The organism is bacterium (genome assembly GCA_030693205.1).
Lineage (GTDB): Bacteria > Patescibacteriota > Minisyncoccia > JAHIHE01 > JAHIHE01 > JAHILZ01.
Genome location: JAUYBG010000011.1, coordinates 1 through 57671, shown reverse-complemented (window position 1 = coordinate 57671; position 57671 = coordinate 1). Strand labels below are relative to the sequence as shown.

Below are 57671 nucleotides of genomic sequence, written 5' to 3'. Positions count from 1 at the left end.
CGGTTTGGCGGCTTTTATCGACGCTGAGCATGCGCTTGATCCGGAATACGCGAAAAAAATCGGTGTAAAAATAAATGATTTGTTTATTTCTCAGCCTGATAATGGCGAGCAGGCTTTGGAAATAGTTGAAGCGCTGGTGCGTTCGAACAGTATTGATGTGATCGTGGTTGATTCGGTGGCGGCTTTGACTCCGAAAGCGGAAATTGAAGGCGAGATGGGAGATTCCCATATGGGTCTTCAGGCGCGGCTAATGAGCCAGGCTTTGAGAAAATTAACCGGAGCAATTTCTCGGACCAATACCACGGTTATTTTTATCAATCAATTGAGAATGAAAATAGGCGTGATGTTCGGCAATCCGGAAACGACGACCGGAGGCAATGCGCTGAAATTCTACGCTTCAGTCAGAATTGATGTCAGGAGAAAAGAGCAGATCAAGGAAGGGGATCGGGTCATAGGAAATCACACGATCGCCAAAATCGTGAAAAATAAAGTCGCTCCTCCTTTTCAGATAGCGGAATTCGATATTATTTACAACCAGGGAATTTCCAGGTTGTCCGATTTGATCGTTACCGGAGTTAAATATGGCGTAGTCCAGAAAGCCGGCACTTGGTTCTCCTTTGACGGACAAAAAATGGGACAGGGAATGGAAGCGAGCAAGAAATATTTGGAAGAGAATCCGAAAGTAGCTCCGGAGATCCAGAAACAGATAAAAGCGAAAATAGCGCTTGCGGCAAAATAATAGAAAATAAGATTAAAAATAACCCTCCATTTCCAGGAGGGTTATTTAGTATGTACTTTTTACTTATAGGAAGGCGATAAGAGCGCCATGGTTCTGGCTCTTTTGACCGCCGTGGCAATCTTTCTTTGATGCTTACTGCAAGAACCGGTTCTTTTCGGATTGATGATCTTGCCTCGCTGATTGATGAATTTTTTCAAAAGGGAAAGATTCAAAAAATCAACTTCTTCGATCCCATTAGTGCAAAAATAACATGTCTTTTTTTCTTCCGTGATCATAGTTTTTTAATTTTCTTTTAACGATTATGGTTTGATTAATTTGTATTAAAATGGCACTTCTTCGGTTGTTATTTCTCCTGAATTATCTTGAGGAGCAGCTTCCGCGGCCGGAGTCTCTTCTTTTGCTTCCGGCTTGTCGTAAGACGATGTTCCCTGGGTTTTTGGCCCCATTTGCATAGCCTCGGCGATGATTTCAGTGCGATATTTTTTAGTTCCGTCCTGTGCTTGCCAGGATCGGGTCTTGATACGCCCTTCGATCAGCACCATTTTGCCCTTGGTGAGATATTTACCGGCGATCTCCGCAAGCTTGCCCCACATTACTATATTGTGGAATTCAACTTCTTGATTTTTTTCTTTCGCTTGATTATACCAAACGCGATTGGTAGCGACAGAGAAACTTGCAACTTGCTGTCCGCTGGGGATCGTCCGCACTTCCGGATCTTTGGTTAGATTGCCTAAAACAAATACTTTATTAAGATTCATGATATAAATATTAATAGTTAGCGATTGTATTTACGCGTTTAATATTTGTTCCAGTTTTTCATCCAGTTCTTCGATCTCAGTTTTTTTGCCTTTGGATGGTTTTTCATCAAGCGAAATTTCTTTCTTAGTTTTTTTGGCTGTAACCGCTTCGTTGACGATGGTTTGAAGAGGCTCTATTTCTTTTTGTTCTATTTTTTCAGGTTTTTCGGAAATTTTTATATTTTTTGTTTTTTCTTTCTGCTGAGATTGCTCGGAGAAAACTTCAAAATTATATTTGGTATTTACAAATCTGGTAATTTTTTTATTCAATTTGATCTCCGCGTTTATCGTTTTAGTTACCGCCGCTTGGTTTTTTTCCGGTAATTCATAAACGACCGCGACATAAAAACCGTAAGAAACACGTTTTATCGGATAACCCAATCTGTGCTTGAAAAGCCTTACGTTTTGAGATTTTTTTATTTTTTCGAGTTCTTCAGTGCTTTTGTCCATTACCATCTGGTCTTCGAGCCCTGTCAAAGGCGTTTTAATAATTCCGCCCGCATCGGTAATTTTTTTATTAATATCGGAAATTATTTCTTCCAACGTTTTTGGGTCGGCAACATCCGAAGGGATGATATAGGTTAATTGATAGTGCATAAAAGATGTGTTAGATTATTGATTTTCGCGCCAAAATTCATTTAGATTGACACTTTATTTAATATGTTTATGTTAGCATAAAGAACTATTTTTGGCAAGGACTGAACCGTCTTAGCGGCAAGGAATTGGCGCAAAGATCGTGTAAACCAAAAATTAGCAGAGAACCCTTTTTATCTTATAATATTAGCTCTTTTTTGATATTCATCCTGAAGTTTTTTATATAATTCTCGGGCATTTTCGTTTATATTCCTGGTTCCGTCAAGCTCTATGAGCAAGCGGTAGTGTTCTTTTTTTTGCATTTTTTTTATGGCCGAAAGGCAGTTTTCGCTTGAAAGCTGGAATTTCAGGCGGCGCTTGATCTGTTCTTCGCTGAACTTTTTTTCTTTTAATCTTTGCGCTTGCGTTGCGTTGTCGGTTTTTACCAGGATCATGTTCTCGTTAAAAAGGAAGGTAAGCTTTTGTTCCACGAGATTCGCCCCTTCGATGATAAAAATGCCTTTTCCCGTTTCTTCCAGTTTTTTTCTCAAGAGATACAAAATCGGTTCCAGGATGATTTCCGTCAATTGTTCAAGCTTATCAGACGCTGAAAAAACAATGCTTCCGAGTTTGTAGGTGTCGACACTGGTGTTTTTTCTCAATAAATCCGCGCCGAATTTTTTCGCCACTTGCTTGCGGATATCCAGGAATCGGGGAGTTTGATCGCTGCTGTAAATTTTTTTCCCAAGTTCGTCAAGGCTGATATGGTATATTTTTATGGCTTTTGGATCATCGTTTTTTTCTGAAAGCCCTTGGATTTTTTTAGCGATAGTTGTTTTTCCCGTGCCCATTCCTCCGGTTATTCCTATTAATAATTGTTCGCGCAGCCGCAATTGCAGAGCTTCTCTGGTCAGGGCGGAAGCGAAATATTTCGCGTTTAGCCCCCATTTTGTAAAATTTTTTAAATTATCGGAAGAAACATTTATAAGCTGGGGGTCGGTTTGAGCGATAAGAATGGTTTTTGGGTTTCCGCTGAACAAAGAATTGACTGTGGCAGTCCATGATTCCAATTCGAAGTCTTGATGATTACGTATTCCTTTGACGAACATTTGGATATTCTGTTCGTATAAATAGTCGGCAATGATGCTGGAATAGAGGACTATTTTTATTCTTTTTTTATATTTTTCAGGAATGGTTTTTTCGACTAAAAACGCTTTTTCTTCGGGAGAAAAGGCGTAAGTATTTTGTTTCTCTTTATTGAGTCCGATGATAATATAGAGAAAAAATTCGGGGTGAAGCTCAAGAAAAGAAATTATCGTCGATAGATGTCCGTTGTGGAACGGGTCGAAGCTTCCGGGAAAAGCGGCAATAAATTTTTTTTCAACTTTTACCATAAAAGGAAAAAATATTTTAAATTTTAAACTCTATTACGTCTCCGTCTTGCACGATATACTCTTTGCCTTCGGTGCGGAGGATTCCCAGTTCCGCGGACGCGCTCCAGCTCCCGGCTTCAAGCAGTTTTTGCCAGTTGATCACTTCGGCACGGATGAACTTTTTTTCAAAATCAGTATGGATGGCGGTGGCGGCTTGGGGCGCTTTTGAGTCTTTTTTTACGGTCCAGGCGCGAGTTTCGTCTTTGCCAGTCGTAAGATAAGTGACGAGACCCAGAAGTTCGTAAGATTTTTTTATCAATTTATCAATGCCGTCCTCGTTTATTCCCAGGTCTTTTTTATAGCTTGTTTTTTCTTCCTCGGAAAGTTCGGATAGATCCGATTCCATCTTTATGTCAACTGCCACATATGCCGCTTTGATGCCCAGGTCGGACAGTAATTTTTCCAATTTTTTCTCATCGGTGGACGCTTCGATTTTTTTATTAAAAACGAAAAGCATCGGTTTGGCGGTTAAAAGCTGCATTTCTTTGATGAGTTTCTGCGCCGGCTCCTCAAAATCGGCGCCATACAGGAGCTTTCCTTTTTCCAAAAGAGTTTTGATGGCGGTCAGATTTTCCATTTCGATGACTTTATCTTTTTTCCCGGCTTTGGCTTCGCCAAGGATCTTTGCGATCCTTTTTTCCAAAACCTCCAGATCTTTTATAATTAATTCCGTATTGATCGTTTCGATGTCTCTTTTGGGATCCAGGTCTTTATCCACATGGATTATTTCTTTATCTTCAAATACGCGCACCACTTGGGCGATAGCGTCTACTTCGCGGATATTGGCTAGGAATTGGTTGCCTAAGCCCTCGCCTTTATTGGCGCCGCGGACGAGTCCCGCGATATCGACAAATTCAACGGCAGTCGGCACGATTTTTGCCGATTCGGACATCTTGGCCAGTTTTTCGAGACGCATATCCGGCACTTTTACCACTCCGACATTCGGATCAATGGTGCAAAAGGGATAATTGGCGATATTTACTTGTTTTTTGGTCAAGGCTTTGAAAAGAGTGGATTTCCCCACATTTGGCAGGCCCACGATACCGATAGAGAATGACATAAGATTAATCTTAAATTATAAACTTGTGATATATAAACTTGTGATACTTTGAAAATTTCTTTAAAGACGTTCGGCAGGTACTATTTGCTATTAATCGTTTTTTCGTGCCTCACTCGAATTTTGGCTTTTTGGTAACTTGAAGTAAATACCTGTTTGATGTTATCGCCAAAATGCGCTTTTGCAGAAATTTTCAAAGCATCACGGTAATATTTGTTTGAATAGCTATTAAAATCTATCAAATTTTGGCTAAGATGTCAATAAAAAAGGCGATAAGGCCATGAGTCGAATTGTTTAAATTTATAAATTTTGTGTTTTGTTATAAAAATGGTAAAATTAAAAAGGCAATAGTATAAATTAATTATAGTTATATGGAAACAAAAGAGAATATCGCAGCAGAAAATAATTGGTACAGGAAAACCGCCAATGAAATTTTTGAAATGCTTGATTCAAGCGAATATGGCTTGACTAAGAAAGAAGCGGAAAAAAGAATTGGAGAATATGGTTTCAATAAATTGCCGGAGGCGAAAGTTGACAGTTTGGCGGTTATTTTTTTCCGGCAATTTCAAAGTTCGCTGATCTATATTTTAGTTGCCGCGGCTTTGGTAGTTTTTGCAATGGGCGAAACCGCGGACGGCATTATTATTTTTGCCGTGCTTTTTTTTAACGCGATCGTCGGAACGATCCAAGAAGGAAAAGCGCGAAATACGCTTCTGGCTTTAAAAAAATTCATAGAAACTCTGGCGACAGTCATGCGCGACAATAAAGAAATGATCATCAAAAGCGTTGATTTGGCGCCGGGCGACATTATTTTTATTCAAGAAGGCGAGAAAGTTCCGGCAGACGCAAGGATTCTTTCCGCCAACGCGCTTAAGGTAAATGAAGCGAGCCTTACCGGAGAATCGGAGCCGGTTTTAAAAAATAGCGCCGTACTGGAAATTGAAAATTTGCCGGTGGCGGATCAAAGGAATATGATTTTTAGCGGTACGAATATTGTAAACGGCAATGGCAAAGCAATAGTCATCGCTACCGGATTGGCTACGGAATTCGGCAAGATAGCGCAAAAAATCACCGACATCAACACTGAGCTTCCTTTGAAAAAAAATATTCATTATCTTTCTCGGCTGATCGTGTTTGCCGTTTTTATTATCAGTTCTTTTATTATAATTTATGGCGTTTCCATGGGAAATTCATTGAAGGAAATGTTTATGGTTGCCGTTGCTTTATCTGTTTCCGTGATTCCCGAAGGACTTCCGATTGTCATGACTTTGGTTTTAGCAATGGGTGTTCAAAGAATGAGCAAGCGCAATGTGCTGGTTAAAAAGCTTCAAGCGGTGGAAGCGCTGGGGCAGACGAGAATTATCGCGGTTGATAAAACAGGCACATTGACCAAAAACGAATTGATTATTCAGAAAGTTTACGCGGACAATAAGTTTTTTGAAGTGAAAGGAATCGGATATGAGCCAAAAGGCGAAATTAGTTTTAATGGTAAAGTGGTGGACCATTTGAATCACCCCGAGTTGATTTTGAGCGGCAAGATCGCGGCATTTTGCGCGAACGCGAGGCTGTCGCTGGTGGAAGAAACAAATACCTGGAATGTGTCCGGGGATCCGACCGAAGCGGCGATGCTGGTTTTTTCTAAAAAGATCGGATTCCATAAAAATGTTTTGGAAAGAGAAGCCTCGATAGTTTCAGAGCTTCCTTTCGATTATGTGCATAAGTATCACGCCAGCATGCGCGCCTTGGATGGGAAAAATTTTTTGTGCGTGGTGGGCGCTCCGGAAAAAGTTTTAGCGATGTGCAGGAAAGTATGGCATAAAGGAAAATCGGAAAAGTTTGCTTCTCATGAAAAAGAAGATCTGGATGCGGTATTTTTTGATCTGGCAAAACAAGGATTCCGCGTAGTAGCGTATGCGATAAACAGCGATGCCGGTAATTTTTTAAGTCATGATTCAATGCCGCCTCTCGCTTTTGTGGGATTTTTTGCCATCAAAGACGCTTTAAGGCCGGAAGTTATTCCGGCAATGAAAAAAGTCAGTTGCGCCGGTATGCGAGTGGTAATGATCACGGGGGATCATCCTTTTACCGCGGAAGCGATCGCGCGCGACGCGGGAATTTTTCACGATGGCGATATTACGATTACGGGAGAAGATATTGATATCATGGATGATGAAATTTTGTCAAAAAAACTTGCTTCTACGAGTGTTTTTGCGCGCGTTACTCCGGAGCATAAGCTTAGAATCATTCAAGCATATCGGAAGAGAGGGGAAATTGTGGCGATGACAGGAGATGGAGTGAATGACGCTCCATCGCTTGTCGCGGCGGATCTTGGCGTGGCAATGGGTAAAATTGGAACCGAAGTGGCGAAAGAAGCCTCGGATATTATTTTGCTCGATGATAATTTCGGCAGTATTGTTTCGGCGGCCGAGGAAGGAAGAAATATCTATAAGACTATAAAAAAAGTCGCTCTTTATCTTTTTTCCACAAGCGCGGGAGAAGTGTTTACGATTGTTGGAGCGATTGTTTTGGGATTCGGGCTTCCAATTTTACCGTCTCAGATCATTTGGCTTAATTTTGTGACCGATGGTTTTCTTGTTGTTTCTCTGGCAATGGAACCAAAAGAAAAAGGCTTGCTGAATGGAGCATTTAAGCGTCCCAATAAATATTTAGTCGATGGATTAATGCTGGAAAGAATGATACTTATGGCGCTTACAATGGCAATTGGAACACTTTATCTGTTTAGAGGGTATTTTGAAACTGATTTGGCAAAAGCCTGGACGGTTTCCCTTACGGTACTAGCGGTATTTCAGTGGTTTAACGCATGGAATTGCCGAAGCGAAGATAAATCGATTTTTCAGATGAACCCTTTTTCCAATAGATATCTTTTTGGCGCGATGTTCGTTGTAATCTCGCTTCAACTTGCCGCAGTATATGCGCCATTCATGCAAAAAATTCTAAATACTGTACCGCTGGAAACTTCCGATTGGTTGAAAATAATAATGGTTGCTTTTTCTATTGTTTTAGTTGAAGAAGTGCGGAAGTTTTTCCGACGAAGGGCAAAAGGGATCAATAACGTTTAACGCATTTAATTTAATCTTTAATTTATCCTCTTGAAACTAAAAAAGACAGATAACCGAAATATATAATAATAAAACATATGCCTTGCCATTTTTCCAGTATATGTTTTTTGCCGATAAACATAGCGAGAAATAGAAGAAAACTTGCGCCAATTGTCATAATCATATCTATATTATTTATCGGGTCAAAAGGCAGAGGGCTGATAATCGCGCTTGCCCCTAAGATAAAAAATATATTGAAAATATTGGAGCCCACGATATTGCCGACGGCAATTTCGGTATTACCTTGAAGGCTGGCAAGGATGTTTATGATCAGCTCCGGGGCTGAAGTTCCGAAAGCGACGACAGTGAGCCCGATGACCAGATCCGGGATCTTGAATCGTTTTGCCAGCGATGAAGCTCCATCGACAAGATAATCCGCGCCCTTGACCAAAAGAATAAGTCCCGCAATCACTAAAAGATAGGAATTCATATGTATTATTATTTTATCTAATTATTTTATTATTTAAACCTAGCAAATTTTGGCTTAGATGTCAAAAAAAGAAGCCAGGGGGGGGATAAAATCCCTGGCATTTTTAATTATTTTTTAGACTATTTCTTTATAGTACCTATTATTTCCATTTTTTCCCCTTCTATTCACTCCAAAGGCTTTGAATGTTATCGCTAGACTGCATCAATAAAAAGTAAATGTCAAGACAGGCTGAGCGTATAAGTGTTTACTATCTATTATCTCCGCTGCCGCCGAGCTTGCCTCTTTCCAGGCGTGAAAAGAGTTTTTTGATATTTTCCGCGGCAACGTTATCCAGAGATAATCCCAGCTCTGTGCTAAGCTGCGCTACATACCAAAGCACGTCGCCAAGCTCTTTGGTAATTTCCTGTTTTATTGTTTCGTCAATAATTCCGCCTTTATCGCGCAAGACTTTTTTGATCTTTTCCGCCACTTCGCCGGATTCACCGGCGAGACCCAAAGTGGGGTAGATAAAATTATTTCCCGCGTTTGGATATTTCGCGGTTTTGCGGGATTGGGTTTGATATTCTTCGAAAGTCATATTTGGAGAGCGGAAAGTAGAATGTAGAAGGTAGTTTAATTAACTTTTTACTACTCTCAACTTTCCACTTTCTACATTCAATTAATTATGGACAAATTATGCTTATATGATAAGATAATAGCATAAATATTGATAATTAAAAAGCATTATGAAAGCCATAATTTTAGCCGCCGGTGAATCAACCCGCTTATATCCGCTTACCCTGACCAAGCCTAAGCCGCTTTTGAAAGCGGCCGGTAAAACTATTTTAGAACATAACTTGATAGAGCTGGAAAGCTTGGTTGATGAAGTGATCATAGTGATCGGTTATAAGGAAGAAATGATAAAAAAACACGCCGGAGAAAATTTTGGGAAAATCAAATTAAATTATATAGAAGAAAAAGAACGCTTGGGCACGGCTCATGCTTTGGGAATGGTAGAAGGAAAAATTAAAGGAAGTTTTATTGTAATGAATGGCGACGATTTGTATCACAAAGAAGATATTAAGAATTGTTTGAAACATAAAAATTGCGTTTTGGCGAAAAAAGCTGAAGACCCGAGCCGGTTTGGCGTGCTTTTATTGGAAAATGGAAAAGTCAAAAAAATCGTAGAAAAACCAAAGGAGTTCGTTTTTGATCTGGCGAACACGGGCTTATACGTGTTGAGCGAAGAAATATTTGAGGCGATAAAAATGTCAAAAAATCAGTTAGAGGAGAATATGAACTGACTGATGCGGTAAGCGAATTGGCGGGTAAGACAGAAGTGGATTACGAAGAGGTGAAAGGTTTTTGGCACGCGGTAAGCTATCCGTGGAATTTATTGGAAGCTAATGAGTTTATGCTGTCCAGAAATAAGCCTATTAAAAGCAAAAAATCTATAATAGAAAAAGGCGCGATTTTAAAAGGCAAAGTTTCCATAGGCGTCAATACCTTAATTAAATCCGGAAGCTATATTGAAGGTCCGGTAATGATCGGTAAGAATTGCATAATCGGTCCGAATTGTTACCTTCGCGCTTTTACGGTAATTGGAAATAATTCTCACATAGGCAACGCGGTGGAAATCAAAAATTCTATCATCGGCGGCAATACGAATGTCGCGCATTTGTCTTATGTCGGCGATTCCATCATTGGCGATAATTGCAATTTGGGCGGCGGAACGATTACGGCGAATTTGCGGCATGACTGGAAAAATATCAAATGCATGATTAAAGGTGAGCTAAAAGACACTGGTCGGCAGAAACTCGGCGTAATTATGGGTGATAATTGCAAAACCGGTATCCATACTTCTCTCTATCCGGGAGTTAAAATTAATCCCGGATGCATGACTTTGCCGGGGGATATTGTTAAAAGGGATTTGGAGAAAAATAATTTTTAAATTTAAAAAATTAATTAAACAATAAAAAAACCTATGAAAATAAATCCAAATGTTTTTAGGAATTATGATATTCGAGGAGTAGCGGATATAGATTTAGATCCCGTGAAAGTTGAAGCGATCGGCAAAGGTTATGGAACTTTTTTAAGAAGAAAAAAAATTCGCCAAGCGGTAGTGGGATATGATTGTCGGCTAACCGGACCAGCCTATAAAACCGCTATGATAAAAGGATTGCGCGCTATGGGAGTCAGTGTTATAGATTTGGGGATAGTTATGACTCAGATGATGTATTACGCTCAATATCGCTATCAGACAAATGGCGGCGTGATGATTACCGCATCGCATAATCCGGCCAATTATAACGGAATGAAATTGGCGATAGGCTATTCTCAAACGACCGGTTCTCAAGAAGTGCAAGAAATAAGAAAAACCATTGAAGATGAAAATTATTTTAAATCCAGCGAGGAAGGCGGTTATGAAGAAAAAAATGTAACTGAAGATTATCAAAATGATGTTTTGAAAAGAATTGTTTTAAAGAAAAAATTCAAAGTAGTTGTTGATTCCGGATGCGGAACAACAGGAATGTATATTCCTGAAATACTCACAAAGGCTGGCTGCGAAGTTATTGGCAAAAATATAAATGTAGACGGAAGTTTTCCAGTTGGAACGCCTGATCCAACCTCGAAAAAAGTGGCTGACAGATTAGCAAAAGCGGTGTTGGAAAACAAAGCGGATTTGGGTGTAATGTTTGACGGAGATGGCGATAGGATCGGGATTGTGGACGAGAAAGGCCATATTCTATGGAATGATGTTTTGGTGGCGATATTCGCCAAAGAAATTCTAGAGCGTTTTCCGGGCTCAAAAATTGTTTTTAATACTCTTTGTTCGCAAATTGTCCGCGAAGTGGTAAAGCGGAACGGAGGCATACCGGTAATGTGGAAAACAGGACATACTTTTATCAAACAAAAAGTTGCCGAAGTGAGTGCGGCATTTGGCGGTGAATTATCCGGCCATTTTTTCTTTGCTGACAATGCTTATGGCCACGATGATGGCACTTATGCGGCATTACGAATAATGGAATATTTGGGAGAAAGAAATCTGACTTTGAGCCAGCTTTACGAAAGTTTTCCCAAATTTATTGCTTCGCCGGAAATTAAAATCGGCTGTTTGGATGAAAAAAAGGCTGAGGTAATTAAAGATTTATCGGTTAAATTTAAAAAAGATTTTCCGGACGCGGAAATTACTGATTCTAGAATTATACCTGATGATGACGGAACGCGAGCTGATTTTCCGGACGGAATGATGATATTCCGCTATTCGCAAAACGGTCCGTATATTACTGTAAAGTTTGAAGCAAAAGATCAGGCAAAATACGATGAACGGAAGAGATATGTAAAAAATCTTTTAAAAAGCTATCCGGATATGATTTGGGAAGATGATTTGTGCGTTAACCTTGAATCATTGGATTAAAAAAAATAATTTCTTAAAATTTATTACTATGTCCGAACAACCGACACAAGAATTTTTAAGCGAAGCGATGGATTTTTTGACGCCGATAATAAAACAGGCAGGGGGAATGGCTTTGGAAAGCTGGGATAAAATAGAAATATCAAAGCAAAAAGACAGCCGCGATATCGCGACGAAAGCCGATGTTGAAATAGAAAACTTTCTTAAAGAAAAAATTATAGGCAAATGGCCGGATCATGGATTTTGGGGCGAGGAAGGGGAGCGCGTGAATGCCAAATCGCCCTATCAATGGCTGGCGGATCCTATAGATCAAACAAAACTTTACGCCAAACAGACGCCGATTTTTTATGTTCATATTGCTTTACGGTTTGAAAAAAAAACAGTATTGGGGCTAATATATAATCCGGTCTCAAAACAGCTTTTTTCCGCTTTTGAGGGTAACGGGGCTTTCCTGAATAATAAATTGATTTTACCGAAGTCCCCGGTTTCTTTTGATAGAGCGATTATTGATGTGGATTTTCGCAGTTTTAGAGATAAGGAACAAAAAGAAAGAGAATGGATGCTGGAAAAACTTAATAAAATTATAGAAAAAAGCTATAGGACAAGAATGAGCGGAGGAGCCTTAAATATATACCTTGTTACTGGCGCTTTTGACGCTTATGTCAGAATTGAAGATGAAACTAAATTACAGGATGTGGCGCCGAGGATTATTATTATGCGAGAAGCAGGCTATAAAACAGAATGGATAAAAAATAATTTTGACAAAAAAATACTGATTGTTGCTCAAGAACCGCTTTTGTCGGAAATAAAAAAAATAATAAATGACTAGTATTTTATACTAATACGCTTAAATAATTTCATTATTTTTGTCATTCCCGCGGAGGCGGGAATCCAGTTTATCTCAATAAACAATATCTTTAGTATAATTATTCGGATAATCAAAGTGAAAAGCGTGCCGGAAAAATTGGAAGAGATTGAAAAAAAATATTCCGACGGGAAGATAATAAAGCTTGACGGGCTGACCGTGGAATATTCGGACTGGTGGTTTAATTTAAGGGGCTCAAACACTGAGCCGGTTATTCGCTTGAATCTGGAATCTCGAAGCAGGGGGTTAACAGAAGAAAAAGTTAAAGAAGTTTCCGGTTTGTTAAAAGAATAATTATTTTTTCAGTAAACATAAAAACAATCCTGATTATCCGGGATTGTTTTTATATATTAAATTAATTGCGGTATCATAATATCAGTCCGATTTTTTCTTTCACTTCTTGCATTGTGGCGCGGGCGACTTTGCGGCTGCGTTCGGCTCCATCAGCCAGAACTTTTTTAATATATTCTGGTTTGGCTTCCAATTCTTGGCGCTTGGCGCGGAATGGGGCGAAATAATCAGCGATATCAGAGGCTAAGGTTTCTTTGAGTTGGCTGTATTTAACCGTTCCTTTTTTGTGTTCAGCAAAGAAAGTTTCGTAATGTTCTTTTTTACCCAAGATCTCCAGAAGTAAAAATAAGTTTTTTGTTGCTGGCGTGACCTCTTTGCTAATGCCGGTATCGGTAACCGCTTTCTTCAACTTTTCTTTAATCGTTTCCGGCGAGTCGTTGATCCCGATATATGATTTCGACCCTGCGGATTTACTCATTTTTTTAGCCGGATCAAGCAAGCTCATAATTTTCGGTGTTTCGGTCAGCAAAGCCTCAGGTTCGGGGAAAGTTTCACCGAATTTGTTATTGAAAGCGTGAGCGATATTGCGGGTAAACTCCAGATGCTGGACTTGGTCTTGTCCTACCGGCACCAAACCGGCTTTGTAAATTAAAATATCCGCAGCTTGAAGCACGGGATAATCGAAAAGCCCCACATTAATATTTTCATTTTGTCTTTGCGCCTTGTCTTTGTATTGTGTCATTCTTTCGAGCAATCCCATCGGTGTGATGGTGTTAAATATCCAAGCCAATTCCGTATGTTCCGGAATTTGCGATTGAATGGCGATCGTGCACTTTTTGGGATCTAGCCCCGCGGCTAGCATATCCAAAGCCAGATTCATGATCTGCTCCGGTTTTTTCTTAGGATCGTAATTTTCCGTGATCGAGTGGTAATCGGCAATAAAGAAAAAACATTCGTACCTGCCTGCCGGTGAGGCAGGTTTGTTTTGCAGTTCTACGAAATTTTTCAAAGCTCCCAGATAATTGCCGATATGCAATTCTCCCGATGGCTGAATAGCGCTAAAAACACGGCTGTTTGTTTTGTTTGTCATAGTTTTTGTTATTATATGTTAATTATACTGGATTTATAAATTTAATCAATCAAAAACAGATGAGGGAGCCGGCTTTTAGCAAGCCCCCTTCATTTCTTCCAGTTGGAAATAACCTTCGCCTTTTGTCATATCAATATGCTTGGTTTTTTTATATTTTTTGCCGCAGTCTAAGCATATGTAAAATATTCCCGGCGCGAACGCTCCTTGTCCCGGCGAAACAAGCATTCCATCGCAGTATGAACAAAATTTATCTTGGTTAATTCCAATTTTTAATTCCAGGGTTCTAAAATCATTCGGTGTAATCGGAATGATCCCTTTTTCCTCCATATTTTTTCCTCCCCGTTTTGATTTATTTGGAACAATGAAAATTTTGTTTCATTATTCCGTTTTAAGCCAAAATAAAAGCCGCCCGGTTTCGCCGGGCGGCTAAAGAATATTTAAAGTATTCAGTGTTTTATAATGTTTTTTTTAAAACAAAACGAGCCCTGGCGAAAATCGTTGAGACATGCCAATGCCAGCCGGAATTAGCCGGGCTTATGGATGAGCTTATTAATTTTGTTTTAGAAATTGATCTCATGAAATTATTAAATATATTCTTAGTATATATGAAAATAAAATTTTGTCAACGGGAGGCAATTAAAACCGCCCGGATTTGTCGAGCGGGTCTAAAATGTGTGAATGAGCAAGTACCGGTTTTATTTACCTTTTATGAAAAAACAGCGAGATCAGACTTGTGACTACAGTTAAAGAACCGATGATCATAAGCATTTCAGGCAAAGATCTTTGGCTCTGTAACATTAATCCAACGACAAATAAAATAATTCCAAGGTAGACCGGTCTTAAGCCGCCTGAACAGCAAAGACCATGCCCGCCTCTGTCCTCTCCTTTATTTCCATTCATATTGTTGAATTTATTAAATTATTAATTATGTCTATATTATACCGTAAATAGAAAATATGGTCAAATGAGTCAATAGCTCGGCGGTGGAAAACTAAATAGTTTCAAGAAAAGTCGTTATAATATCGTAAAACCTAGTCAGGCTTTTTATTTATACTTACTCATTATATTGAAACTTTTTTAATTAATAGTTTTTCGGCTTCCAGTAAATATTTAATATTCAATTGGCTGATATTATCGGAGTCTGAATGATAGACGGTCATTATTTTTTCAAAATCGCCCAGTAACACGATGATCTTATTTTCTAATTTTTTTACACTCTTGATCGGAAAAGTCAGGTGAATCATATTTTTATCGCGATAAATATTTGTTTTGCCGCTTCCGACTCCATCTACCACGATTATTTTTTTTGATTTTTCTAAAATATTTTTATATTTTTTTTCGAATTCTCTATAGCCGTGTCCCCAATAGGTAGGTTTATCATAAGATAATTCTTCATTGCCGCTAAAAACATAAAGCGTTTTGGATAATGTTTCAGGATGATCAATAATAGATTTCATTAAGACAGCTACTCCAGAAGCGTTGTCAGTGGCTCCTTTTCCGATAGAATCATAGTGGGCAAAAACAATTACTTCAGGATTTTTTTGATTGCCAATAAGGATATTTTGAGATTGATATTTATAGGGTGTTACTTTAACCTCACCGGTTATTTTGTTTGCCTTTATGATTTTTTGCAGATCTTTTCTGTAAATTGCTATAGCCGGAGCAAAATAATGATTGCTTAGAGATATATCCAGACATTTTGGGTTAAAATTTATATTCGGTAGTTCTAAAAAACAAACTGAAGGAGTTAGTGAACTAATTAGATGTTCTTTGTCATTAATTTTTCCACTGACAAAAGAACAGCTTTTGCAGTTGATTTTTTTGCCATTCGCGAACAAGCTTGCTTTTTTGGATAATGGAATTTTAGTGGAAAATTCATGAACAGAATAAGAAATTTTGTTTTTATCCAAAACAGAAATGATAAGTTTAGCCGCTTTTTTTTCATTTTCACCTTGTCGCGAGGAAAATTTGATAAAATTCGAGATAAATTGTAATATATTAAATTGTTTTTTCATATTTTTTACTTTTTTAGTATATCACGATTAGGCGAGGATTACAAAAAAATAAGGATATCAATTTTGATATCCTTTTAATGTTTCAATTTTTTCAGTATTCTCGTGGAGAAAATTTTATTTTGTCCTTTATTTTTCCCGAATACCATGATAGTTCCGGTTTTGAAGGAAGGTGTATTATTAAAGGTTGTTTGCCTGTAATTTCTACAACTTTTCTCCATGCCGGCAAAAACACTTTTTCTTTGAAATTTCTTAATTGTTTTATCGCCTCCGCTTTTTGGGAAAAGGGAGAGTGAAAGTCTTCATATAGAACCCCATTGAAGACAAACAACGCAAGAAATGCAGCGTAGTTGTTTACCGCTTTTTCTCCTTGGTTTTTTATCCAATCCGAGATATCTATATATGCTTTCGCGTCTTCTTCGGAAAAAACTGCTTCTCTGATCCTGTGATGAAATTCCACTAGAGGTTCTCCTTGCGTAGTAGATATTTCTTCAAAGCTTTTATTTTCAATTTCCAACAGGCTATTTATTAGGTTATATTCGCCTTCCGCAAAGGTTAGTCGGCAAAGATCAATTTTTGCTTGATTTCGCGTTGAGAAGGTATCTTTGATATACTCTATCCATTTGGGATTAAATCCACCTTGTATGGCTATATCTTTATATTTCTCATCTTCTTTGCGAGCAGAAGCGATGTTTCGCCAAAGATACGCATTAGGTTTATCGCCATTCAGAGATGGTAATGGTGGTTCTATGTTTTTCCATAATTCGGATTTTATTTTTTTCATAATTATTGGAAAATTTTCCGAACTCTTTCTTTTAATGATTTCTTTTGTTGCTTCTAAGGGAGAAATATACACTTCTTCCTCATTATTTTTTAAAGGTGCTATTAGTACCACTTATTGATTCCTCCGTTAATTTTTTATATATCGAATAAACAGATTCCGCAACCTTTTGTTGCAGAAGCAAAGCAGAATTTTATCAGCCTTACTTCTGAAACAAACAAAAAAACCGCCTTTCGCCGGACAGTTTGATAAAAATCAGTATTATCCAAAACTTATTTTCTCAAAACAAAAACTTGCCCGACTAGATAGCGGTAGCGCAACAAAGACAGGAAATTTTGGCAATTGATTTTGTTTGAGAATCATTTTTCATATTAACTATATTATACACGAAGGATAAATTCTGTCAATAGCCCTTTAAGTGTTTTTATAATATCGGTTTTCCTCCCTCGATATTTTTCATTTCTTTATGATAGGTATCGGAGATTATGCGGCGAGTTTCTATCGGATGAGTGATTTGTCTCAGTGTCATTCCTTGGTCTTCGGCGGCGGTTTGGATTTTGATATTCCCAAACTGGAAATAGGTGGCAACCAGACCGGAAACCTCGCTGGCAATATCTTGAATTTGACTGTACCTCAATTCAGTTACGGTTCGGCGAAAAAATCCTTTTTGTTCTATGGAAATAATTCTTTGGCTGGTAATTATCCAAAGATCAAGATAATAATCGATGATAGCATAAAACAAGAGGAAAGAGAGGCAGAGATAATAAAGACCGACGATAAAAATGAATAGCCTTGTGAAAATTTCGGTATACGGAATTTCCACGACTAAAGGCAGAAAAAAATAAACAAAGATAGGAACCAAGAAAAGCACGGCGATCGTAAGGACAAAGCCCAATAAAACTATCCAGTGCCGGCGCTTGACCAATAGAATTTCCTCTCCGTCATATTGACCGGGGAATGTGATTTTTTTTATTTCTTCAGGGTTGACGATTGTTGTCAGGCTCATATTTATTGTTGAAAAAAAATAGGACTATTCTTTAGCGCGTTTTGAATCATCGCGGTTAATTTTAATTTATCCCAAGGAACATTTAAAAAGCTCCAAGCGGTAAATAAGATTAGGAGTATGGAAACGGCAAAAAATAAGGCGATTATTTTTTTTGTAAAGTCGCCGGCGATCCCGTATCTTTTTAAATGAAACAAGATAGACGCGGATAATGCCGCATAGATCAGTAGGGGAATGATAAGAATGAGGATATAAAACATGGAATTTAGATATTATGATATTGGATATTAGAAAATTGTTTGTTAGCGCATTAGGTTTTTAATATTTCAATATTCTAATATCGCAATATTTTTTAATTGATTCTATTACACTTCGATGATCATTGGTAACACCAATGGCCTTCTTTGAGTTTTGGTATATAAAAACTCTCCGATGATATCGCGCAAGTTATTCCTGACATAAGCCCAATTGATCGATCCTTCGCCCTGGGTTTTGATCGTAATAATGTCTCGGACCTTCTTTTTTGTTTCGTTCAGAAGATCGGTAGATTCTTTCATATAGATAAATCCTCGGGAGATTATATCCGGCTCTCCTACGATTTTTTTAGTTTTACTGTCCACGATGATGATAATCGTGAATATTCCGTCTTTGGCCATGGCTTGGCGGTCGCGCAGCACTATTTCTCCGACGTCTCCCACTCCCAAACCGTCTACCATAATATAGTCAGTTGGGACCTTTTCTTTCGTTAAATGAATGCTTTTTTGAGTAAGTTCGACGACGCTGCCGTTATCGGGTATGATAATATTTTGCGGGTCTATACCCGTTGATTCCGCCAGTTCGCTATGAACTTTTCTCATATAGTAATTGCCATGGATCGGGATGAAAAAATTCGGATGAGTGAGGTTCATCATCATTTTCAGATCTTCCCTGTAAGCATGTCCGCCGGCGTGGACGTCCATCATTTTGTAATGGATGATTTTTGCGCCTTGGCGGCAAAGAGTATCTTTCAATCCCTGGACTGTTCTTTCGTTTCCCGGAACTACGGAAGAGGAAAAGATTATCGTGTCGCCTTTTTGTATATTGACGCTGCGATGCTCGTGATTGGCGATTCTCATCAGCATGGCGTTGCTTTCTCCCTGCGCGCCTGTGCCGATCACCACCACCTGACCGTTGGGATATTTATTTACATCTTGTATTTTAATGAGAGTTCCTTTTTTAACATGGACATAGGAAAGCTGTTTGGCGATTTCGAGATTGGTTTTCAGGGAATATCCGTCCAAGGCGACTTTTCTTCCATGCTGTTCAGCCAGAGTGATAATATGCTGGATCCTTGAGATAAGCGAAGAAAAAGTAACGGCAATAATTCTTCCTTGGGCTTTTTCAAAAACGCGCCCCAGTGTTTCCATGATCGTTTGCTCGCTGACCGAATGCCCGGGGGTTTCCGCGTCAGTGGAATCACTCATTAGGAGCGAAACGCCGCGCTTTCCCAGTTCGGCGATCCTGCCAATATCGGCCGGCGCGTCATTAACCGGCGAAAAGTCGAATTTAAAATCTCCGGTATACATAATTAGCCCGACCGGAGTAAATATTGCGATTCCAATCCCGTCTGGAATATTGTGATTGATATGGAAAAATTCAATATGGAATCTTCCCAAGTCCAGCTTATCGTTTCTTGTAACGGTGTGGAGGTTCAATTTTACGTGATCCGGATAATCATCTTCCCTTTTCTTGATAATGCCGATCGTCAAAGGCGTGGCAAAAATAGGCGGGTTTCCCAGCGGCCGGATCAAGTGGGGGATAGCGCCGATATGGTCGTAGTGGCCATGAGTAATGATCACTCCTCTTATATTCTTTTCTTTTCCTTTGAAGTAAGAAATATCCGGAATGATATAATCAATGCCGGGCATATCTTCCTCGGGAAACTGCAAGCCCATATCAATAATAATTATATCGTTGCCATATTCAAAAGCCGTCATATTGCGCCCGACTTCTTCGAGACCGCCCAAAGGAATTATTCTTACGGCAGCAGTGCCGTGTCCGGGGTAGCGCAGAACAGGTTGTTTTGTGGGCATCAAGTTTTGTTTAAAAGCCGCGTTGGATTGTTTTCCCGGCGCGAAAGGCTGTTTAATAGCCGAAACGGGCCGTTGAAATCTTTTTTGTATCATCATAAATTTAGTTGTTTTTCTAATTTTCCATCTGTGTCTCAAAATACACGATAGAAAAATTTAATTATGAATTATTTGTAAATGTAAGATTTACAATGAAAAACGTAAAGTGACAGATAAAAATTTTAGATTTTAAATTATCGTTTTTAGTTTTTCGTTTTTATTTTTTAATTTGTTAAAATTGTTGTGGGGATGGAGAGACTCGAACTCTCAAGGCCTAAGGCCATACGCTTCTGAAGCGTACGTGTATACCAATTCCACCACATCCCCAAGGCAGTTTTTCATTATAAAATTAATGAGAAGCTTAGCTTAATCTGCCACGCGGCGGATTAAAAATTCAAAAATTTTAACTTGCCGTCCCATATCCTTTTTTTCATAAGCGACCAGGAGTTAGCGCTGGCGAATCTGTCGGCCGGAAGAACGACGATTTTTGTGTCCATTCCCTCCATGCCGGTTTTAGCCCAGTAGCTCATATATCGATTGAAGAGAAAAACCGCCGGCGCATCATCGACAATTTGTGTCTGAAAGGCGGCCAGCAATTCCGTTTTTTTGTCAGCATCGAATGTTTGCCGCAGATCTTCCAGAATTTTGTCCGTGTCTTTATTTGAGTAAAGAGCCAGATTTAGGCCGGGCGCTTTTATTTCCGAAGAATGCCAGAAAATAAAAGGATCGGGCGAGATGCTTAGTATTTCTCCAAAAAGCAGCGCTTCATATTCTCTGTTTCTGATCACCGATTGTATCTCGTCCGCGCTTAGAATGTTAAGATTTACTTTTATTCCGCCTTTTTGCCATTGTTCTTTCAGGACCTCCGCTGATTTTTTTAGTTCCGGCGAATCTGAGGTGGTCAAAGTAATTTCCAGAGGGATATTTTCCATTTCTACCTTGGGTTTTATTTTACTGCCCAGCGGAGGCGGAATGGCTTCTTTTTTGAATTCTTTTCCTCTTATTCCGTCTTCTCCTTGCGCCCATCCGGAATTAGTCAGGATCGTATTCGCATAAGCGGGGTCAAAGGCATAAATTTTAGTCTGGGTATTGTATTCTTTCAGGGTGGGGGGGATCGGCGTTTCGGTTTTTTGGCCGTTATTTTTTAAGGCCTCGCTTATAAGAGCATCTTTATCGGTCAGATAATTGATGGCCAGGCGGACATTTTTTTCGGTTAATGCTTTTGCTTTCTCTTGGTTAAAAAATACGGCAAAGTATCCCGGAGTTTTAAAATTGTATTTTTTGATATCCGGTTTTACGATTTCCGCTTCTTTTTCTTCGCTAACGTAAGCAGTCGCGTCGATCAATTCGCTATTGACGGCGCTAAGAAGGGAGTTTTGGCTGTCGAAGAACTTAAAAGCAAGTTTTTCAATGAAAGGTTTTTTGCCGTAATAGTCGTTATTTTTTTTAAGGGTTAAGGAAACGATATTTCCGTTCGCGTCTTTGGTAAAACTGTCGAAAATATATGGCCCGGAACCGATCGGTTTGACATTGTATTGGGCCAAAGGAGTATTTTCGGAACTAATATAGCGCCAAATATGGCTTGGCAGGATCCCGAAAGTAAGATTTTGCAAGAACGGTTCATAAGGCGACCTTAAGGACAGCTTTATCGTATAGTCATCGATTTTTTCAGTTTCTATGCCCACCAAATTTCCCCTGAGGGAGCTTTTGTAATTTGGGTTTTGAATCGCTTTGATAGTGAACAAAATATCATCGGCGGTTAAAAACTTATCATTTTCTTTTGTCAGCTGATCGCTTCCGTGATCATGCCAAAATATATTATTTTTGATTTTTATCGTGTAAATTTTTTTGTCTTCGGAAATGCTGTATTCTTGAACCGCGTCCGGTTTTAATTCTCCGTTTTGGTCGGGAGCGAACAAAGACGAAAAAACCAGTTTTGCCAAATCCGTATCGGCGTCTTTGGACTGGGAAAAAAGAGGATTGATATAGCGCGGATTGCCGATAATCCCTTCAGTCCAGGTGCCGCCGTTTGCCGGAACGATAATTGTTTTCGCAAGCCAAAAGTTATAATATAGTTTGGCGCTCGCGACCAGCATTGCCAAGAATAACAATAAAACCAGTATCTTTTCTATGCGGCTGAGAGCGGTAAAAGTTTTACTGATAAGCGTCCAGGCAAAAGAAAGCTTTCCTTTGCCGGAAGGCACGGAAAAATTATCCGGATATTTTAAATTCGGAAGATTCTTTCTTTTGTTTTTTAAAATACGAAAAATATTTATAGATTTTATCCCCGCTGTTGGCTATGATATCATGCTTTAGGAAGCATATTCCGTTATTCGGCAGATTTAGCGGCAATATCTTGGATATCGAAAACCTTAAAGGGGATTTACTTTGTTATTAAACTGTAAAAAGCCAATCCCAAAAAGGCAGTGGCTAAGATTATAGTAAGAGTGAATATTGTTTTTTCCGCTCCGCGCTTGGTGAAGTAGAAATTTCCTTCGCCGCCGAAAGTCGAGCCAAGCCCGACTCCGCGCGCCTGAAGGAGGATCAATATGATAAGCAATACAGAGACGCCTATTTGCGATGTTTCTATTATTTGCGGTAGAGTCATAGCGATTATTTTTTGTAAATTAAAGAATATATTAGATTAGCGAACCCCAGAAGGATCGTTGCCCAGAAAAGCGCCGGAATTCCAGTGATCGTCAGATCAGGAGTGGAACGATCGACTATATAGATGATGATCATGTTGATTACTACCGTGAAAAGTCCAAGAGTCAGAAGAATAAGCGGTCCGAACAATAATTTTAAAACGGGCTTTAAGAAGAAATTCACTATTGTTAAAAGGAAAGAGACCCATAAAAGTGAAATTGTATCTCCGGTAAATTCAAATCCCGGTATCAGTTTAAAATAGACAGCCGCTTTTATCGCAATCGCGTTTATTAATATTTGATAAATAAAACGCATAAGTAATATTTTGTAATATTTATTAAATTTAACCCGCTTCGCCAAAACTTCAGCGAGGCGAGCAATAACAAAGGCTTTTGTTTAAGCCATAAAACTATATTAACACAAGAGAGGGGGTTTGTCAACCGATTTTTAAGGATTTTCCATTATTTTAATAAAAAGATTGCGGGGGTTTTTGTTTCTAATTGGTCTGAATGGAAAAGAAATACGTGCGCTCTTGATTAATTATTCATTATAGTCTATAATAAAGCGATTAAAATGCCAGCGCTAATGATTCCAATTGAATATAAAAACAAAATTTATTTATGAAACAAAAACTTTCTAACGCTTCCAGGCAAGTGATAAAAATCCAGGGAGCTCGCACGCATAATTTAAAAAATATTTCTCTCGACATTCCGCGGAATCAATTGGTGGTTCTTACCGGACTTTCCGGGAGCGGAAAATCATCGCTGGCTTTCGATACGATCTACGCCGAGGCGCAGAGGCGGTATCTCGAGAATCTATCCGGAGAATTCGGGAAAATAGCGAGCAATAAAAATTCGGCGGAAGTGGACGAGATCCAGGGCTTGAGCCCCGCCATTGCCATTGATCAGAAAAATTGCATCCGGACTTCGCGCTCAACCGTGGGCACGATGACGGAGATCTATGATTATTTGCGGCTGCTTTTTACGAGAGCCGGAGTGCAGCATTGCCCGGGTTGCGGCAAGGCGCTTACGAAGCACACCCCTTTGGAAATCTATAATGAAATAATTAAAACTAAAGCTCGCGGCCGCGCCAAGCTTTTTATTTTTGCTCCGCTGGGATCGAAACCGGCCTTAAAATTATTGAACGAGGCGAAATCGGAAGGATTTTTTAAGATCAAGACCAGCGGGGGGATCATTCCTGTAAATGAATTTTTGCCAAAGATCAAGAACAATAAAGAAAAAGTCTATTTGCTGATCGAAGAAATAATCGAAGGCAGTGTTTTTGAATCTTTTAATGAAAAAACCCGCCTTAGAGACGTGATCAGCTCGGTTTTGAAATACGGGAAAGACAGTTTGGTGGTAAGCGCCGGCGGGAAAGAAAAACAATACGGCATAAAGTTTTATTGTGAAGACTGCGATTTTACAATGGAAAATTTATCGCCGCGGATGTTTTCTTTCAATTATCCTTCGGGGGCTTGCTCCACTTGCACCGGCTTGGGAATGGTTTTAAAAGTTTCAGCGGACCTGATCATTCCCAATTCCAAATTGACGCTCGCGGAAGGGGCGATCAAACCGTGGAGAAGTTCGTGGAATTCCTGGCAAAACGATTTTCAAGCGCTGAAAGAAGCTTCGGAAAGATTGAATTTTTCGGTTGATGTTCCCTTGGCTCGCTTAACGAAAGAAGTGCTGGATCTGGTGCTCTATGGAGAGAAAAAAAAGAACGGTGAAAGTTCTTCGTCAAAAGCAAAGTCAGAGGAAGAAGCGTGGCGCGGAGTCGTTCCGTTGATCGAAGCTAAGTATCACGAAACAGCCTCGGAATTCATAAAAGCGGAAATCGAGCAATATATGGTGAAACGGATTTGTCCCGATTGCCAAGGCAAGAGATTGAATAAAACAGTTTTGGCGGTAAAGATAAATGGTAAATCAATCAATGATTTTGTTCAAATGCCGATCGAGAAGCTATACGGCTATTTTAAGAATGAATTTTCCGGAAGTTTTTCAAGCGTCGAGAAAAAGGCAAAAACTTCCAATAAGACTAAAGGAGGAGAAACTAAAACGAGCGATCAGGTCATTGCTCCGATCTTGAAAGAAATAGTTTTACGCACGAAAATAATTACCCAGATAAATTTGGGCTATCTGATGCTCTCCCGCGCTTCCGATACTTTGAGCGCCGGCGAGAGCGAGAGGCTAAGGCTTTCGGCTCAGATAGGAGCGTCTTTGTCCGGCATCCTTTATGTTTTTGATGAGCCGTCGATCGGGCTCCATCCGCGCGATAACGAGAAAATTATCAAGATGCTGATCAGGCTTCGCGATCTGGGGAATTCGGTGCTGGTGGTGGAGCACGAAGAGGCTTTTATCAGGGCAGCTGACTGGATCGTCGATATCGGGCTGGGCGCGGGAAAAATCGGAGGCAATATCATGGCCAGCGGCACGTTGAAAGAAGTGACCAAAAGCAAAGGCTATACCGGGCAATATTTATCCGGAAAACTGCTGATTCATCGCGCCAGGAAGCCGGTTGGCAGAATTGATAAGAAAAATTCTTTATGTATTTTTGGCGCTACGGAATTCAATTTGAAAAATATTGATATCGTGATTCCCTTGGGAAAATTGGTTTGCTTTACAGGCGTTTCCGGTTCGGGCAAAAGCACGCTCATCGATGATATTTTGGGCAAATATTTAAGCAAGTATTTTTATAACGCCAAAGCCGAGATTGGGCAGCATAAAAAAATTACCGGCGTGGAAAATCTGAAAAAAGTCATCCGCATCAATCAGAACCCGATCGGCCGGACTCCGCGTTCGAACGCCGCCACTTATACCGGATTATTCAACCGGATCAGGGAAATTTTTACTGAGCTTCCCGAAGCCAAAAGGCTGGGCTACAAGATCGGCCATTTCAGTTTTAATGTCAAAGGCGGGCGCTGCGAGAGCTGCAAGGGCGACGGCGTAAAAAAAGTGGAAATGTATTTCTTGTCCGATGTCTATGTGCCGTGCGAGGATTGCAATGGCGCGAGGTATACGGAAGACACTTTGAGGATAAAATATAAAGGCAAAAATATTGCCGAGGTTTTGGAAATGTCGGTGGATGAGGCGCTGAGCTTTTTTGCCGAAGACGGAATACTGGTCAATCAGCTTTCTTTGCTTGAAAAAGTGGGCTTGGGATATTTGCGGCTCGGCCAGCCGGCGACGCATTTGTCCGGAGGCGAAGCTCAGAGGATCAAATTGGCTTCCGAGCTGTCGCGTCCGGAGAAGCAAGGAACCACGCTTTACATTATGGACGAGCCGACGGTCGGTTTGCATCCGGAAGATGTGCGGAACTTGCTCAATGTTTTGAGCCAGCTCGTGGATCGCGGGAACACCGTACTTTTGATCGAGCACAATATGGATATTATCAAGAACGCCGACTGGGTCATTGATATGGGGCCGGAAGGCGGAGACAAGGGCGGCGAAGTGGTGGCCCAAGGTACGCCGGAGCAAGTGGCGAAAGTAAAGCGGAGCTATACCGGGCAATTCTTGAAGAAAGTTTTGGCGAAATAATTTTCAATTAGTAAATTTTAAAAAATGTCAAGCCAAAATCGGCAAGGTTCAATATCCAATTTTGAGCGTTCAATCTTCGCCACGATCGCTTATTACGATTATTTTAATTATCCGCTGACGGCAGGGGAGATTTATCAGTATTTGATAAAGCCATACCCGCAATGTCATCCCGAATTTATTTCGGGATCTATAAAAGCCGAAAAGCGAGACGATAAGATCCTGAAACAAGTTCAGGATGACACAGAACAAATCAAGAACGATAATTTGAAAATTCAGGATGACAATGGGAAACTATCATTTTCGGAAATCATAGAAATTTTAGACAACAGCACGATCTTAAAAAAAACAATCGAACAAAAAAACGGATTTTATTTTTTGCGCGGGCGGAAAGAGATGATCAAGCAAAGAATTCAAAGCAAGAAATTAACCGACCAAAAATTTAAAAGATCAAAATGGATCTTAAAATTTATTTCTTATCTTCCGTTCATCCGCCTGATAATGATCAGCGGTTCAACAGCCATCGGAAATCCGCAAAAAGAATCGGATATTGATCTCTTGATCGTCGCGAAATACGGAAGAATCTGGACGGCGCGCGCGGCGCTGACTTTTTTTACGCTTTTATTCGGCGTGTATCGGCATACCGGCAAGACGGAAAACCGGCTTTGCCTCAATCATTATATTACCGACAGATCACTGGGCATAGATTTCGGCAATCTTTATAAAGCAGAGGAATATTTGAATCTTCTGCCCTTGTCGGGAGACCTCAATCTTTACAAAAAGTTTTTTAAGGAAAATTCCTGGATAAAAAATTATACGTATTCTTCCTCGGGAAGCTTGGAAAAGAATTTGCGCACGATTCCTTTGAAAGGCGTATCGCTTAAAATCAAACATTTTTTTGAGTTTTTACTTTCCGGATTTGTCGGCGATCGTTTTGAAAAATATTTTAAAAAATTACAAGTTTATTTTATCGAAAAAAATCCTTTGACTGGCAGTCCGAAAGCGCGCATCCGGTACAATGACAGCAATTTGGTCTTTCATCCGGTCTTAGTCGAGCCGGAAGTTATCGGGAAGTGGAAAGAAAAAATGGCGAAATTTGAGTGATATATTCCGTTGATTTTATGGTCAGATTGAGGTAAAATTTGATAGATAATTTTAATTAAATAGGTTTTAATACGATTTATAACAAAATTATGTCAGACATTAAAGATTTAACGGGAAAAATCATTAAATTTCGAGACGAAAGAGACTGGAAACAGTTTCATAAGCCCAAAGACCTGGCAATTTCACTTGTTTTGGAAGCTTCGGAAGTTTTGGAGCATTTTCAATGGAAAAATGAAAAAGAAATTGAAGAATATATAAAAATAAATAAAGACGAAATCGGAGATGAGATTGCCGATGTTTTTATTTATTTAATGGATATTGCGCATGGCTTGGATATTGATATAAAAAAAGCGGTGGAGGATAAACTTATAAAAAACGGGAAAAAGTATCCGGTTGAAAAAGCAAAAGGGAAGCATACAAAATATAATAAATTGTAAAATTTTATAAAAAAACAATCAGTTAAAAAAGTAGCAAATTCCAATAATAAATTTATAAAAACTATAATATGAAACTGAATAAATGTATAATTAAAACAAAAGAAGGTGAAATTGAAGTAGAGGTTGCGCGCTTTAGCAAGGTAGATGCAAAAACTTTTAAAAAACTTTTTGATATTTGGGTTAAGCTGAATGATGGGCTTGGTAAATATGGCAGAAAAGTTAATATTCCCGAGGTTTTGTCTGAGGGGATGTTCTGTGTATTTTCTAATTCTGTGAGATTTCAAAGAAAATTGAAAGGCAAGGGCTCTGTTTCATTTGATACGATTAATTTAGAAACAGGCGAGAGAGAGCAGATTAAGGCTAGCAGTATAGAGGCAGACTTAACTTCTTTTGGTCCAAAAAGCGAATGGGATAAGCTTTATTTTATGAGTTTTTATAAAAAAGAGAAATTGGATGGAACTTTTGACGTATATGAAATTCCCAACAAATTAATCTATAAAAATAAGGTAAATCACGGGCAAACAATGGAACTTCAGCAAAAAGAAAAAAGACGGCCAAGGTTTAGTATAATCAATGATATAATTAAACCTTATAGAATTAAGCCAATAGGAAAAAACATTAAAATTTGGTAGTTACATCATGGCACTCATCATCTGTTTTGCCACAGCTTCAATAACCGGAACGCTTACTGAATTTCCAAATTGTTTATATAATGCAGAGTCGGCAATCTGCGGTAATTTATAATTTTTAGGAAAACCTTGAATGCGCGCGCATTCAAGAGGAGTTAGCTTTCGAATGCCTTTTTTGTCTTTTATAATTGGAACATTATGCCCCCCCGTACCCATATTTGCGGTTAGTGTTGGGCAAACCCCGCTTTTATTTTCTCGTACATATTGTCTGCGCCATTGGTAAACTTTTCCATATTCTTTTATATAATCCTTTAGTTTCGCGAATAGCGGCTTGCCGTTGTAGTAGTATTTTTCCGGAACACTTTTTTCTAACAAATCAGTAATCTTTTTTGTTAGTTTGATTGGATCTGGAAATAAAAAATTATCAGTATAATCTTTATTTTTGAACCCTACAATGTAAACTCTTTCTCGATTTTGAGGGATATTGCCGTATTCCATGCTATTCAGCACCCTTGCTTTTACATAGTAGCCCAAGTTTTTCAGTATTTTTTCAATAGTTTTGAAGGTATTTCCGCCGTCGTGGCTCTTTAGATTTTTTACATTTTCAAGCAAGAAACCTTCAGGCCTCCTCGCTTCTATGATTTTTACGATATCAAAAAACAGATTTCCTCTATTTTTTTTATCGTTAAATCCTTGTCTATATCCTGCAATAGAAAAAGGCTGGCAAGGGAAACCGCCTAACAGAAAATCGAATTTTGGCAAATCATTAATTCCAATTTTTCTTATATCTTCGACTACAAGTTTTGATGTTAGAAAGTTTAAATCATAAGTAATCTTGCATTGTTCATCGAAGTCATTCGCAAAAACAGTATTGAATCCAGCTTTTTCAAAACCTAGGCGTATTCCGCCGACCCCAGCAAAAAGATCTAGCGTTTTGAATCCATGCCGAGTTTTTTTTACAGTTTTCTTTTCTGGTTCGCCGGAAACATTGTTTATTACCTGAACGACAACGCCTCTTACTTCGACCTCAGTTCTATAAAGGGGTAGCATGTTTGGGTTTCTAGGCTCAAGACGGAACCTGTTCCGTTCTCTGTAAAGTTTTTTAAGCGTTGCTTCGTTGTTATCTATAATAGCAACGACAGTTTGGCCATTTTCTGCAGAAGATTGTTTTTTAATTATCACAGTATCGCCATTGAAAATTCCTTCGTTAATCATGCTATCGCCAACTACGCGAAGAGCGTAGTAATTTTTCGGATTTTTGATAGCTGGATTCAATACAGATATATTTTCTTGAAAATCTTCAATAGCTTCAATTGGTTTTCCTGCAGCTATTTTCCCGATTATTGGAATATTAATAATTATTCTTTCCTCTTTTCTTAAAGTTATACCCCGAGCAGAATTATCATTTTTCGAAAGATAGCCTTTTTCTTTCAGCGTATTTATATGTTCATGTATCGTTGATACTGCTTTGAGCTTTAACTTTTTTCTTATTTCTTCTATTGTAGGAGAAATTCCATTTTCTGTTTGATAGGCGCTAATGAAATCAAAGACTTGTTTTTGTTTTTTTGTTAGAGTTTGCATATTGTAATAAAAATTAGTTTGTGCTACAATTTAATTATAACCGAAAATAAACCGAAAATCAAGGCAGTTATCCACATGTTTTAAAATACGGTATGGACACTTTTACTAAGAAAAAGAGAAGCGAGGTAATGTCTAAAATCCGTTCTAAGAATACGGGGATTGAAAAAATAATTTTCAGGGAGCTCAGAAAAAGAAAAATTTATTTTCAGAGATATTATTCAAAAGCGATTGGCCACCCGGATATAGCGTTGCCAAAAAAGAAAAAAGCAGTATTTGTTGATGGTGATTTTTGGCACGGCTGGCGATTTGCAAAAACAAGAAAAAGGCTTCCAAAAAAATACTGGCAAGCAAAAATTGAAAATAATATTAAGCGCGACAAGAAAAACAGGGCAAAACTAAAAAGGGAAGGCTGGAAAGTTTTGAGAGTTTGGGAGCATGAGATTGAAAAAGATCTAAATTTGGTTATAAAAAAGATTATCTATTTTTTATCAAATTAAAAATATGACAAATAAAAATTAAAGTTGTTTTAATAAAAAATATTAAAGCAAAATCTATATATGAAAGACAATATAATCGGATTAACTGTAGGTATAAAATATGCAAAATCTTTTCGTATACCCGATATAGCCGGAGATATTATTGATAATATTCTTTATAGTGACAAAACGCCGTTTGGAGCAGATTTTTTTCCTGAAATGCAGGAAAACTCGCGTCGTGAAAAAACATTATACAATTCTGTTACTGAAGAATATTTGAGAATCAACACAGATGACTTGATACTTGGAATCGTAGTAAATAAAAATTTTGAAAAAAAGTATGCCTGGATACGAGATGATATTTTTAATTATTTTAAAAATGTTTTATTTAAAGAGTATCAATTAAAAAATATAAAAAGAATAGGGATTATTTTTTCTCATAAAATTGGAAAAAACAAAAACCTTGATCAGGCGGTGAATCTTTTAACTGAAAACAAAATAAACGATACAGAAAATATCAATATTTCGTTTTCAAAAAAAGACTCTGTTGTAGAAGCGTTGTATCGGAAAGGGGTAAGTGATTATAAAAATGCAATATACAATTTTATTGAAATAAAAGAAGCGACGCTCGCTAGCCTTGATTATCAATATTATTATGATCCGGCGCCGGAAGATTTACGAGAATGTTTTACAGAAAAAGTTTTTGACGATGCAAAGAGTTTCTTGGAAAAAAATTACTATTCTTGGTTAAATAATTATGAAGCAAAAAAAGATAAATAGGCTAATTCATGCCGGTAAAACTCTTTACGAAAAAGACGCTTACGGGAGATTTTTATTATCAAAATTCGCTTTAAACAAAACAGAAGAAGATCCTATTGATCTAAAGAAAACAGATTCGTCGTCTTTTGAAGACAAAGAAATAGAAAAACCCCGATTTCAAAAAAAATCAGCATTGTTAAGCGTTAAAGATTTTTTATACGATAATTGGATAATAGCCTTAATAAGCGGAGTGATTTTTCTTGTTATTGGAGGATATATTTCAGTTTATCGCGAGCAAGGCGTTCAAGGGGAAAAAATTATGACCATTGAGAAAAATATTGATACGATAAATAAACAATATAATGATAATCAAAATAATTGGAACGACCTTGATAAGCGATTTGAAGTTTTTAGAGCAGAAGTTTCCAAAGAAATAGAATTTATTAAAAAGAAGTTAAAATTGTAGCAATTTACAACTTCACATTTGTATAGAACTGTGCAATTTTGTTTCTTATGCGGATTGTCTTGACAACAACCGCCGGTCTGTTAATATAATAGATGTCCATTAACAAACAGATATTAAATAATCAGTGTTTTTGGTTAGACTTAATGATTACAGTTTAGCCATTTTTAATCTTTTAATTTATAAAAATATGATGAATATCAAACCATTGGGAGATAGGGTGGTGCTGGAGCAAATTTCTCCGGAAGAGACCACAAAATCGGGAATTATTCTGCCCGGCACAGTAGAGAAAGAAAAACCTGAACAGGGCAAGGTTGTTGCCGTGGGTACAGGGCGCTTGTTAAAAGATGGAACGCGCGCGAAAATGGAAGTAAAAGTGGGCGACAAGGTGCTTTTTTCCCGCTATTCGCCGACCGAAGTGAAAATTGAAGGAAAAGAATATTTGGTTGTCAAAGAAGAAGACTTGCTTGCGATCTTAGTGTAATAATAAATTAATAAATTTAAATTTATGGCAAAACAAATAAAATTTGGCGATGAAGCCAGGTCCAAGATAAAAGCCGGTATTGATAAATTAGCCGATGCCGTCAAAGTGACTTTGGGGCCCAAAGGCCGCAATGTGGTGCTCGACAAAAGCTACGGAACCCCGACCATTACCAATGATGGAGTTTCTATTGCGAAAGAGATTGACCTCGAAGACAAATTCGAAAATATCGGCGCGCAGCTGGTAAAAGAAGTCGCTTCCAAAACCAATGATGTGGCTGGCGATGGCACGACTACCGCCACTCTTTTGGCGCAAGCAATCATTAATGAAGGAATGAAATTCGTATCAATGGGAGTGAATCCGGTAGGGCTTCGGCATGGGATTGAAGCGGCAACTCAAGCAGCGGTTGAAGAATTGGGAAAAATGAAAAAGAAAATTTCCACTGAAGCGGAAATGGAACAAGTCGCGACGATCTCGGCGGAGGATGCGGTTATTGGCAAAAAAATCGCGCAAGTGATCAAGGAAGTCGGTCATGAAGCGCCGATCACCGTCGAAGAATCCCAGACATTCGGCATTGAGACAAAAGTAGTGGAAGGCATGCAGTTTGACAAAGGATATATTTCTCCATATATGATCACTAATGCTGAGAAAATGGAAGCCGAGTATAGAGATCCTTTAATCTTGATCACTGACAAGAAAATCTCCGCCGTTAGCGATATTTTGCCGTTATTGGAAAAAATTGCCAAATCAGGCAAAAAAGAATTGGTAATTATTGCCGATGAAATTGACGGCGAAGCGCTGGCCACTTTGGTGGTGAATAAATTAAGAGGAACATTTAATACGCTCGCGATAAAAGCTCCCGGGTTTGGCGATCGGAGAAAAGAAATGCTGGCTGATATCGCGGTCCTTACTCGCGGCACGGTGATTACGGAAGATCTGGGATTGAAGCTTGAAAATGCGGGCTTGAACGAGCTTGGCAGCGCGGCAAAAATAATCGCGACCAAAGACAATACGATCATTGTCGGCGGCAAAGGCGGCAAAGCGGAAATTGACAAAAGAATTTCCCAGATCAAAACCGAGATCGCCCAAAACACCTCCAGCTTTGATAAAGAGAAATTGCAAGAGCGCCTGGCGAAGCTTACCGGCGGAGTCGCGGTGATCAAAGTGGGAGCGGCGACTGAAGCCGAACTGACTTATAAAAAACATAAAGTTGAAGATGCTTTGGCGGCGACAAAAGCGGCCGTGGCGGAAGGAATTGTTTCCGGCGGAGGAACCGCATTGTTAAAAGCAAGCGTTGCGGTTCGTGATAGATTTTCTAAAAATAAAGTCAATGTTCCGAGCCAAGACATAGCGGTTGAATTCAATGCCGGCTTCAATATTTTATTAAGAGCGCTAGAGGAGCCATTGAGACAAATTGTGCAAAATGCCGGCAAAGAAGAAGGTCCTGTAATTGCCGACGCTATCAAGAAATCAAAACTACAAAATGATGGCTATAATGCTATTACCAATAAAATTGTACCTGATATGATCGCGGCTGGAATTATTGACCCCGTGAAAGTAACCAGAACGGCTCTTGAAAATGCCGCGTCGATGGCGGCGATGTTCCTGACCACCGAAGCGGTGGTGACCGATATTCCCGAGAAGAATCCGCCAGCTGGCGGACCGATGGGCGGTATGGGTGGAATGGGCGGTATGGGAATGGGGATGTAAAATGAAATGACAAATGACCCGCCTTCGCATCAAAGCTTCGGCGAGGCAAGCAAATTTCCAATGACAAAAATTTAAGACAAAGAAAGGCGGGGGAATTTTCCTCGCTTTTTGTTTTGCGCGAAAAATTTTGACTATTAGCGGCTTAAATGATAAACTGAAATTACTAAGTAAATAAATTTTATAAAATGAATAAAATAAATTATTTTTTAGTTTCTGTAATTATTGTCTTTCTTATTAGTAATATCTTTTTGTATTCTAATTTAAGCAAGCAAAATTTAGGTATTAAAAAAGATATTTCAGATTTAAAACAAGAGCAAATCAACCAAAATGAAAACGTAGAAAATCTACAAAATTTGGTGACTTTTAATTGGAAAGAATATCGAAATGATAAATTTGGTTTTAGTTTTAAGTATCCGGAATATGTGAATGTATGCGACGATACCTTAAAATCTCAAGATGTTATAAAAGCAGAATTAAATCTAAACATCCGCACGGGTTATAATGGCATACCTGATACTTGCGATACACGAGATAACCCATCAACACATATTACAGTTAAAAAAAATACTGAAAATTACAAAACAGCCGAAGAAGCATTTTATAAAGAACTTTCAACGGATTATACGTCCCCGGATTCTTTTTATAACAAAGAACTTCAAGAAGTATACTCATCTCTCGTTAAAAACAATTTTACTTATTTTAAAATCAGCGGACTTGACGCTTACGGAGGAAGGGTTGTTTTTTCAAAATCTACTTCCAGTTCGGGCATTACTCTGATGGAAAATTATAAAGTTGTTATTTTAAAGAATGATCATGTTATTAAATTTAGCACGGATAATTATCTTCGTGTGGATGGTAAAAATCGACAATTCGGCAACAAACCAGTATTTGATATTATTATTTCTTCTTTTCATCTTAATACTTATTAGTTTTAAAAATAAAAGAGGGCAGTTTAAAAATAATCTGCCCTTTACATTTGTGTTGTTTAATCCTTATGAAGGATAGTGGTTGCTGTAGTAATTATTGTTGTAGTAATTCACATTTGTGAATACCTTATATCCTTTATTTCTTAGTGTTGGAATTGTTGTAATTTTGTGCGAAATAGCTTCGCTTATTCCAACGCCATTTGATTCTATCACACCCACATTGTCTCCGCTCCTGGAAACTACGATGGCTATATGTTGCGAGGTCGAGTCCGCAGGTTTGAATATTATATCCCCGGGCCATGGTCTATCGTTAGTCATTTCTGTGGCATATGGATAAATATCATATGACCACGAATTAAATTTACCCGCCGTTCTATCAGCTTCCGATCTGTATAGAAGCAGATTTACAAAGAACAAACATTGCCCTCCTCTGCCTATACTATTATTGAAACCGTATTTGACCCAGCCATCTATTATTGGTGTTGTCTCTCCTGCATAATAGACTCCTCCCAATTCGTTGATTGTTCGAGTCTGTGCTGGCCTGTCAAAATCCATAAAGTTCCACTTACCCAGTTGTTGTGTCGTTCCTGGGAAAGCATTAACATCGCCCATTACGGCAAAGTATGCTTCACGAATTATCGCCTCTCGGTCATAGTAACTACCGCTTGGAGGTATTCTTGCTTCCACTGGCGCTATTGCGGCAAACATTGCCACTATCAGCAGTCCAATGACTGCTAAACTCATTTTCCTCATTTCTAATCACTTCTTGATTTATTTTCGTTTTTTGTTTTTCTGCGTTCAATTTCCCCAGTCTTCTTTGCGCTTTTTGCGCTTTTTTTATTTTAGTGTGCTACATTTTTAAATTTCCTCCAATGCTGGTAATATTACCATAAAAAAAAAAGCCATCGTCAACGTCTAAATTGGGGATAAGTTTTTTATTGCCATAAAATAAATTTTTTTGACAAGCGGACAGCAAAGCTATAAGATAAGATTAATAATATTTTACTGATTAATATAAAAGAAATGTTATTTCCCATAAGAATAAATAAATATTTAGCCGATAAGAAGATCGCGAGCCGCCGGGAAGCCGACGAGCTGATCAGGCAAGGAAAAGTAAAAGTGAATGGCCAAAAAGCCGAGCTGGGAGCAATGGTGCGCGAGGGCGACAGGGTGGAAGTGGGCGGAAAAATGAAAGAGCTGGTCTATATCGCTTTTAATAAGCCGGAAGGAATAATCACGCACAGTCCGCAAAAAGGCGAAACGAGCATCGCCGATATTTTAAAACTCAAATACAAAGTTTTTCCTTTGGGCAGGCTGGATAAGGATTCAAGGGGCTTGATCATGCTTACCAATGACGGCCGGATCACGGATAAATTATTGAACCCGATTGAACGCCACGAAAAAGAATACGAGGTTAGGGTCAATAAGCCGGTTAGCCGGGATTTTATCAGCCGAATGGAGCAAGGGGTAAAACTGGATGACGGCTATGTCACGCAAAAATGCGTTTTGAAAAAATTGGATAAATTTTCTTTTTCCATAATTTTGACCGAGGGCAAAAAAAGGCAGATCAGGCGGATGTGTGCGGCGCTGGAATACGAGGTCTTGGATCTCAACAGAGTCAGGATTATGAATATCAAGCTGGGCGAACTAAAAAGCGGGGGTTATTGGATACTTGTGGGCAAAGAGCGGGAAGAGTTTTTGGCAAAAATGGGGTTGTAAAAAAGATATTTTGATCAGTAAAACTCGCCAATTATTTTTGATTGCATGGGTTTCACCAAATGCACTCAAAAACGAATTGGCTTGCTTTTAATATGCACTTTTCTTTAATCCAAAACCTCAGTTTTTAAAACCGGCATTGCCACGTATCGAATGGTACGTGGTTCGGAATCTACCCGGATCACGTTAAAACGCAAGCGGCCGAGAATTTAATAAGGCCAAGTTTGACAAAAAGCAATATCTATTTATACTATACGTAGTTCTGTTGTTTCAAAATAGAAATCGAAAAGAACAGGAGGAAAATAATGAAAAGAAAAATATATCTGGCCGGAGGGCTTTTTAACGCCGGAGAACGACTTCACCAGTTGCTCCTTGAAAAATATTTGAAAGTATTGGGTTACGAAGTAATACTCCCTCAAAGAGAGGCGCTTAAAGCGTTTGATGGAAAAAGCTTCAATACCAAAGCTATAGCTGAAAGTTGCAGGATTGCTTGTTCAAGCCCTCAAAATATTTTTGTCGGTAATGCTGACGGACCTGATTCCGATAGCGGTACTTGCGTTGAATATGGAATGGCTATTACATCTATCGGTAAAGCTATCATTTATCGTACAGATTTTCGAACTGAGCTGGAAAAGGAACTCGGTATAAACGCGATGCTTAGAGGTAATGGAACGACTTTAATCTATTTGCCGTGTTTTTTTACCAAGCTTGATCAAGTCGGCGTTTATTATAGAGAATTAGCTAAAAAAATCCACGAAGCAATTTTAAACCTTTAGTTTTTAAACCGCATAATATAAACATGCGGCTTTTTTTGTTTTTTTTATTGCCTTGGCGAATATGTTTAATCCAAAACCTCAGTTTTTAAGGCCGGTTCGGTATTCGCTTGGATCACATTAAAACGCAAACGGCCGATGAGTTTGTGGTCGGATGTTTCCACGTTTACGCGCCATTCGCCGGGGGCGATATTTTTTTATATTCCAATGAGATATTTAATTTTCATGTTATCGTTGACAAATTAGCAAAGATGCACTAATCTACATAGGTTCACTTAAATAAAAAGTGATAAAAGGGAGCGTAATGCACATTACAATTAAAAATCAAAAAATGGGGAATCTAATAGGTTTCTTTCGTATCGACACGGGAATAAAAGATAAAATAAGGACAAAGTGATAATTAATGACAAGAAAAAGATTTGAACAAACTGTAAAATCAACAACAGCGGAAGAAATCATAAAATTTGCAGGATTAGCGATATTAATTCTGATTGCCACAAGCTTTTCCGCTCAAGCAGCATTGTATCCCGAAGCAAAAGCAATCGTGCTCTCGGAAGACAGTAATATCGCGGTAACTTTTGAAGGATCAGACGCCGGATATAATAATTTGTTCGGCTTGTATGACCCAGCTTATCGAGAATTATTCTGGGGGCATTCAACAATTCCAGGAACAAAGATTGATATTGGGACATTCTCGAAGTACACTGAGCTGGTTTTCTTCATAAAAAGTCCGGACGGCACTTTCTTAAGCGGACCAGCATCAAGAAATCCTGATAATACGGTGCATGCGGCCATTACCGACATAAATTCCCAAACATTGAGAATGGGATTTGAAGATATGTGGAATGGCGGAGATCGCGATTATAATGATATTACGGCTTTAGTAACCGGCAATCTCTATCTTATTCCTTCAAATCCGTCAAAGCCGGATTTTATTATTATGCCGGGAGATATTACTTTCAGCAATAATAATCCTACCGAAGGAGATATTATAGAAATTCAGGCGAGCATTCGTAATTTCGGCAGTTCTGTAAGTTCCGATGTAACTTTGGATTTTTACGATGGTAATCCTGACACTGGCAGCGAGCTCATACTTTCGTCGGTGATACACGGAATCAATAAAGAGGAAAATGTAGTTAAATCCATTGCGTGGGACACAGCCGGAGAAGTTGGTATACATAATATATATGTAAAAATTGATCCGGATAATCTAATCGATGAATCCAAAGAGGATAACAATAAAGCAAGCCAGAAAATTACCATTGAATCAACTCCTGACAAACCATCCGAATTAAGCCAATTCAAATCCGACGGAACCACTGTAATAACTACAGGTTATACGACAAACGTAAGAACCGTTGTATTTAAAGGTGCAATAAGTGATTCAGACAAAGATCAAGTGAAGCTGCAAATAGAACTGAGACGGCTGGATGAATACGGAGGGCAATTCGATGAAACCCAATCGGGAATAAAAGAAAGTATTCTTGTTCCAAGCGGGAGTGAAGTTGCTATCACAGTAAATGACTTGATAGATGCTGATTACCACTGGCGAGCAAGAGCAGTAGATGTAAATGGAAACAAAGGTCCATGGCAAGAGTTTGGAGGAAACGATATCTTAGCAGCTGACTTCGTGATTTATATGCCAGCGGCATTAATACCAGTCTTGCAATGGCCACTTAAAGAGAAGTCATATGTTAACGGTTTTGCGTTTGGTGATGATTGGATAGTTGAAAGTAAAAAAGGTTTAAAAGATTCAAAATGCGGTTCAGATTGGAAAAGTCATACAGGCGTAGACTTAAACGCGAAGCTCGGCGATGATGTCCTTGTTTCCTATGATGGCGTTGTTAAAGTAGTTTATAATGCCGGACTCGGATGGGCCGAAGGTATTGTAATTGAGCATACCGCTCCCGACAACAGTAAATTTACGACGACCTATATACATGTCAATGCTCTCGTAAAGGAAAAAGCCAAAGTAGCCAAAAAAGATAAAATTGCAACAATAGCGGATATTGATGGTTCGGATCATCTCCACTTTGGAGTTAGGAATAGCGGATACAGTAAATATGCCCAAAGAGGAGCTCTTCCCAAAAATAATCTGTATAAAGAACCAGGCAATCATTGCAAAACAGATCCTATATTTTCGGAGGAATATTTCATAGATCCGATGAAATTAAACTACGAATACAATTAAAGGAAAAACAAATCAATAATGCCCTATAGGAAGCAGGAGGATATTCTATAAGCTAAAAACAGTAAAATCTCTAAAATACAAAAATAAATCCCTGTCAAAAACTTGGCAGGGAATTTTTATCATTTTAAAGTCCACCATTACTTTGAGAGTCTAAATGTGGAAAGGGTTTTGATAACATTTGAATATGAATCGTCGGATGAAATAATCTCAAATATTAAATTATCGGTATTTAAAATAAAATGTAACGGTTCCGGACCGCCTTCTCCGCCCGTATAATCATAACTTTTCCATTCCATATTATCTATAGTAATTGTTTTAACTTCATCATTTTTTTTATAAACTTCTGAATTGTCAAAAAAATTTTGCATTTCTCGAGGCTGATTTTTATCAATTATATACAAAGAATAAAATATATCAGTATCAGTCTGGTTTTGTTTTAAAAAACTTACACCAAAAGGATTTTTTATAATCCCCATGTTAAAATTTTCAGCAACTGTCGTATCTTCCGGGTATTTTATTTCAAACCCATATTTTTCATTTGTATAAGTCTTCCACTCGGAAATATCAATACTCGGTGTTGGGGTCAATGCCGGACTTATTGATGGTACTATTGCAGTACTGGGAGTAGGTTTTACCGCTATCGGCGGGTTTTTTTTAAGCATAATAAAATAATATGTTATTACACCTAGGGCAACCAAAACCATTATACCTAAAATTACTTTTGTAGATACTATTTTATCATTAATCATAATATGTTTATTTTTTTATATTAAAATACTACCATAAAACACATTATTTAACAAGAACAATAAACAATTATTACTATCGGAACAAAATATTAAATCATAGAATTAAAAAAACAGGAGGAAATAAAAAATAAAGAATAAATCGAGTCAAATCAAATTAAGTCAAAATATTAAAAACGACCGGAGTTTTTCAAGACTTCGGATTTTTTTTGCTTGAAATGTCAAAAACATTTCATTTAGTCCAAAACCTCACTTTTTAAGGCCGGTTCGGAATCTACTCGGATCACGTTAAAACGCAAGCGGCCGATGACCTTGTGATCAGCGGTCTCCACATTCACGCGCCATTCGCCGAGCGCGATATTTTTTATAAAGGAATAAGTTTTATATCCTTCCTCGCGCCCGCCCGTGGTGACAAGATCAACTTTGTAAAATGTAGTCCACTGACCGGAAACGTCATCATATTTTTACCATAGATTATAATTGACAATAGTCTGTATATCTGATATATTAAAATATCTGATTTTGAGGAGTTGTACCCTAAAAACCTATGAAAAGTCGGATTAATGGAGAAAAGAACAAAAAAAGGAGGAAAGAAAATGTTTGACAGAGAAAGCTACGATATAATAGAAAAAATGCTGGCGAACGGATTGATCAGTAAATGGGAATTTGAAATTATTAAAAGGGTAAGCAGTGTGGACAATGCCCGAGAAATAATTTTAGGAATAATAAACCGGCAAACGACTGCGGTGCGGCAGTACTACAGTCATCAATCTAGTCTTACGAGGCTCATTGCAGACACCGGCAGAGTAAGAAAGATTGTCGGGATCAAAAAATGTAAAGACATAAAAAGAGTGCTTGCGGCCTGGGAAAGCCTGATAAATGAAACTGTTTATCCCGGAGAAAAAGAGGTAAGCATTGTTTTTGGCGAAAAAAACTATTACATGATTACGGGGTTTCTTAACTCGTACGGAATTCAGCAGGAGGAAGACAGGTTGACCATAAGGCCAAGAATAAAAAATATATTTATCCCGGAAGGATTATCGGATGAAATTCCCGATAATGTAATGCATTTTTTGCACGGAATTTCCGAGGCAAAAATTGTTTTCAGTCCGGAAGAATTTGTCGAAGAAGCGCTTAATACGACTGTGCTTTTCGGGGATATCAACCCTAAAAACGAAGAAGCCGTTAAGCTGCTTTGCGACCTTTTGGCGCGCGGGATTTTTACAATAGTTGACGAAGCTGCAAAACCGCAACTTGATTTCCTGATCACTTTAAAAAAAGCGATAGACGAAAGTCCGGTAGCGGATGGCGCGGGGGTAATTTGTTTTGACGGAGAGGTTTACGCGGAACCATTTAATCCGGATACTTTAATAGAAAATAAGGCACAACTATCAAACAGAGGACCTGCGGCGTGTCGGGGGGGAACGCTGGAAAACGCGATAAGAAGTATTTTTCCGGGAGGAAGAATCTTGAAATTGGGGTAATAATTTACCCATATCATATTGCGGGAATTGACTGCTGAACAGTTAAGACCCGTATTTTTTTTGGCCAAATTATGATCGTTGGCGCCGTATCTCTTGACCAAAATAAAAACCTGTTATAAAATTGATACAGTAACTACAAATCGTAGTTTATTATATTAACGAATTTAATAAACGCGGTTTTTCTTTTTCGATAATTATGATAAAAGTAGAAAGCTTGGTCAAAAAATACGGGGAAGTGGCGGCGCTCAATGGCGTTTCTTTTGAAATGAAAGAAGGCGAAGTTGTCGGAATTCTCGGGCCGAACGGCGCGGGCAAGACCACTCTTTTGAGGATTTTAGTCACTTTTCTTAAAGCGGATGACGGAGAGGTTTTGATCGATGGCTTGGATATAAGCGATTTCACCAATCACGAGAATATCAAAAGCAAGATCGGGTATCTTCCCGAACACGCTCCACTCTATGAGGATTTGACCGTAAGGGAATATTTGGAATTCGTCGGCAAGATGCAGGGCATTCCGGAGAACGATCTGGATGAAAGGATCTTGTATGTATTAAAAAAATGCGGGCTCAAGGAAAAGAAAAATTCCGAGATTTCCACTCTTTCCAAAGGCTATCGCCAGCGCACGGGGATCGCCCAGGCCTTGATCCACGATCCGAAAATCGTGATCCTGGACGAGCCGACTACGGGACTTGATCCCAATCAAAGGATCGAGATCAGGGATCTGATCAAAGAAATAGGCAAGTCAAAAACCGTAATACTTTCGAGCCATGTGTTGAGCGAGGTTCAGGCGACTTGCTCCAGGGTTTTGATCATCAATAAAGGGCGCATTGTGGCTGATGGCACGCCGGAAGATCTGATAAAAGAGGAAAAAGGAAAAACGATCATTAATATTGAAGTGGAAAAAATAACCCCTGAACTCATTGCCAAGCTTAAATCTCTCAACGGGGTTAAAAAAGTAAAGTCCGAAGGAAATAAAATAGTTGTTGAGACAAGCGTGGAAAATGATATCAGGAAAGATGTTGCGAGCCTGGTAGTCGGGGAAGGAGCCGGCCTTTTGGATTTCGTGCGCAAACAAACGGATCTCGAAGATGTGTTTATCAATCTAACCAAAAATTAATGAGCAGGGTTCTTACTTTGGTAAAAAAAGAGCTGAATTCTTATTTCATATCGCCTCTGGGTTATGTGGTGATCTCGGTATTTTTGGTTATCAGCGGATGGCTTTTTATTCAGACTTTTTTTCTTAGCGCGCAGGCCTCGATGAGGGAATTTTTTGACCTGTTGCCGGTTATTTTTATGTTTTTCTTGCCGGCCTCGACAATGGCGGCGTGGTCCGAGGAAAAGCGAAGCGGTACGATCGAAGTGCTGACCACTTTTCCGGTAAAAAGTTCCGAGTTGGTTCTGGCTAAATTTGTTTCAAGCTTTATTTTTCTCGCGGTAATGGTTTTGTTGACAGTAGCGATCCCAATGATGGTTTCTAGCTTGGGAACGCCGGACAAGGGAGTGATCTTTGCCGGTTATATCGGCTCGCTTTTGCTCGGGGCTTCTTATATCGCGGTGGGGCTTTGGGTTTCTTCCATAACCAAGAATCAGATCGTGTCTTTCATCCTTGCCGTGGTGATCATTTTCGGATTTTACATCGTCGGCAATTCTTTTATAATCGGTTCGCTGCCGATTGCGATCGCGAGCGTGGCAAAGTTTTTAAGTTTTAGCGCGCATTTCAATTCAATTTTGCGCGGCGTGATCTCTCTCGGGGACGTGGTTTATTATTTATCGGTCATCGCTTTCTTTTTATTCCTGAATGCCAGGGTAATTAGCTTAAGAAATTGGAAATAATCCAGGACTTATGCGTTTGGCGCATATTTTTGTCAAAATCTGTGTTTTGCGCTCAACTTACCATTAAGTAAGTTTCGTACAAAGCCTCGGTTTTTTCTCAATCTGCATTCAAACGCACAAGCCCTAAATCTATGAAATTAATAAACAAAAATATATTTGATCAATCGTTAAGCTCGGTGCTGCTCTTGCTGGCGCTTTTGATCGGCGTAAATATTTTAGTGGCGCAAAAATATATTTATCTGGATCTGACCCGGGAAAAAATCTATACGACGTCGGAGGCGACGAAAAATATTTTGAAAAATCTCACGAAAGACGTGAGCGTGAAATTCTATATTTCCAAAGATCTGCCGGTTGATCTGGCAAATGTAAAAACACAATTGGAAGATATAATGAATCAGTATCAGGATATTGCGGGCGCAAAGCTCGCGATCTCCTATGAAGCTCCCGAGAATAATCAGGAAAAAGTTACGGAACTGGCTCAAAAAGGAATTCCCCAAATGCAATTCAACGTGATCGCGAAGGATAAATATGAAGTGAAACAGGGATTTTTTGGCGCGGAGATCACTGCCGGCGAAGGGGATAAAGTGAACAAAGAAGCCATTCCTCTGATCCAGTCGGTTGCCAATATTGAATATGATTTTATTTTAGCCGTTTATTCCGTTTCGCGGGAAAGCAAAGAAAACCTGGCGTTTCTTTCGGGACACGGAGAAAAGCAGGTCGCGATCGCGGGACTGGAGAAGTATTATAACGTTTCTTCCGTAAAAATAATGAGCGCGGGGAGCAAAAAAGGATTTTATTATGAAAAAGCGCCGGCCAAGGAAGGCGAAAAATCCGAGCAAGTCTTTGTCAGTCCGAAGACTCTGATCATTGCCGGACCGGCGGCGGAAATAACCAAAGACGAGATCGCGGTGATAAATGATTACGTGAAAAACGGCGGGAATTTGATCGTTTTGGCGGAAGCCATAAACGTTGATACAAAAAATAATTTAACCGTCACGCCAATCAAAAATAATATAAACGAGTTGACCAAAAATTATGGCGTGACGATCAATGAAGACCTGATCCATGACCGGTATAATTCCAGTATTACTTACAGCCAGGGTTTTTTCACCGTGAGCAAGCCATATCCTTTTTTCGTCCGGGCGCAAAAAGAGAATTTTGGCGACAGCGCTTCGCTCGCGGGCCTTCAAGCGATAATATTCCCATGGGTGTCTTCTTTGACGCTCGCGGATAGCGCGGATTACTCTCCCAAAGCCCTGGTCACTTCAAGCGATCAATCCGATTCTGTTTCCGGCACTTTTACTTTATTGCCCGATGCCGCTCTGCCTGCTCCAAAAGGAGCGAAAAAAACCATCGTCGCTTTTGCGGCTCCGAAAGAAAAAGATTCAAAAAGCGGTTCGGTTTTTGTGGCGGGAGGCTCGTTTTTCGTCTTGCCTGATTTTATGGGAAATGCTCCCGACAATAAAACATTTTTTATGAATCTTATCGATTCGGTTTCCAATTCGGTCAATTTGTCTTCCATCCGCGCCAAAAGCATCACCGATCGGCCGATCAAAGACCTTAATGAATCGGAAAAAAATTATTGGAAATTCACTTCGATCTTCGGCGCCGCTTTGCTTCTTGATGTATACGGATTTTTCAGGATCATGAAGAGAAAAAAAGCGAATAAATAAGAAATTATTTTAACGGTCTTGACATTTACTTAATTTGTTATACATTTACTGTATTCTAAGGAGGTTTATGCAATGGGAGAATTTAGAACATTTAAAAAGATTAAAATAGAAGACGACAGAGAGGGAGAAACATACGCTGGTATCAGGCTTAGACCGGCTGCTGACGGAGATGGTTATTATGTGGAAAGTCTGGAAGATCATCTCAAAAACGCGTTTATAACAGAAGGAACATATCAGGCAATTTTGGCTGACGAAGAAGTTACCATACACATATAAGCAAAAGCTAAGATTTTAAGAATACTTTGCCACCAATGAGCTAAACAAAGCGAATGGTGGTTTTTTTTGGTTTAACAAAACTAAGCTGTAAATTAAAAAAGTATAATAAAAAACAAGGTTCAGTAATTATTCTGAACCTAAAAGACGAAATTGAAGTTTAAGGAATTTTTTCCACTTTTCCTATTCCCCATGCGTTGTCGCCGCCGCCCAAAATCATTAATTTTACTTTTTCTTTTTTGATTAGATTTTCAACCGCGGCAGTTATGCTATGCCATGACACTTTTTTCCCGGCGGTTTTTGCGAGAGAAGGAAGAAGGTCAAGTCTCGCTGGACCTCTAAGCAATTGTTCCTCATACAGCCATTTCATCAAAGCTTGGATATTTTCTTCGCTATTCACATCAGATTTTTTTTCCGGCATTTATTGTATACCTCCAATTAAAATTATATTATAACAAAATTAAAGCAGTGTCAATACAAGTTTTAGTATTTTAGCATTTACTAAATACGAGATTAGATACATTAAAAAAAACAGTGAATAATCGATTTCACTGTCGGGTAAATCCTTGCCGGATTAGAGCACCACGAATTCTTTTCTGCGATCCTCTTTTTTATAGTATTCTTCGGCGAGGTGCAGCAAGGCATAATAAGACTTTATTACATCTTCAAAAGTTCCTATAGAATCCCTGGGCCTGTTTCTGAACAGGGAGTTTTGGATAAATACGCCGAGATGTCTTGCGATATCCTGGAGAATCTGCGTTCCTTCGTCTTTTGGGAAGCCCGGGTTATCCCCACCCATATTTGTCCAAAGGTCGTGGATAAATTTTTTCAAGATCCACACTACAGAAACCAGTCTTGGATTTATTTTTCCGGCGAGGCCGAATGTGTCCGATCTATCCAGCACTTCTTGTAATTGGTAAAGCGCTTCAGTGGAATCATTGCCTCCTTTTGTTAGTTTTTTGGAAATTTTTTCCAAATTTTCTCGCAATTCTCTTTCTCTATTTCTCGCGATAGCCGCGTCGGTATCAATTGCCATTCTATGTTATTCCTCCTGCTTCAAGCATGAAGTATTTTTACTCTAGCAGATTTTGTGAAAATGTCAATAAGGAATCGCCATTTCAGCGGTTTTTAAATAAAACTCAAGAGCTTGCAGTGTTTGTACCCTTTACTTTTTCTTTTTAATCCTATAAACTGAATAATATAATAGGAGGTTTAAATATGAATAAAAAAGTAAGGCTTTGCAGCGCTTGTTTGCTGGGCGTAAATTGCAAATGGAACGGCAAGAATAACCGCAACGAGAAAGTCATCGAATTGGCGAAAAAAGAAATTTTAATTCCGGTTTGTCCGGAACAATTGGGCGGATTAGCCACGCCCAGGTATCCTTCGGAACAACGCGGGAAAAAAGTTTTTATGAAAGTTGATGAGCGTGGAGTTATGGAGGCTACCACTCACTTTAAAAAAGGCGCGGAAGAAGTTCTGAAAATCGCCGAGTTGCTAGGGATTAAAGAAGCGATTTTCAAGCAAAGAAGTCCTTCCTGCGGTTCAGGACAAATTTATGACGGATATTTTTCCGGTACAGTTGTAAAAGGCGACGGCATAACAACCGCTTTGCTTAAGAAACACGGAATTAAAGTTATTTCGGAGGAAGATTTATAAATTCTATAAAGCCGGATGCTCTTAACCAGGGCATTTTTTTTATCGCCAAAGCGGCGTTTTTTTGCTAGAGCAAGTTTAATAAACCCGTTGCATTGACATTTACGCAATTTAGTGTATAATTTTTATACTTAAGGAGGAATGTTAATGAAAGGAAAAGAGTATAAAGGATCAAAGACAAATTGTACACAGTGCGGGAAAAATTTTGTGCCGAGCGAAATAATCAGTGTAAGTAAAAAAGGAGAAACTTTTTGCCAAGGCAGTTGCGTAACGCTGCACGAGCGTAAAATCGGAAAAGAGGTTTCAACTGAAGCGATGATATTCGTTGGCGGCTAATTTTAACAGGATTTATCCTGTTTTTTATTTCGGCGTTTTTGCCGGCTTTAAAATTAGAATTTTTTTGTTTTTTTTGTTATACTGCGATTATATCTTTATTTTAGATTAGCATGCGAATAATCACAAAATCAAAAACAGGAAGACAGGCTGTCAGTTTGATAACGCTTATTTTATTTGGTTTTTTGGCTTCCGGAATGTCCTTGAAAATGAGTTTTACTTCCCAGGCGCCGGAAGGCAACTGGAGCGAGCCTTGGTATAATGATTGCGAAGAAGCCTCGATCGTGATAGTTGATAGTTTTTACAATAACAGAACTTTGACGAACGCGATCGCAAAAAAAGAAATATTAAGGATTTTTGCCATAAAAGAAAAAGCCTATGGCCGGAGCCTTGATGAGGGCGCGGAAAAGATCGTTGATCTGATAAATAATTTCTTAAACTGGAAAGCCCGAATCGTTGAAAATCCGACGATCGAGCAAATTAAAGACGAAATAGACAATGATCATCCTGTAATATTGCCGACAGACGGAAGAAAGCTGAACAATCGATATTTTACGACTTCTCACTATCATGTTTTTGTGATTTCCGGCTACGATGACGCTAAAAAAATGTTCATCGTGCAGGAGCCCGGCACTTATCGCGGACATAATTATCAATATTCTTATGCGACCATTGAAAAGGCCATGCGCGATTATAATTCCACCGATCTAAGCAAGGGCAGGCGAGTCGCGATTTTTACCAGTCCGGAAATAAAGAAGACAGACAGTAGTGACGAGAGTAAGAATGAGTTAAACAAGATAGATGAACCTGAAATTAAAATAAGTCCTACCCCAACCGAAATTAACAGCGATAATAGTTCCAATGGTGAAGAAGCTAAAAAAAATTATCCGCCAGCGGTTTCGGAAAAAAGCCACGAAAGCGGCAGCTTGGCAAAAACAATGGGGGATTATTGGGCTTATTTGGTTGAGTGGATCAGAGGCGCAATATTATAGAGGTTAAAGCATTTTAATAAAACCAATCGTATGTTTGCCAAAGATCGCGTTTCGCAAATAAATTGCATCGTGTTTAAAAAAGAAAACGGCGAGTATAAATTTTTGGTTCTCAAAAGGCGGGAAGATAGGGGAGGGTTTTGGCAGTCGGTGACCGGCGGAGTGCGGGAAAAGGAGAGCGAAATAAGCGCGCTTAAGAGGGAATTGAAAGAAGAGACTGGAATCGGCGAGTATCAAAAAATTATAAATTTAAAATATTCTTTTTCTTTTTCTTTGCCGCATTTGGGGGAGCTGGTGGAAAATGTTTACGCGGTGGAAGTGGGGCCGGACACTGAAATTGTCTTCAGCCCCGAACATACCGAATATCGCTGGGTGGATTTTAAAGAAGCGCTAAGCTTGTTAAAATATGATACCAGCAAGGAAGGTTTTCGGAAACTTTGGAAGATATTGGGAAGATAATTATAAATAATGAATTTAAAAATCCTCGTACAGTTTAGTGCGAGGTTTTTTAAAATAAACACTTTAAGCTTACTCAAATAAAACCGTGCTTAAATATCTTTCTCCGGTATCAGGCAAGATCACTACGATAGTTTTACCCTTACCTAATTCTTTGGCTTTTTGAAGCGCGATATACATTGCCGCGGCAGAACTCATTCCCGCTAAGATTCCTTCCTTCCTCGCCAGTTCGCGGCCGATCGCGTGAGTGGCCGGCACGGTTTCTTTGGGAATTTCGATTATTTCGTCAAAAGCGCCGGAATCAAAAAGTTGCGTCGGATTTAATTCTTTGGGGTTGCGGAGCCCTTGTATCGGCGCGCCCAGCGCGGGCATTACCGCTACGATTTTAATATTGGAGTTGTGTTCTTTCAATCGGCGCGAGATCCCGACTCCGGTGCCGGCAGTGCCGATGCTTACGACCACCATATCCAATTTTCCTTTGGTTTGTTCCCAGATCTCTTGGCCGGTCGTTTCATAATGCGCCTGGATATTGGCCGGGTTTTTGAATTGGTCGAGATTGATATATTTATCGGGATTTTCCGCCAGAAGTTTGTTTTTCACTTCCACCGCGCCGCCTGTGCCTTTTTCTCCCGGCGACAAGATCAATTCCGCGCCGTAAGCCTTGATCAATTTTCTTCTTTCAACGCTGACGGATTCGGGAATAACGATGGATATTTTGTATCCTTTGACGCCCGCGATCATCGACATGGCCACGCCGGTATTGCCGGAACTGGCTTCCAAGAGAATTTTATTTTTGTCGATTCTGCCGTGCTTTTCCGCGTCCTCGACGAGATACAGCGCCATGCGATCTTTCAGAGATCCGCCGATATTGTATTCTTCGAGTTTCGCCAAAATTTTGGCGTCGCCCCCCCCGGTTAATTTATTTATTTTTACCATCGGTGTTTTGCCGATGAGAGTCAAGATGTTTTTATGGATCATAATTTTATTTTATTAATTATTTAAAAAACAACCTTTGCGGTTGATTCTTTGGTCATTTTATTTTTCAGCGTTTGAAATTTATAGTTATTTGCGACATCCAAAAATCAACCTGTATTCCGGGTTTTGGCACGAACAGCGGGCAAATTGGCTTTCGGTTATTTTCATAGTTTTTATCTGTATTGATATTGTATACCGCTGTGGAAAATTTGTAAAGCTGAACATATGCGGTTTTTTTGTTTTTGTGGTATAATATAAATACTTTTTATCCACCGCGGATAATTTACCCCGTTAGAAGTTTTTTTAAACATTAAAATTAAATACAAATAAAAAACAGATCGTGTATAAAATATTTATTGCACGCAATAAAAACTTTTAACGGGGTTTAATAATTTTTTTAATAATATAAAAAAATATGTACAAAAGTATTAGGGGGAAAACAATTTTATTTGTCGCTATCTTAGTCGTAATGGCGCAAATGGTTTTTATGCTGGCGAAGAATGCCAGTTTTTCTTTGGCTCAAACGAGCGATATACCGCTTGCTCCGTTTGGCCTGGTGCTGGACGGTATGCCGACTTCCACTTCTATTCCGCTTAGATGGACTGATAATTCAACAACCGAAGACAAATTTAATATTGAAAGAAAATTAACCACAGCGAGTGTTTATGAGTTTCTTGCCCAAGTGGGTACAAGCATAACTACGTATACGGACACTACGGTAGCCGTGAGTATTTCCTATGATTACCGCGTTCAAGCATGCAAATCCGGCTGTTCCGATTATGCATATTTAACCGGTGTTAGTTCCGCTAGTGGATCTTCGCCTTCCTCGCCTTCTTCCGTGACCGCTTCGTCAACAACCGGAAAAATTATTGTTAGCTGGCCGTCATCGGCGTCAGCCGCAAAATACAGTATTTATAGAAAAACAGACGCAGGATCATACCAAATCTGGTATACAAATATAACCAGTCTTTATTATGAAGATATTTATCCCAATGTTGCTGCCGGCAGCGCTTATCAGTATAAAATATTCGGATGCGCCAGTGATGGCGCTACCTGCTCTGCGACGGGAACAGAATCAAATTCTGTAGCATATAGCGGAGGCGCGGTATCTTGTACGAGCTTAAGCTTAACTCTTAATGACGGGAAAACCGTTTATAACAACAGCGAATCTGTAAATTATACCTGGACTTGTCTTCCCGGCGGTTCTGCCAGTAATGTGTCCATGTGGCTTCAAAAACCTGACGGTTCATCGGTTAATTATAATTACGGCGGCGGCATCACCCAGACAATGGGTTTTGGCACTTCGAATTTAGCTTCCGGAACGCATATTCTTAAAGCTTGTTTTGATTCTACTTGCGCAACTGTTATTGCCAGCCAGACATTTACAATAACCGGCAATACTGCTACTCCAACCCCAACACCCACCCCAACTTATACGCCAAATTCTAATTCTACAGTTCCTTATCTCAACGCTTGGATTGATATGGTTCCTGATGCTTCAACTTATACTTATCCGGTTTTTATTAACGGAACAAAGAATGCCGGTGTCACTTCCAATTTTTCTTTCCCCACAGGCACATTAACTTTTTATTTATATAAATATTTTGCGTCCGGCGTTGTAGATTTTTCGGTAAATTATTATACTTCTACCGTTGGCAATATATCGTTGGTCTCCGGCAGTGAAGGCAAGAATTGGACAGGCACTATTAATGCCGCTAATTTACCCAATGCTTCTTATAAATTTTATGTTAAAGGCATATATAACGGAACAGATTACATAAGCAATCATGTTTATTTTGCTGTAAATAATTCGACTACTGCTACGCCTACGCCTACGGTAAATCCTGCCGCGCCTATTATCACGGTCGGTATTGATTCTGGTCCTACGGTCAATGGCATAATTAGCGGCACAAAAAATATTTGGGCCAACAGCAGCGCGCCATTGACCAGTTTAATTTTTAAATTTTACAATACTACCGTTAGTGCTTTGTCAACGTATGCCGTTACCGGTTATCCCTTAAAAACCACTGCTCCTGATTCTTTTGGTAACTATAATTATTGGCTAGGAATTTTGGACACTGCTAAACTAAAGGATGGCAGTTATAAACTTTTTACCCAAATAACATATAACGGCAAATCTTACGAGAATGGCGCAGCTTTTTATTTTAATATAAACAACTCGGTTTCAGGTATCACTGCCGCTCCTAATGTTTCTCCGGCGCCAAATACATCGCCTTACCCAGCTTCTCTCGAGCCTAAGATTTCTCTGCTTTTTTCACCGCTTCCTTTGGCTACTTTAAATCCCAATGCAACTCCCGGCATAATTTTTATTCCGCTTGAATGCCAGCAAAAAGGATATACAACATCCGAAGCTTGCCAGAAATATTTTCAAACTCCCCGGCCGTGCAGAGAAGCTAATATTTTAGATCAAGCGAAGTGCCAGGAATTTATGTTCAGATCCGCTATGCCTGAAATATGCCGCCAAAAAGGAGCGACAACGCAGGAAGAATGCGCAAAAATTATTTTATTGAATTCTCTTCCGCAAGCATGCAAAGACGCCAATATTGTTGACGAGGCCGGGTGCGTTAGCTTTTTAAACGCGAGGACTTTTTTGACCGCCGAGTGCAAAGAAGCCGGTATTTTCGATTTTTCAGCTTGCGGCAAATATATGGCGGAAAAATTTATGCCGAAGGAGTGCGTTGACGCGGGAGCCAAAAGCAAAGAAGACTGCGATTATATAATGAGAAACAAATACGGCAATATTGTGAAAGCCACGGCGGTGGATATAAAGCCGGTTTATCAACAGCTCGCGAGCGGCGTTTCCGAAGAGTGCCGGCAAAAAGAAATTATCGATCCCGCTTCTTGCGAGAAAGAAATGATAAAAAAATATCTGCCGAAAGACTGCCAGGCGGCGAATATTACGACCAAGGCGGACTGCGAAAAGTTTTTATTCGAAAAAAACGCCCCGAAAGAATGTCTGGATGCGAAGATTTCCAATTCCAAAGAGTGCGAGAATTTTATGTTCAAAAGAAACGCGCCGCAGGATTGCGTTGACGCCGGAATGACGACCCAAGAGATGTGCAATAAATATATTTTTGGAAAATACGCGAATGCGGGGAATACCCCCTCGGATAAATTCCCCATAGAATGCCAGAAAGCCGGCGTAAAAACTTCGCTTGAATGCGATAAAGTAATGAAGCAAAAATATTTGCCGGAAAGTTGCAAAGCTCAAGGGTTGACCAATGAGGCTGATTGCTCCGTTTATATCAATCAAAAAAGCATGCCGAAAAAATGCCAGGCGGAGGGCGCAACGAACGACAAAGACTGCAATAAAATTCTTTTCAAAAAATTTGCTCCCGCGGAATGCAAGAAGGCGGGCATTGAAGGCGAGAAAGAGTGCAAGGATTATTTATTCAATCTTTATGCTCCTAAAACAACATGCCAAGGCTTGGATGACTGGCAGTGCAAAAATACTATAAAAGAAGATCATCTTGGAGCTATTAGCGCTAAGCAGGTTGAATACACAAAAATAAAAGACAATATCACTTCTTTGGCCGGAGGCGGCGCGGTCAGTTCGGAAGATCTAAGAAAAAAAATGGACGATTCGGGGAAAATAATTCCGATCAAGGATAATAATGCCAGCCTTAAGATCGTAAAAACGGAAGAAAATTTGGTTTTGAATGAAGATAATGATCTGATTCAGACGGCTTCAGCCGCGGTGATGGTGGATAGCGACAACGACGGTTTGCCGGATGATATGGAGCATAGAATCGGCACTGATCCTAATAATCCTGATTCGGATAAAGATGGTTTTAGCGATGGGGATGAAGTAAAAGCCGGTTTTAATCCTCTCGGCGAAGGAAAAATTGAAAAGGGAAAAATCGCGCCGATCGATGAAGCGATACTGAACGATCAAACTTTAAGCCATCCGAAAGCAGCCGGCACCCAGTCCGATAAATATTCTTTTGACCAAGTTTCCAATGTCGAAACCGGCAAAGGCAAAACCGCTGGCGCGAAATATGTTTTTGCGGGCAAGGCTGACAATGATTCGGTGGTAACGCTGTATATTTATTCCGATTTGCCGATAGTGGTAACCGCTAAAACCGATAAATACGGAAACTGGAATTATGAATTTAATAAATCGCTGATGGACGGAGAACATGAAGCTTATGTGGTTCTGAATGATAATACCGGCAAAGTGGTTACCAGGAGCCGGGTAATGAGCTTCTTTATTAAAGAAGCCAAAGCTGTTTCGATTAAAGATTTTATTTCTCCCGCCAGCGTTGCTCCCCTGAAAGAATCGGAAAAATCCATGAATAATTATATTTTTCTTACCGCGGGGATTATTCTTGCGGGATTGATCATATTTATCGTTTTTATTCTTGTTCAAAAAAAGAGAGATCAGTTGCCGAAGGTGTAGATATTGTCATTGCGAGGAGCGAAGCGATCCTTCGACATACTCGGGATAAACTCCGCAATCTATAATCGAGACGAGAGATTGCTTCGCTCTTTCCAATCGCTCGCAATGACAGACAAAAGGCATTTTGTAATTTATGAGAAGCATTATAATATGAAACCCGTTAGAAACTAAGACGGCATTGTTCTGGCGCGGTTTTCTAAAATAGTATAGGTATGAAATTTTTCAACGGGTTTAATTTTAGGGAATTTATCACAAAGAACAAGGAAACTGTTCAGATAATTTACGGCGTATTTTTGATCATTCTTATTCCCGCGTTAATAGCTTACAACACCTATAGCAATGTTATAAATTTTAGCGAGAACTTGGATACTACTTTGCAAAGAGAGCAAGTAACAGTAGGCCGCCTGATTCGGTCTATGGTCGGACAGGATCTGGGCGATCAAGAATTGTTGCAAAAAGCGATCGATAAAATGTCGGCTGAAGATACCGATCTAAAAGAGCTGTCTATACTTATTCCCGATGAAGATAATTTTAAAACCATCGCTTCTTCGAAAAAAGAAGATATCGGGAAAAGCGTGAATTTTTATTTTTATACTCTGGCCTGGTCTTTGAAAGACGACGAGTCGATCGCTACCGATTCTTTGCAATTGGCGACTACTGCTGAAGGCAAAAGTTTTATTGAGGGATTTTCAGTCGAAGACAGATTCTGGCTGGTGGCAATGCCGATGAAGGGGATCTCTGACAAAAAAGAGGCGCTGCTCGCAATGAAAATTTCGTCAAAATTGATAGACGATAACGCGAAAGATATCAGAGACGCTTCGTTCTATCTGCTTTTCATAACAATTATTGCAGTGATCATATTTTTGGCGTTTACCGTCCGAATCTGGGATTACGCGATTTTGTATCGGAAAATAAAAGAGGTTGATCAGATGAAAGATGAATTTATTTCGATCGCTTCTCATGAATTAAGGACTCCATTGACCGTTACCAAAGGCTATCTTTCGATGATCCTGGAGGGAACATTTGGTAAGATAGAAAATCCGGAAATTGAGAAAGCTTTGAATACGGCGGCTAAGTCCAATAATCGGCTGGAAGGGCTGGTGGAAGATTTATTGAATGTTTCCCGCATTGAGCAAGGCCGGTTTCCGGTGGCGATGGCGCCAGTAGAATTGGAACCGATCATCCGCGATATAGTGTCGCAGTTGAAAGTCAATGCCGATGAAAAAAAATTGATACTGGAATACTCACAGCCGGATAAAAAACTTCCTTTGGTTTCGGCGGATTCGGAGAGATTGAGGCAAGTGTTGATAAATCTGATCGGCAATTCGGTAAAATATACTGAAAAAGGAAGCGTAAAGGTTACAACTATGGTGAAGAATAATTTAGTGGAAATTAAAGTTGTCGACACTGGTATCGGTATGTCCGGCGAGGAGCAAAAGCATCTTTTTGAAAAATTCTATCGGGTGCAGAACGAAAAAACCGGCAAGATCGTCGGAACCGGCTTGGGGCTTTGGATCACTAAGCAGATCATTGAGTTGATGAAAGGATCAATTACTTTAGAAAGCATGGAAGGCGTCGGCACTCAAGTTACGGTTAAGTTGCAGGCAGTTAAATAGCAGTGGATAAATAATAATTTTTTCTTTGCAGCCATTTTATTTTCGTGCTATAATGTTATTAAAGATAAATTTTCAATTTTCAAGCACCAATTTTCAATTCACCCTGTTAAATAAAATCTCCGTCAGATTTTAGACTACGAACAGTCTATTTAACAGGGTAAAATCCCAATGAATCAATTTCCAAACGATAAAAAAGCATATGATTTGGAAGAAAGAACTGCCATATTTGGTGAGAGCGTGATTGATCTAATGAAAAAAATACCAAAGGATTTAATTAATCAAAGATTAATTCCTCAGCTAGTGGCTTCCGGCGGATCTTTGGGTGCTAATTATTGTGAAGCTAATGAAGCAGAGAGTAAAAAAGATTTCCAGCATAAAATTGGTATCTGTAAAAAAGAAACCAAGGAAACAAAGCATTGGTTGAGATTATTGGCTAGGGCAAACCCTGATTTTAGTGAAGAGTTTAGAAAATTATGGTCAGAAGCTCAAGAGCTATTACTGATATTTTCCAAGATACTAACATCTAGCAGAGTTTGAAAATTAAAATATTGGAGCTTCATTGTAAATTGAAAATTGATGCTTGAAAATTATAATAATTTTTTATTATTTTAAATTGACCCCCTATGTCTTTTTATCAAAATCTTCTCGATAAAATATCTCTTCTCGAACGCCAGACCAGCGACAGAGATTTGCAAAAATCTCATATGCCCTGGTATCTTAATTCTCCCAAGGGAGGCAAAGCTCGCCTTCCTTGGTATGTTTACGCCGAAGATCTTCCCGGCAAGCTGAAACTCCGATATTACAAAACCCTCCTGGCTCTTACCCGGATCTGGATGATCATCAAGGGAGTCCCTTCCTCGAATTTCTGGATTTTCACTCAAGCCGGCAAGGACGGCATCTATATTTGCAATTATTCTTATTGCTATTACAAAGGCTATCACAAAAACACCAAATGGAAATTTCTCACTATGGTAACCTCTGCCACGATCATTGTTTCCTTGATCGTGGCTTTAATATTTCCGGGCGAGCCCAGAGCGATGGCGGCAGTGCATCCTTGGGTTCAAACCAACTGGAGCACGGAAGACGCCAATGCCGTAGCCACTGACACGGCCCAAAGAGTCAATGAAATTCCTTGGACTAAATATTCCGCGAAAACTCCTTCAGTCGCCGGCTCGGCTTCGGATGTTAAGCTGAATACTGTTATTGACAGCTGGACTCAGACAAGCTGGATCGGATCCGGCAGCGCCAGCACAGCGAGCCATGCGAACGCTAATCAGACCAATTGGACGGATTATTCTTCCAAAGATACTTCTGTCAGCTTGGACATCGCCGGAGAGATCAGCACTTCAGCTTCGAGCGGCGGGCCGACAATTCCATGGACTCAGCCGACTACTACTAATTTTTCCGCTGCCGGCTATTCAATTAATACAACTTCGGGAAATCTTTCCATCAGCGGATCCGGCGCGGGCGAGAGTTTGGTGACTTGCGATTATAATCACGGCGGAGTCAGCTGGACTCCGACTAATGGCGATGCTTGGGACTTGGATGCTTCCGCCAATATCGGCATTGCCGGAGTGCATTGCAATATCAATGTTTTTACCGTAGCGGCCGGCACGACTTATGTTTACGGTTATGACGGAACAAGTTATGGCAAATTAATCGTTTACGCCGCGAGTTCCACGATCACCGGAACATTAAGCGCGGATGGCAAAGGCTATGCGGGTGTTTATCAAGCCAGCGGTTCCGGTACCGGCGGCGGTAATGGTGGTCTGGGTACTGTTGGTGCAGGCGGCGGCGGCGCTGCTTATGGAGGAAATGGTGGTAATGGCTGGGGGTCTAATACAAGTTACGCCGGCAGCACTATTGTTTATGGTTCAGCTACTCAACCTACTGAGTTGGGCTCAGCAGGAGGCGGGACATCTTTGACTACCGGCGGTAATGGCGGCGGCGCGGTAAAATTGATAGTTTCCGGCACCCTCACTCTAGATGGTTCTATTGTTGCCAAAGGCGGCAATGGAAATACAAATAGCACTAGTAAAAGCGCCGGCGGCGGCGCAGGCGGAAGTATCTGGATTGATGCTCTCAGTATAGCAGGCACAACCGGCT

56 protein-coding genes and 1 tRNA gene (1 of these 57 running past the window's edge) are annotated in these 57671 nt (G+C 39.4%); 33 read left to right on the top strand and 24 right to left on the bottom strand.

Annotated elements, in window-relative coordinates; genetic code table 11:
- On the top strand, positions 1–739 hold the 3' portion of the coding sequence (gene recA / locus Q8N37_03150; GenBank protein ID MDP3057490.1) for a recombinase RecA. It extends 311 nt beyond the left edge of the window; 739 of the gene's 1050 nt are visible here — the last part of the coding sequence; its start codon lies beyond the left edge, outside the window; its stop codon occupies positions 737–739.
- A 59-nt stretch (positions 740–798) separates the two neighbouring features.
- On the opposite strand, the gene rpsR is transcribed toward recA, so the two are convergent.
- The 5 genes from rpsR to ychF all read right to left on the bottom strand — a co-directional run bounded on the left by rpsR (position 799) and on the right by ychF (position 4602).
- On the bottom strand, positions 799–1014 hold the full coding sequence (gene rpsR / locus Q8N37_03145) for a 30S ribosomal protein S18 (protein MDP3057489.1): 216 nt from the start codon (positions 1012–1014) through the stop codon (positions 799–801).
- Positions 1015–1059: 45 nt separating this feature from the next.
- The gene (locus Q8N37_03140; protein MDP3057488.1) at positions 1060–1497 is read right to left on the bottom strand and encodes a single-stranded DNA-binding protein; all 438 of its coding nucleotides are present in this window, start codon (positions 1495–1497) and stop codon (positions 1060–1062) included.
- 30 nt (positions 1498–1527) lie between these two features.
- Positions 1528–2133, bottom strand: coding sequence for a hypothetical protein (locus tag Q8N37_03135; protein MDP3057487.1), 606 nt, complete (start codon positions 2131–2133; stop codon positions 1528–1530).
- A 170-nt stretch (positions 2134–2303) separates the two neighbouring features.
- A complete protein-coding gene (gene coaE, locus Q8N37_03130) occupies positions 2304–3503 on the bottom strand; it encodes a dephospho-CoA kinase (protein MDP3057486.1) in 1200 nt (399 codons plus the stop codon).
- A 16-nt stretch (positions 3504–3519) separates the two neighbouring features.
- Positions 3520–4602: a redox-regulated ATPase YchF gene (gene ychF, locus Q8N37_03125; protein ID MDP3057485.1), complete on the bottom strand. Its 1083-nt coding sequence runs from the start codon at positions 4600–4602 to the stop codon at positions 3520–3522.
- Between the two features lie 368 nt (positions 4603–4970).
- Here ychF and Q8N37_03120 point away from each other — a divergent pair, with 368 nt between their 5' ends.
- The gene (locus Q8N37_03120; protein ID MDP3057484.1) at positions 4971–7679 is read left to right on the top strand and encodes an HAD-IC family P-type ATPase; all 2709 of its coding nucleotides are present in this window, start codon (positions 4971–4973) and stop codon (positions 7677–7679) included.
- Positions 7680–7701: 22 nt separating this feature from the next.
- Here the strand turns inward: Q8N37_03120 and Q8N37_03115 are convergent, their stop codons facing one another.
- Positions 7702–8148: a hypothetical protein gene (locus Q8N37_03115; GenBank protein MDP3057483.1), complete on the bottom strand. Its 447-nt coding sequence runs from the start codon at positions 8146–8148 to the stop codon at positions 7702–7704.
- A gap of 247 nt (positions 8149–8395) precedes the next feature.
- Positions 8396–8725 (bottom strand): nucleoside triphosphate pyrophosphohydrolase family protein, encoded by a 330-nt coding sequence (locus Q8N37_03110; GenBank protein ID MDP3057482.1) that lies wholly within the window; start codon positions 8723–8725, stop codon positions 8396–8398.
- A gap of 148 nt (positions 8726–8873) precedes the next feature.
- Between Q8N37_03110 and Q8N37_03105 the strand changes: the two genes are divergently transcribed.
- From Q8N37_03105 to Q8N37_03085, 5 genes are all read left to right on the top strand, one after another.
- Complete coding sequence (locus Q8N37_03105) at positions 8874–9431, top strand: sugar phosphate nucleotidyltransferase (GenBank protein ID MDP3057481.1); 558 nt, start codon at positions 8874–8876, stop codon at positions 9429–9431.
- A gap of 17 nt (positions 9432–9448) precedes the next feature.
- Positions 9449–10078: a DapH/DapD/GlmU-related protein gene (locus tag Q8N37_03100; GenBank protein MDP3057480.1), complete on the top strand. Its 630-nt coding sequence runs from the start codon at positions 9449–9451 to the stop codon at positions 10076–10078.
- Positions 10079–10111: 33 nt separating this feature from the next.
- A complete protein-coding gene (locus tag Q8N37_03095; protein ID MDP3057479.1) occupies positions 10112–11545 on the top strand; it encodes a phosphomannomutase/phosphoglucomutase in 1434 nt (477 codons plus the stop codon).
- A 28-nt stretch (positions 11546–11573) separates the two neighbouring features.
- Complete coding sequence (locus Q8N37_03090) at positions 11574–12371, top strand: inositol monophosphatase family protein (protein MDP3057478.1); 798 nt, start codon at positions 11574–11576, stop codon at positions 12369–12371.
- Positions 12372–12485: 114 nt separating this feature from the next.
- Positions 12486–12701 carry a hypothetical protein gene (locus Q8N37_03085; GenBank protein ID MDP3057477.1) on the top strand — a complete coding sequence of 72 codons (216 nt, stop codon included), beginning with the start codon at positions 12486–12488 and terminating at the stop codon, positions 12699–12701.
- 73 nt (positions 12702–12774) lie between these two features.
- Here the strand turns inward: Q8N37_03085 and trpS are convergent, their stop codons facing one another.
- The 11 genes from trpS to Q8N37_03030 form a co-directional block, all read right to left on the bottom strand.
- The gene (gene trpS, locus Q8N37_03080; protein ID MDP3057476.1) at positions 12775–13788 is read right to left on the bottom strand and encodes a tryptophan--tRNA ligase; all 1014 of its coding nucleotides are present in this window, start codon (positions 13786–13788) and stop codon (positions 12775–12777) included.
- Positions 13789–13863: 75 nt separating this feature from the next.
- Complete coding sequence (locus tag Q8N37_03075) at positions 13864–14115, bottom strand: hypothetical protein (GenBank protein ID MDP3057475.1); 252 nt, start codon at positions 14113–14115, stop codon at positions 13864–13866.
- Between the two features lie 372 nt (positions 14116–14487).
- A complete protein-coding gene (locus Q8N37_03070) occupies positions 14488–14688 on the bottom strand; it encodes a hypothetical protein (GenBank protein ID MDP3057474.1) in 201 nt (66 codons plus the stop codon).
- 161 nt (positions 14689–14849) lie between these two features.
- On the bottom strand, positions 14850–15803 hold the full coding sequence (locus tag Q8N37_03065) for a M28 family peptidase (GenBank protein ID MDP3057473.1): 954 nt from the start codon (positions 15801–15803) through the stop codon (positions 14850–14852).
- Positions 15804–15894: 91 nt separating this feature from the next.
- A complete protein-coding gene (locus Q8N37_03060; protein MDP3057472.1) occupies positions 15895–16584 on the bottom strand; it encodes a hypothetical protein in 690 nt (229 codons plus the stop codon).
- Positions 16585–17005: 421 nt separating this feature from the next.
- The gene (locus Q8N37_03055; GenBank protein ID MDP3057471.1) at positions 17006–17587 is read right to left on the bottom strand and encodes a PH domain-containing protein; all 582 of its coding nucleotides are present in this window, start codon (positions 17585–17587) and stop codon (positions 17006–17008) included.
- 362 nt (positions 17588–17949) lie between these two features.
- The gene (locus Q8N37_03050) at positions 17950–19752 is read right to left on the bottom strand and encodes a ribonuclease J (GenBank protein ID MDP3057470.1); all 1803 of its coding nucleotides are present in this window, start codon (positions 19750–19752) and stop codon (positions 17950–17952) included.
- A gap of 184 nt (positions 19753–19936) precedes the next feature.
- Positions 19937–20019, bottom strand: a tRNA-Leu gene (locus Q8N37_03045).
- Between the two features lie 59 nt (positions 20020–20078).
- Positions 20079–21896, bottom strand: a complete 1818-nt coding sequence (locus tag Q8N37_03040) for a peptide ABC transporter substrate-binding protein (protein MDP3057469.1) — start codon at positions 21894–21896, stop codon at positions 20079–20081.
- A gap of 179 nt (positions 21897–22075) precedes the next feature.
- On the bottom strand, positions 22076–22300 hold the full coding sequence (gene secG / locus Q8N37_03035; protein ID MDP3057468.1) for a preprotein translocase subunit SecG: 225 nt from the start codon (positions 22298–22300) through the stop codon (positions 22076–22078).
- 5 nt (positions 22301–22305) lie between these two features.
- Positions 22306–22653, bottom strand: coding sequence for a phage holin family protein (locus tag Q8N37_03030; GenBank protein MDP3057467.1), 348 nt, complete (start codon positions 22651–22653; stop codon positions 22306–22308).
- Between the two features lie 305 nt (positions 22654–22958).
- Here Q8N37_03030 and uvrA point away from each other — a divergent pair, with 305 nt between their 5' ends.
- From uvrA to Q8N37_03010, 4 genes are all read left to right on the top strand, one after another.
- Positions 22959–25871 carry an excinuclease ABC subunit UvrA gene (gene uvrA / locus Q8N37_03025; GenBank protein ID MDP3057466.1) on the top strand — a complete coding sequence of 971 codons (2913 nt, stop codon included), beginning with the start codon at positions 22959–22961 and terminating at the stop codon, positions 25869–25871.
- A gap of 24 nt (positions 25872–25895) precedes the next feature.
- The gene (locus Q8N37_03020) at positions 25896–26972 is read left to right on the top strand and encodes a hypothetical protein (GenBank protein ID MDP3057465.1); all 1077 of its coding nucleotides are present in this window, start codon (positions 25896–25898) and stop codon (positions 26970–26972) included.
- Positions 26973–27070: 98 nt separating this feature from the next.
- Positions 27071–27409 (top strand): nucleotide pyrophosphohydrolase, encoded by a 339-nt coding sequence (locus Q8N37_03015; protein ID MDP3057464.1) that lies wholly within the window; start codon positions 27071–27073, stop codon positions 27407–27409.
- A 68-nt stretch (positions 27410–27477) separates the two neighbouring features.
- Entirely contained in the window at positions 27478–28041 is a 564-nt protein-coding gene (locus Q8N37_03010; GenBank protein ID MDP3057463.1) for a Bsp6I family type II restriction endonuclease, read from the top strand.
- Here the strand turns inward: Q8N37_03010 and lexA are convergent, their stop codons facing one another.
- Positions 28042–29619: a transcriptional repressor LexA gene (gene lexA / locus Q8N37_03005; GenBank protein MDP3057462.1), complete on the bottom strand. Its 1578-nt coding sequence runs from the start codon at positions 29617–29619 to the stop codon at positions 28042–28044.
- Positions 29620–29711: 92 nt separating this feature from the next.
- Here lexA and Q8N37_03000 point away from each other — a divergent pair, with 92 nt between their 5' ends.
- The 6 genes from Q8N37_03000 to Q8N37_02975 all read left to right on the top strand — a co-directional run bounded on the left by Q8N37_03000 (position 29712) and on the right by Q8N37_02975 (position 34437).
- The gene (locus Q8N37_03000; protein MDP3057461.1) at positions 29712–30116 is read left to right on the top strand and encodes a very short patch repair endonuclease; all 405 of its coding nucleotides are present in this window, start codon (positions 29712–29714) and stop codon (positions 30114–30116) included.
- Between the two features lie 60 nt (positions 30117–30176).
- Complete coding sequence (locus Q8N37_02995; protein ID MDP3057460.1) at positions 30177–30875, top strand: hypothetical protein; 699 nt, start codon at positions 30177–30179, stop codon at positions 30873–30875.
- The gene (locus Q8N37_02990) at positions 30853–31320 is read left to right on the top strand and encodes a hypothetical protein (protein ID MDP3057459.1); all 468 of its coding nucleotides are present in this window, start codon (positions 30853–30855) and stop codon (positions 31318–31320) included. Before Q8N37_02995 ends, Q8N37_02990 begins: the two co-directional genes overlap by 23 nt.
- Positions 31321–31510: 190 nt before the next feature.
- Positions 31511–31801, top strand: a complete 291-nt coding sequence (groES, locus tag Q8N37_02985; GenBank protein MDP3057458.1) for a co-chaperone GroES — start codon at positions 31511–31513, stop codon at positions 31799–31801.
- A 24-nt stretch (positions 31802–31825) separates the two neighbouring features.
- On the top strand, positions 31826–33508 hold the full coding sequence (groL, locus tag Q8N37_02980; protein ID MDP3057457.1) for a chaperonin GroEL: 1683 nt from the start codon (positions 31826–31828) through the stop codon (positions 33506–33508).
- Between the two features lie 185 nt (positions 33509–33693).
- Complete coding sequence (locus Q8N37_02975; GenBank protein ID MDP3057456.1) at positions 33694–34437, top strand: hypothetical protein; 744 nt, start codon at positions 33694–33696, stop codon at positions 34435–34437.
- A 63-nt stretch (positions 34438–34500) separates the two neighbouring features.
- Here the strand turns inward: Q8N37_02975 and Q8N37_02970 are convergent, their stop codons facing one another.
- Positions 34501–35178 carry a CHAP domain-containing protein gene (locus tag Q8N37_02970; protein MDP3057455.1) on the bottom strand — a complete coding sequence of 226 codons (678 nt, stop codon included), beginning with the start codon at positions 35176–35178 and terminating at the stop codon, positions 34501–34503.
- Positions 35179–35457: 279 nt separating this feature from the next.
- Here Q8N37_02970 and Q8N37_02965 point away from each other — a divergent pair, with 279 nt between their 5' ends.
- The 3 genes from Q8N37_02965 to Q8N37_02955 all read left to right on the top strand — a co-directional run bounded on the left by Q8N37_02965 (position 35458) and on the right by Q8N37_02955 (position 39114).
- Positions 35458–36153, top strand: a complete 696-nt coding sequence (locus Q8N37_02965; GenBank protein MDP3057454.1) for a pseudouridine synthase — start codon at positions 35458–35460, stop codon at positions 36151–36153.
- A 302-nt stretch (positions 36154–36455) separates the two neighbouring features.
- Positions 36456–36926, top strand: a complete 471-nt coding sequence (locus tag Q8N37_02960) for a nucleoside 2-deoxyribosyltransferase (protein ID MDP3057453.1) — start codon at positions 36456–36458, stop codon at positions 36924–36926.
- A 400-nt stretch (positions 36927–37326) separates the two neighbouring features.
- A complete protein-coding gene (locus Q8N37_02955) occupies positions 37327–39114 on the top strand; it encodes a CARDB domain-containing protein (GenBank protein MDP3057452.1) in 1788 nt (595 codons plus the stop codon).
- A gap of 137 nt (positions 39115–39251) precedes the next feature.
- Here Q8N37_02955 and Q8N37_02950 read toward each other — a convergent pair whose 3' ends face one another.
- On the bottom strand, positions 39252–39863 hold the full coding sequence (locus Q8N37_02950) for a hypothetical protein (protein MDP3057451.1): 612 nt from the start codon (positions 39861–39863) through the stop codon (positions 39252–39254).
- A gap of 560 nt (positions 39864–40423) precedes the next feature.
- On the opposite strand from Q8N37_02950, the gene Q8N37_02945 reads away from it, so the two are divergent.
- The 5 genes from Q8N37_02945 to Q8N37_02925 all read left to right on the top strand — a co-directional run bounded on the left by Q8N37_02945 (position 40424) and on the right by Q8N37_02925 (position 45126).
- Positions 40424–41344 (top strand): hypothetical protein, encoded by a 921-nt coding sequence (locus Q8N37_02945; GenBank protein ID MDP3057450.1) that lies wholly within the window; start codon positions 40424–40426, stop codon positions 41342–41344.
- Positions 41345–41540: 196 nt separating this feature from the next.
- Positions 41541–42461: an ATP-binding cassette domain-containing protein gene (locus Q8N37_02940; protein MDP3057449.1), complete on the top strand. Its 921-nt coding sequence runs from the start codon at positions 41541–41543 to the stop codon at positions 42459–42461.
- On the top strand, positions 42461–43177 hold the full coding sequence (locus Q8N37_02935; protein ID MDP3057448.1) for an ABC transporter permease: 717 nt from the start codon (positions 42461–42463) through the stop codon (positions 43175–43177). Before Q8N37_02940 ends, Q8N37_02935 begins: the two co-directional genes overlap by 1 nt.
- A 131-nt stretch (positions 43178–43308) precedes the next feature.
- Positions 43309–44850: a GldG family protein gene (locus Q8N37_02930; GenBank protein MDP3057447.1), complete on the top strand. Its 1542-nt coding sequence runs from the start codon at positions 43309–43311 to the stop codon at positions 44848–44850.
- 72 nt (positions 44851–44922) lie between these two features.
- Entirely contained in the window at positions 44923–45126 is a 204-nt protein-coding gene (locus Q8N37_02925) for a hypothetical protein (protein MDP3057446.1), read from the top strand.
- A 157-nt stretch (positions 45127–45283) separates the two neighbouring features.
- Here Q8N37_02925 and Q8N37_02920 read toward each other — a convergent pair whose 3' ends face one another.
- Together Q8N37_02920 and Q8N37_02915 are read right to left on the bottom strand one after the other, a co-directional pair.
- On the bottom strand, positions 45284–45544 hold the full coding sequence (locus Q8N37_02920) for a hypothetical protein (GenBank protein MDP3057445.1): 261 nt from the start codon (positions 45542–45544) through the stop codon (positions 45284–45286).
- 153 nt (positions 45545–45697) lie between these two features.
- A complete protein-coding gene (locus tag Q8N37_02915) occupies positions 45698–46159 on the bottom strand; it encodes a hypothetical protein (protein ID MDP3057444.1) in 462 nt (153 codons plus the stop codon).
- Positions 46160–46341: 182 nt separating this feature from the next.
- Here Q8N37_02915 and Q8N37_02910 point away from each other — a divergent pair, with 182 nt between their 5' ends.
- The 4 genes from Q8N37_02910 (at position 46342) to Q8N37_02895 (ending at position 48557) form a co-directional block, all read left to right on the top strand.
- Entirely contained in the window at positions 46342–46779 is a 438-nt protein-coding gene (locus Q8N37_02910; GenBank protein ID MDP3057443.1) for a DUF523 domain-containing protein, read from the top strand.
- 204 nt (positions 46780–46983) lie between these two features.
- A complete protein-coding gene (locus Q8N37_02905) occupies positions 46984–47112 on the top strand; it encodes a hypothetical protein (GenBank protein ID MDP3057442.1) in 129 nt (42 codons plus the stop codon).
- 110 nt (positions 47113–47222) lie between these two features.
- The gene (locus tag Q8N37_02900) at positions 47223–48101 is read left to right on the top strand and encodes a C39 family peptidase (GenBank protein ID MDP3057441.1); all 879 of its coding nucleotides are present in this window, start codon (positions 47223–47225) and stop codon (positions 48099–48101) included.
- 30 nt (positions 48102–48131) lie between these two features.
- Positions 48132–48557: an NUDIX domain-containing protein gene (locus Q8N37_02895; GenBank protein MDP3057440.1), complete on the top strand. Its 426-nt coding sequence runs from the start codon at positions 48132–48134 to the stop codon at positions 48555–48557.
- A gap of 69 nt (positions 48558–48626) precedes the next feature.
- Here the strand turns inward: Q8N37_02895 and Q8N37_02890 are convergent, their stop codons facing one another.
- On the bottom strand, positions 48627–49532 hold the full coding sequence (locus tag Q8N37_02890; GenBank protein ID MDP3057439.1) for a PLP-dependent cysteine synthase family protein: 906 nt from the start codon (positions 49530–49532) through the stop codon (positions 48627–48629).
- Positions 49533–49944: 412 nt separating this feature from the next.
- On the opposite strand from Q8N37_02890, the gene Q8N37_02885 reads away from it, so the two are divergent.
- The 4 genes from Q8N37_02885 to Q8N37_02870 all read left to right on the top strand — a co-directional run.
- Positions 49945–53949 (top strand): Ig-like domain-containing protein, encoded by a 4005-nt coding sequence (locus Q8N37_02885; GenBank protein MDP3057438.1) that lies wholly within the window; start codon positions 49945–49947, stop codon positions 53947–53949.
- 212 nt (positions 53950–54161) lie between these two features.
- Positions 54162–55565, top strand: a complete 1404-nt coding sequence (locus Q8N37_02880; protein ID MDP3057437.1) for a HAMP domain-containing sensor histidine kinase — start codon at positions 54162–54164, stop codon at positions 55563–55565.
- A gap of 168 nt (positions 55566–55733) precedes the next feature.
- Positions 55734–56102, top strand: coding sequence for a four helix bundle protein (locus Q8N37_02875; GenBank protein MDP3057436.1), 369 nt, complete (start codon positions 55734–55736; stop codon positions 56100–56102).
- An 86-nt stretch (positions 56103–56188) separates the two neighbouring features.
- Positions 56189–57671, top strand: a 1483-nt coding sequence (locus Q8N37_02870) for a hypothetical protein (protein ID MDP3057435.1), incomplete at its 3' end; no start/stop codon positions are given.

Excerpts from the sequence above, each read along its gene's own strand:
- rpsR (MDP3057489.1), bottom strand. The coding sequence starts at position 1,014 with ATGATCACGGAAGAAAAAAAGACATGTTATTTTTGCACTAATGGGATC.
- Q8N37_03140 (MDP3057488.1), bottom strand. The coding sequence starts at position 1,497 with ATGAATCTTAATAAAGTATTTGTTTTAGGCAATCTAACCAAAGATCCG.
- Q8N37_03135 (MDP3057487.1), bottom strand. The coding sequence starts at position 2,133 with ATGCACTATCAATTAACCTATATCATCCCTTCGGATGTTGCCGACCCA.
- coaE (MDP3057486.1), bottom strand. The coding sequence starts at position 3,503 with ATGGTAAAAGTTGAAAAAAAATTTATTGCCGCTTTTCCCGGAAGCTTC.
- ychF (MDP3057485.1), bottom strand. The coding sequence starts at position 4,602 with ATGTCATTCTCTATCGGTATCGTGGGCCTGCCAAATGTGGGGAAATCC.
- Q8N37_03120 (MDP3057484.1), top strand. The coding sequence starts at position 4,971 with ATGGAAACAAAAGAGAATATCGCAGCAGAAAATAATTGGTACAGGAAA.
- Q8N37_03115 (MDP3057483.1), bottom strand. The coding sequence starts at position 8,148 with ATGAATTCCTATCTTTTAGTGATTGCGGGACTTATTCTTTTGGTCAAG.
- Q8N37_03110 (MDP3057482.1), bottom strand. The coding sequence starts at position 8,725 with ATGACTTTCGAAGAATATCAAACCCAATCCCGCAAAACCGCGAAATAT.
- Q8N37_03105 (MDP3057481.1), top strand. The coding sequence starts at position 8,874 with ATGAAAGCCATAATTTTAGCCGCCGGTGAATCAACCCGCTTATATCCG.
- Q8N37_03095 (MDP3057479.1), top strand. The coding sequence starts at position 10,112 with ATGAAAATAAATCCAAATGTTTTTAGGAATTATGATATTCGAGGAGTA.
- Q8N37_03090 (MDP3057478.1), top strand. The coding sequence starts at position 11,574 with ATGTCCGAACAACCGACACAAGAATTTTTAAGCGAAGCGATGGATTTT.
- trpS (MDP3057476.1), bottom strand. The coding sequence starts at position 13,788 with ATGACAAACAAAACAAACAGCCGTGTTTTTAGCGCTATTCAGCCATCG.
- Q8N37_03075 (MDP3057475.1), bottom strand. The coding sequence starts at position 14,115 with ATGGAGGAAAAAGGGATCATTCCGATTACACCGAATGATTTTAGAACC.
- Q8N37_03070 (MDP3057474.1), bottom strand. The coding sequence starts at position 14,688 with ATGAATGGAAATAAAGGAGAGGACAGAGGCGGGCATGGTCTTTGCTGT.
- Q8N37_03065 (MDP3057473.1), bottom strand. The coding sequence starts at position 15,803 with ATGAAAAAACAATTTAATATATTACAATTTATCTCGAATTTTATCAAA.
- Q8N37_03060 (MDP3057472.1), bottom strand. The coding sequence starts at position 16,584 with ATGAAAAAAATAAAATCCGAATTATGGAAAAACATAGAACCACCATTA.
- Q8N37_03055 (MDP3057471.1), bottom strand. The coding sequence starts at position 17,587 with ATGAGCCTGACAACAATCGTCAACCCTGAAGAAATAAAAAAAATCACA.
- Q8N37_03050 (MDP3057470.1), bottom strand. The coding sequence starts at position 19,752 with ATGATGATACAAAAAAGATTTCAACGGCCCGTTTCGGCTATTAAACAG.
- secG (MDP3057468.1), bottom strand. The coding sequence starts at position 22,300 with ATGACTCTACCGCAAATAATAGAAACATCGCAAATAGGCGTCTCTGTA.
- Q8N37_03030 (MDP3057467.1), bottom strand. The coding sequence starts at position 22,653 with ATGCGTTTTATTTATCAAATATTAATAAACGCGATTGCGATAAAAGCG.
- uvrA (MDP3057466.1), top strand. The coding sequence starts at position 22,959 with ATGAAACAAAAACTTTCTAACGCTTCCAGGCAAGTGATAAAAATCCAG.
- Q8N37_03020 (MDP3057465.1), top strand. The coding sequence starts at position 25,896 with ATGTCAAGCCAAAATCGGCAAGGTTCAATATCCAATTTTGAGCGTTCA.
- Q8N37_03010 (MDP3057463.1), top strand. The coding sequence starts at position 27,478 with ATGAAACTGAATAAATGTATAATTAAAACAAAAGAAGGTGAAATTGAA.
- lexA (MDP3057462.1), bottom strand. The coding sequence starts at position 29,619 with ATGCAAACTCTAACAAAAAAACAAAAACAAGTCTTTGATTTCATTAGC.
- Q8N37_03000 (MDP3057461.1), top strand. The coding sequence starts at position 29,712 with ATGGACACTTTTACTAAGAAAAAGAGAAGCGAGGTAATGTCTAAAATC.
- Q8N37_02995 (MDP3057460.1), top strand. The coding sequence starts at position 30,177 with ATGAAAGACAATATAATCGGATTAACTGTAGGTATAAAATATGCAAAA.
- Q8N37_02990 (MDP3057459.1), top strand. The coding sequence starts at position 30,853 with ATGAAGCAAAAAAAGATAAATAGGCTAATTCATGCCGGTAAAACTCTT.
- groES (MDP3057458.1), top strand. The coding sequence starts at position 31,511 with ATGAATATCAAACCATTGGGAGATAGGGTGGTGCTGGAGCAAATTTCT.
- groL (MDP3057457.1), top strand. The coding sequence starts at position 31,826 with ATGGCAAAACAAATAAAATTTGGCGATGAAGCCAGGTCCAAGATAAAA.
- Q8N37_02975 (MDP3057456.1), top strand. The coding sequence starts at position 33,694 with ATGAATAAAATAAATTATTTTTTAGTTTCTGTAATTATTGTCTTTCTT.
- Q8N37_02970 (MDP3057455.1), bottom strand. The coding sequence starts at position 35,178 with ATGAGTTTAGCAGTCATTGGACTGCTGATAGTGGCAATGTTTGCCGCA.
- Q8N37_02965 (MDP3057454.1), top strand. The coding sequence starts at position 35,458 with ATGTTATTTCCCATAAGAATAAATAAATATTTAGCCGATAAGAAGATC.
- Q8N37_02960 (MDP3057453.1), top strand. The coding sequence starts at position 36,456 with ATGAAAAGAAAAATATATCTGGCCGGAGGGCTTTTTAACGCCGGAGAA.
- Q8N37_02955 (MDP3057452.1), top strand. The coding sequence starts at position 37,327 with ATGACAAGAAAAAGATTTGAACAAACTGTAAAATCAACAACAGCGGAA.
- Q8N37_02950 (MDP3057451.1), bottom strand. The coding sequence starts at position 39,863 with ATGATTAATGATAAAATAGTATCTACAAAAGTAATTTTAGGTATAATG.
- Q8N37_02945 (MDP3057450.1), top strand. The coding sequence starts at position 40,424 with ATGGAGAAAAGAACAAAAAAAGGAGGAAAGAAAATGTTTGACAGAGAA.
- Q8N37_02940 (MDP3057449.1), top strand. The coding sequence starts at position 41,541 with ATGATAAAAGTAGAAAGCTTGGTCAAAAAATACGGGGAAGTGGCGGCG.
- Q8N37_02935 (MDP3057448.1), top strand. The coding sequence starts at position 42,461 with ATGAGCAGGGTTCTTACTTTGGTAAAAAAAGAGCTGAATTCTTATTTC.
- Q8N37_02930 (MDP3057447.1), top strand. The coding sequence starts at position 43,309 with ATGAAATTAATAAACAAAAATATATTTGATCAATCGTTAAGCTCGGTG.
- Q8N37_02925 (MDP3057446.1), top strand. The coding sequence starts at position 44,923 with ATGGGAGAATTTAGAACATTTAAAAAGATTAAAATAGAAGACGACAGA.
- Q8N37_02920 (MDP3057445.1), bottom strand. The coding sequence starts at position 45,544 with ATGCCGGAAAAAAAATCTGATGTGAATAGCGAAGAAAATATCCAAGCT.
- Q8N37_02915 (MDP3057444.1), bottom strand. The coding sequence starts at position 46,159 with ATGGCAATTGATACCGACGCGGCTATCGCGAGAAATAGAGAAAGAGAA.
- Q8N37_02910 (MDP3057443.1), top strand. The coding sequence starts at position 46,342 with ATGAATAAAAAAGTAAGGCTTTGCAGCGCTTGTTTGCTGGGCGTAAAT.
- Q8N37_02900 (MDP3057441.1), top strand. The coding sequence starts at position 47,223 with ATGCGAATAATCACAAAATCAAAAACAGGAAGACAGGCTGTCAGTTTG.
- Q8N37_02895 (MDP3057440.1), top strand. The coding sequence starts at position 48,132 with ATGTTTGCCAAAGATCGCGTTTCGCAAATAAATTGCATCGTGTTTAAA.
- Q8N37_02890 (MDP3057439.1), bottom strand. The coding sequence starts at position 49,532 with ATGATCCATAAAAACATCTTGACTCTCATCGGCAAAACACCGATGGTA.
- Q8N37_02885 (MDP3057438.1), top strand. The coding sequence starts at position 49,945 with ATGTACAAAAGTATTAGGGGGAAAACAATTTTATTTGTCGCTATCTTA.
- Q8N37_02880 (MDP3057437.1), top strand. The coding sequence starts at position 54,162 with ATGAAATTTTTCAACGGGTTTAATTTTAGGGAATTTATCACAAAGAAC.
- Q8N37_02875 (MDP3057436.1), top strand. The coding sequence starts at position 55,734 with ATGAATCAATTTCCAAACGATAAAAAAGCATATGATTTGGAAGAAAGA.